51 protein-coding genes and 3 tRNA genes (2 of these 54 only partly in view) are annotated in these 57,671 nt (G+C 38.8%); 13 read left to right on the forward strand and 41 right to left on the reverse strand.

The annotated features are described in order from the left end of the window. Together KMW37_RS06670 and KMW37_RS06675 are read left to right on the forward strand one after the other, a co-directional pair. On the forward strand, positions 1 to 63 hold the 3' end of the coding sequence (locus tag KMW37_RS06670) for a PhzF family phenazine biosynthesis protein (protein WP_215223824.1). 729 nt of this gene lie to the left of the window's left edge; only the last 63 of its 792 coding nucleotides appear in the window; the start codon falls outside the window, past its left edge; its stop codon occupies positions 61 to 63. A 303-nt stretch (positions 64 to 366) separates the two neighbouring features. Continuing rightward, positions 367 to 807, forward strand: a complete 441-nt coding sequence (locus tag KMW37_RS06675; RefSeq protein ID WP_215223825.1) for an outer membrane insertion C- signal — start codon at positions 367 to 369, stop codon at positions 805 to 807. 34 nt (positions 808 to 841) lie between these two features. Here KMW37_RS06675 and KMW37_RS06680 read toward each other — a convergent pair whose 3' ends face one another. The 12 genes from KMW37_RS06680 to KMW37_RS06735 all read right to left on the reverse strand — a co-directional run bounded on the left by KMW37_RS06680 (position 842) and on the right by KMW37_RS06735 (position 15,733). Then, positions 842 to 1,255 carry a VOC family protein gene (locus KMW37_RS06680; protein ID WP_215223826.1) on the reverse strand — a complete coding sequence of 138 codons (414 nt, stop codon included), beginning with the start codon at positions 1,253 to 1,255 and terminating at the stop codon, positions 842 to 844. A 185-nt stretch (positions 1,256 to 1,440) separates the two neighbouring features. Beyond that, complete coding sequence (locus tag KMW37_RS06685) at positions 1,441 to 2,076, reverse strand: peroxiredoxin (RefSeq protein ID WP_215223827.1); 636 nt, start codon at positions 2,074 to 2,076, stop codon at positions 1,441 to 1,443. 553 nt (positions 2,077 to 2,629) lie between these two features. Beyond that, positions 2,630 to 3,841, reverse strand: coding sequence for a glycoside hydrolase family protein (locus KMW37_RS06690; RefSeq protein WP_215223828.1), 1,212 nt, complete (start codon positions 3,839 to 3,841; stop codon positions 2,630 to 2,632). Positions 3,842 to 3,932: 91 nt separating this feature from the next. After that, positions 3,933 to 4,556, reverse strand: a complete 624-nt coding sequence (locus KMW37_RS06695) for a YdeI/OmpD-associated family protein (RefSeq protein WP_215223829.1) — start codon at positions 4,554 to 4,556, stop codon at positions 3,933 to 3,935. Between the two features lie 11 nt (positions 4,557 to 4,567). Next, positions 4,568 to 5,149, reverse strand: a complete 582-nt coding sequence (locus tag KMW37_RS06700; RefSeq protein ID WP_215223830.1) for a YdeI/OmpD-associated family protein — start codon at positions 5,147 to 5,149, stop codon at positions 4,568 to 4,570. A gap of 667 nt (positions 5,150 to 5,816) precedes the next feature. Continuing rightward, positions 5,817 to 6,614 carry a metallophosphoesterase gene (locus KMW37_RS06705; RefSeq protein ID WP_215223831.1) on the reverse strand — a complete coding sequence of 266 codons (798 nt, stop codon included), beginning with the start codon at positions 6,612 to 6,614 and terminating at the stop codon, positions 5,817 to 5,819. A gap of 162 nt (positions 6,615 to 6,776) precedes the next feature. Next, positions 6,777 to 7,985, reverse strand: a complete 1,209-nt coding sequence (locus tag KMW37_RS06710; protein ID WP_215223896.1) for an MFS transporter — start codon at positions 7,983 to 7,985, stop codon at positions 6,777 to 6,779. A gap of 79 nt (positions 7,986 to 8,064) precedes the next feature. Next, the gene (locus tag KMW37_RS06715) at positions 8,065 to 8,535 is read right to left on the reverse strand and encodes a hypothetical protein (RefSeq protein ID WP_215223832.1); all 471 of its coding nucleotides are present in this window, start codon (positions 8,533 to 8,535) and stop codon (positions 8,065 to 8,067) included. A gap of 137 nt (positions 8,536 to 8,672) precedes the next feature. Further along, on the reverse strand, positions 8,673 to 10,322 hold the full coding sequence (locus tag KMW37_RS06720; protein WP_215223833.1) for a hypothetical protein: 1,650 nt from the start codon (positions 10,320 to 10,322) through the stop codon (positions 8,673 to 8,675). A 216-nt stretch (positions 10,323 to 10,538) separates the two neighbouring features. Then, positions 10,539 to 11,651, reverse strand: coding sequence for a lysine-epsilon-oxidase maturase LodB (gene lodB / locus KMW37_RS06725; RefSeq protein ID WP_215223834.1), 1,113 nt, complete (start codon positions 11,649 to 11,651; stop codon positions 10,539 to 10,541). Continuing rightward, the gene (gene lodA, locus KMW37_RS06730) at positions 11,651 to 13,783 is read right to left on the reverse strand and encodes a CTQ-dependent lysine 6-oxidase LodA (RefSeq protein WP_215223835.1); all 2,133 of its coding nucleotides are present in this window, start codon (positions 13,781 to 13,783) and stop codon (positions 11,651 to 11,653) included. The genes lodB and lodA overlap by 1 nt, the downstream gene beginning before the upstream one ends. Before the next feature lie 765 nt (positions 13,784 to 14,548). Further along, complete coding sequence (locus tag KMW37_RS06735; RefSeq protein WP_215223836.1) at positions 14,549 to 15,733, reverse strand: aspartate aminotransferase family protein; 1,185 nt, start codon at positions 15,731 to 15,733, stop codon at positions 14,549 to 14,551. Positions 15,734 to 15,977: 244 nt separating this feature from the next. Between KMW37_RS06735 and KMW37_RS06740 the strand changes: the two genes are divergently transcribed. Beyond that, positions 15,978 to 17,111 (forward strand): NAD(P)/FAD-dependent oxidoreductase, encoded by a 1,134-nt coding sequence (locus KMW37_RS06740; protein WP_215223837.1) that lies wholly within the window; start codon positions 15,978 to 15,980, stop codon positions 17,109 to 17,111. Between the two features lie 145 nt (positions 17,112 to 17,256). On the opposite strand, the gene KMW37_RS06745 is transcribed toward KMW37_RS06740, so the two are convergent. Beyond that, positions 17,257 to 17,865: a hypothetical protein gene (locus KMW37_RS06745; protein WP_215223838.1), complete on the reverse strand. Its 609-nt coding sequence runs from the start codon at positions 17,863 to 17,865 to the stop codon at positions 17,257 to 17,259. A 698-nt stretch (positions 17,866 to 18,563) separates the two neighbouring features. Here KMW37_RS06745 and KMW37_RS06750 point away from each other — a divergent pair. Together KMW37_RS06750 and KMW37_RS06755 are read left to right on the forward strand one after the other, a co-directional pair. Next, a complete protein-coding gene (locus KMW37_RS06750) occupies positions 18,564 to 19,325 on the forward strand; it encodes a 3-keto-disaccharide hydrolase (protein ID WP_215223839.1) in 762 nt (253 codons plus the stop codon). 195 nt (positions 19,326 to 19,520) lie between these two features. Further along, positions 19,521 to 20,849: a Gfo/Idh/MocA family protein gene (locus KMW37_RS06755; protein ID WP_215223840.1), complete on the forward strand. Its 1,329-nt coding sequence runs from the start codon at positions 19,521 to 19,523 to the stop codon at positions 20,847 to 20,849. 218 nt (positions 20,850 to 21,067) lie between these two features. Here KMW37_RS06755 and KMW37_RS06760 read toward each other — a convergent pair whose 3' ends face one another. From KMW37_RS06760 to KMW37_RS06830, 15 genes are all read right to left on the reverse strand, one after another. Continuing rightward, entirely contained in the window at positions 21,068 to 21,721 is a 654-nt protein-coding gene (locus KMW37_RS06760; protein ID WP_246581365.1) for a cyclase family protein, read from the reverse strand. Positions 21,722 to 21,845: 124 nt separating this feature from the next. Beyond that, complete coding sequence (locus KMW37_RS06765) at positions 21,846 to 22,856, reverse strand: DUF3500 domain-containing protein (protein WP_215223841.1); 1,011 nt, start codon at positions 22,854 to 22,856, stop codon at positions 21,846 to 21,848. Between the two features lie 302 nt (positions 22,857 to 23,158). Next, the gene (locus tag KMW37_RS06770) at positions 23,159 to 25,621 is read right to left on the reverse strand and encodes a TonB-dependent receptor domain-containing protein (RefSeq protein ID WP_215223842.1); all 2,463 of its coding nucleotides are present in this window, start codon (positions 25,619 to 25,621) and stop codon (positions 23,159 to 23,161) included. Positions 25,622 to 25,694: 73 nt separating this feature from the next. Next, positions 25,695 to 26,501 carry an AraC family transcriptional regulator gene (locus KMW37_RS06775; protein ID WP_215223843.1) on the reverse strand — a complete coding sequence of 269 codons (807 nt, stop codon included), beginning with the start codon at positions 26,499 to 26,501 and terminating at the stop codon, positions 25,695 to 25,697. 369 nt (positions 26,502 to 26,870) lie between these two features. Then, the gene (locus tag KMW37_RS06780; protein WP_215223844.1) at positions 26,871 to 27,794 is read right to left on the reverse strand and encodes a DUF6807 family protein; all 924 of its coding nucleotides are present in this window, start codon (positions 27,792 to 27,794) and stop codon (positions 26,871 to 26,873) included. A gap of 314 nt (positions 27,795 to 28,108) precedes the next feature. After that, a complete protein-coding gene (locus tag KMW37_RS06785; RefSeq protein WP_215223845.1) occupies positions 28,109 to 29,077 on the reverse strand; it encodes a transketolase family protein in 969 nt (322 codons plus the stop codon). A 66-nt stretch (positions 29,078 to 29,143) separates the two neighbouring features. Further along, positions 29,144 to 29,995, reverse strand: a complete 852-nt coding sequence (locus tag KMW37_RS06790) for a transketolase (RefSeq protein WP_215223846.1) — start codon at positions 29,993 to 29,995, stop codon at positions 29,144 to 29,146. 10 nt (positions 29,996 to 30,005) lie between these two features. Next, entirely contained in the window at positions 30,006 to 30,455 is a 450-nt protein-coding gene (gene bcp, locus KMW37_RS06795; RefSeq protein ID WP_215223847.1) for a thioredoxin-dependent thiol peroxidase, read from the reverse strand. A 65-nt stretch (positions 30,456 to 30,520) separates the two neighbouring features. Beyond that, positions 30,521 to 32,386: a M23 family metallopeptidase gene (locus tag KMW37_RS06800; RefSeq protein WP_215223848.1), complete on the reverse strand. Its 1,866-nt coding sequence runs from the start codon at positions 32,384 to 32,386 to the stop codon at positions 30,521 to 30,523. After that, positions 32,373 to 32,984 carry a fumarylacetoacetate hydrolase family protein gene (locus KMW37_RS06805; RefSeq protein WP_215223849.1) on the reverse strand — a complete coding sequence of 204 codons (612 nt, stop codon included), beginning with the start codon at positions 32,982 to 32,984 and terminating at the stop codon, positions 32,373 to 32,375. Before KMW37_RS06805 ends, KMW37_RS06800 begins: the two co-directional genes overlap by 14 nt. A 240-nt stretch (positions 32,985 to 33,224) precedes the next feature. Continuing rightward, positions 33,225 to 33,707, reverse strand: coding sequence for a hypothetical protein (locus tag KMW37_RS06810; RefSeq protein ID WP_215223850.1), 483 nt, complete (start codon positions 33,705 to 33,707; stop codon positions 33,225 to 33,227). 314 nt (positions 33,708 to 34,021) lie between these two features. After that, the gene (gene arsB / locus KMW37_RS06815; protein ID WP_317195556.1) at positions 34,022 to 35,074 is read right to left on the reverse strand and encodes an ACR3 family arsenite efflux transporter; all 1,053 of its coding nucleotides are present in this window, start codon (positions 35,072 to 35,074) and stop codon (positions 34,022 to 34,024) included. Positions 35,075 to 35,124: 50 nt separating this feature from the next. After that, positions 35,125 to 35,748 carry a low molecular weight phosphatase family protein gene (locus KMW37_RS06820; RefSeq protein ID WP_215223851.1) on the reverse strand — a complete coding sequence of 208 codons (624 nt, stop codon included), beginning with the start codon at positions 35,746 to 35,748 and terminating at the stop codon, positions 35,125 to 35,127. Positions 35,749 to 35,754: 6 nt separating this feature from the next. Beyond that, the gene (locus KMW37_RS06825; RefSeq protein WP_215223852.1) at positions 35,755 to 36,297 is read right to left on the reverse strand and encodes a DUF6428 family protein; all 543 of its coding nucleotides are present in this window, start codon (positions 36,295 to 36,297) and stop codon (positions 35,755 to 35,757) included. A gap of 39 nt (positions 36,298 to 36,336) precedes the next feature. Beyond that, complete coding sequence (locus KMW37_RS06830; RefSeq protein WP_215223853.1) at positions 36,337 to 36,672, reverse strand: ArsR/SmtB family transcription factor; 336 nt, start codon at positions 36,670 to 36,672, stop codon at positions 36,337 to 36,339. A gap of 270 nt (positions 36,673 to 36,942) precedes the next feature. On the opposite strand from KMW37_RS06830, the gene KMW37_RS06835 reads away from it, so the two are divergent. Together KMW37_RS06835 and KMW37_RS06840 are read left to right on the forward strand one after the other, a co-directional pair. Continuing rightward, positions 36,943 to 37,611 carry an MCP four helix bundle domain-containing protein gene (locus tag KMW37_RS06835; protein WP_215223854.1) on the forward strand — a complete coding sequence of 223 codons (669 nt, stop codon included), beginning with the start codon at positions 36,943 to 36,945 and terminating at the stop codon, positions 37,609 to 37,611. Positions 37,612 to 37,675: 64 nt separating this feature from the next. Further along, positions 37,676 to 39,424, forward strand: coding sequence for an ABC transporter ATP-binding protein (locus tag KMW37_RS06840; protein WP_215223855.1), 1,749 nt, complete (start codon positions 37,676 to 37,678; stop codon positions 39,422 to 39,424). 421 nt (positions 39,425 to 39,845) lie between these two features. Here KMW37_RS06840 and KMW37_RS06845 read toward each other — a convergent pair whose 3' ends face one another. The 8 genes from KMW37_RS06845 to KMW37_RS06880 form a co-directional block, all read right to left on the reverse strand. Then, positions 39,846 to 41,516: a M56 family metallopeptidase gene (locus KMW37_RS06845; protein ID WP_215223856.1), complete on the reverse strand. Its 1,671-nt coding sequence runs from the start codon at positions 41,514 to 41,516 to the stop codon at positions 39,846 to 39,848. Further along, positions 41,513 to 41,884, reverse strand: a complete 372-nt coding sequence (locus tag KMW37_RS06850) for a BlaI/MecI/CopY family transcriptional regulator (RefSeq protein ID WP_215223857.1) — start codon at positions 41,882 to 41,884, stop codon at positions 41,513 to 41,515. Before KMW37_RS06850 ends, KMW37_RS06845 begins: the two co-directional genes overlap by 4 nt. Before the next feature lie 105 nt (positions 41,885 to 41,989). Continuing rightward, positions 41,990 to 43,213 (reverse strand): exo-alpha-sialidase, encoded by a 1,224-nt coding sequence (locus KMW37_RS06855; RefSeq protein ID WP_215223858.1) that lies wholly within the window; start codon positions 43,211 to 43,213, stop codon positions 41,990 to 41,992. Positions 43,214 to 43,503: 290 nt separating this feature from the next. Further along, positions 43,504 to 43,839 (reverse strand): L-rhamnose mutarotase, encoded by a 336-nt coding sequence (locus KMW37_RS06860; protein WP_215223859.1) that lies wholly within the window; start codon positions 43,837 to 43,839, stop codon positions 43,504 to 43,506. Positions 43,840 to 43,849: 10 nt separating this feature from the next. Continuing rightward, positions 43,850 to 44,677: an amidohydrolase family protein gene (locus KMW37_RS06865; RefSeq protein ID WP_215223860.1), complete on the reverse strand. Its 828-nt coding sequence runs from the start codon at positions 44,675 to 44,677 to the stop codon at positions 43,850 to 43,852. Between the two features lie 79 nt (positions 44,678 to 44,756). Further along, entirely contained in the window at positions 44,757 to 45,614 is an 858-nt protein-coding gene (locus KMW37_RS06870) for a fumarylacetoacetate hydrolase family protein (RefSeq protein WP_215223861.1), read from the reverse strand. A 209-nt stretch (positions 45,615 to 45,823) separates the two neighbouring features. Continuing rightward, a complete protein-coding gene (locus KMW37_RS06875; protein WP_215223862.1) occupies positions 45,824 to 46,579 on the reverse strand; it encodes an SDR family NAD(P)-dependent oxidoreductase in 756 nt (251 codons plus the stop codon). A gap of 73 nt (positions 46,580 to 46,652) precedes the next feature. Beyond that, positions 46,653 to 47,966 (reverse strand): L-fuconate dehydratase, encoded by a 1,314-nt coding sequence (locus KMW37_RS06880; protein WP_215223863.1) that lies wholly within the window; start codon positions 47,964 to 47,966, stop codon positions 46,653 to 46,655. A gap of 200 nt (positions 47,967 to 48,166) precedes the next feature. On the opposite strand from KMW37_RS06880, the gene KMW37_RS06885 reads away from it, so the two are divergent. From KMW37_RS06885 to KMW37_RS06895, 3 genes are read left to right on the forward strand one after another with little or no spacing between them, the layout of a single operon-like run. After that, positions 48,167 to 49,039, forward strand: a complete 873-nt coding sequence (locus KMW37_RS06885) for an AraC family transcriptional regulator (RefSeq protein WP_215223864.1) — start codon at positions 48,167 to 48,169, stop codon at positions 49,037 to 49,039. A gap of 2 nt (positions 49,040 to 49,041) precedes the next feature. Continuing rightward, on the forward strand, positions 49,042 to 49,458 hold the full coding sequence (arfB, locus tag KMW37_RS06890; protein WP_246581366.1) for an alternative ribosome rescue aminoacyl-tRNA hydrolase ArfB: 417 nt from the start codon (positions 49,042 to 49,044) through the stop codon (positions 49,456 to 49,458). A gap of 6 nt (positions 49,459 to 49,464) precedes the next feature. Continuing rightward, entirely contained in the window at positions 49,465 to 50,061 is a 597-nt protein-coding gene (locus KMW37_RS06895) for a class I SAM-dependent methyltransferase (RefSeq protein WP_215223865.1), read from the forward strand. 49 nt (positions 50,062 to 50,110) lie between these two features. Here KMW37_RS06895 and KMW37_RS06900 read toward each other — a convergent pair whose 3' ends face one another. The 3 genes from KMW37_RS06900 to gap all read right to left on the reverse strand — a co-directional run bounded on the left by KMW37_RS06900 (position 50,111) and on the right by gap (position 52,595). Then, a complete protein-coding gene (locus tag KMW37_RS06900) occupies positions 50,111 to 50,980 on the reverse strand; it encodes a cation diffusion facilitator family transporter (protein WP_215223866.1) in 870 nt (289 codons plus the stop codon). 68 nt (positions 50,981 to 51,048) lie between these two features. Further along, complete coding sequence (locus tag KMW37_RS06905; RefSeq protein WP_215223867.1) at positions 51,049 to 51,579, reverse strand: YdeI/OmpD-associated family protein; 531 nt, start codon at positions 51,577 to 51,579, stop codon at positions 51,049 to 51,051. A 14-nt stretch (positions 51,580 to 51,593) separates the two neighbouring features. Further along, on the reverse strand, positions 51,594 to 52,595 hold the full coding sequence (gene gap / locus KMW37_RS06910; RefSeq protein ID WP_215223868.1) for a type I glyceraldehyde-3-phosphate dehydrogenase: 1,002 nt from the start codon (positions 52,593 to 52,595) through the stop codon (positions 51,594 to 51,596). 203 nt (positions 52,596 to 52,798) lie between these two features. Here gap and KMW37_RS06915 point away from each other — a divergent pair. The 3 genes from KMW37_RS06915 (at position 52,799) to KMW37_RS06925 (ending at position 53,197) form a co-directional block, all read left to right on the forward strand. Next, a tRNA-Glu gene (locus tag KMW37_RS06915) sits at positions 52,799 to 52,873 on the forward strand. A gap of 24 nt (positions 52,874 to 52,897) precedes the next feature. Then, a tRNA-Glu gene (locus KMW37_RS06920) sits at positions 52,898 to 52,969 on the forward strand. 156 nt (positions 52,970 to 53,125) lie between these two features. Next, positions 53,126 to 53,197, forward strand: a tRNA-Glu gene (locus tag KMW37_RS06925). Between the two features lie 121 nt (positions 53,198 to 53,318). On the opposite strand, the gene KMW37_RS06930 is transcribed toward KMW37_RS06925, so the two are convergent. Together KMW37_RS06930 and KMW37_RS06935 are read right to left on the reverse strand one after the other, a co-directional pair. Then, the gene (locus KMW37_RS06930) at positions 53,319 to 54,773 is read right to left on the reverse strand and encodes a hypothetical protein (RefSeq protein ID WP_215223869.1); all 1,455 of its coding nucleotides are present in this window, start codon (positions 54,771 to 54,773) and stop codon (positions 53,319 to 53,321) included. A gap of 11 nt (positions 54,774 to 54,784) precedes the next feature. Next, positions 54,785 to 57,671, reverse strand: partial view of a TonB-dependent receptor gene (locus KMW37_RS06935; RefSeq protein ID WP_246581367.1) — the 3' portion only. The gene runs 5 nt beyond the window's last position; the window shows 2,887 of its 2,892 coding nt (coding positions 6-2,892); the start codon falls outside the window, past its right edge — the gene reads right to left on this strand; its stop codon occupies positions 54,785 to 54,787.

The raw sequence follows: 57,671 nt of genomic DNA on the forward strand, positions 1-57,671 counted from the left end.
GGGGATAGGGTCAAAATTCTCGGAAAGGCAGTTAAAATTTTTGAAGGGTTTTTGGAAGTGTAACATCAGGGAATGACTAAGTGATCATCTCTAGAAAATCAATTTCTACAATTTCGAAGGGCAAAAAATGGAGGAATGACATTTTTTGCCCTTTTGTTTTTTGGTAGGGGCAATGTTCCGACAGTTGTAAAATTAGATTATTCAGTTAACAAATGGGCCGTTAAGTTTTTTTGATTCAGTATTATAAAAAATACCTTTTTTACATTATTGAATCATTTAATGCTAAAATTTGCTATCTTACATTCATACTTTAACATTGAATAATATAATTTTTAAACTTGTGTTTTTATCAAATCCTGGAAAACTATGAAAAAGTTATTACTATTATTTGCCTTTTTAACTATGTCATATGGATTGTATGCCCAAGAGTTGGGTATCCGTTTTGGAGATGGTTATAATAATGTTGCGATTGATGGAGTTTTTACCTTGGGTCAATTTAGTAGGGTTCATGCCGATGTCAACTTTGGGCATGGTGTGGGAATAGAAGCCCTGTGGGATTTCTTGTACAGGCCTGTAGCAGATGTGGATGGACTAAATTGGTATGTAGGTGCAGGTCCAGCGATGTGGATTGACGATCCATTTTATTTGGGCGCTGCAGGTGAAATAGGGATTGAATACCATTTTGATTTTCCATTGGCCATAGGTGTTGATTGGCGACCTATTTTTTGGATTATTGAAAATACAGATTTTAGAGCTGATTCTTTTGGACTAAATATCCGATATGTTTTTGGTAATGTGGATAGATAGCCTTTGAAATAGATTTGAATAAACAAAATGGGTGCTATTTGGTGCGGACAGCGAGAATCTTATCGTATTCCTTATCAAATGGCTCCCATAATTCAATTTTATTCCCTTCAGGATCTAAAATATGGATGAATTTACCGTATTCATAGCTTTCTATTTTATCGCAAATTGTCACTCCATCATTTTTTAATTCTTTGACCAAAGCTTCAAGGTTATCTACCCGATAGTTGATCATGAATTCTTTTTCTGATGGTTTAAAATAGCTGGTTTTCTCATCCATAGGGCTCCATTGAGTAAAGCCTTTTTTTTCAGTTTGGTCAGCTTGGCGCCACTCAAAAGTTGTTCCATATTGATCGGTATTTAAGCCCAAATTTTTTGAGTACCAATCTTTCATTTTGTCAGGATCTTGACATTTAAAGAAAATTCCTCCTATTCCTGTTACTTTTTTCATTTTGTTCTGGGTTCATGTGCGTTATCTAATCGTATTCCACTTAGAGACTGTAGTCTATTTCTAAGTAGCTTGAACTATTCTGCAGAAAGGCTAAGCTGTAATATTCCAAAATAGTCCTATCATAAAAATAGCCGTTGATATGCTAAAAATCAACGGCTATTCTTGTTAAATAACAGAAATAAAACTTAAATATTTGGCTGGGGAGTAGTTCTCAAATAAGGTTTGATTTCCTTGTGTCCCTTAGGGAATTTAGCAGGGATCTCCTCATTTGTGATGGCTGGTGCAATAACCACATCTTCTCCATGATTCCAATTAGCTGGAGTGGCTACGGAATAATTAGCTGTAAGCTGAAGTGAGTCAATTACCCTCAAGAGCTCATTAAAGTTTCTGCCTGTACTTGCAGGGTAAGTAATGATAAGTTTGATCTTTTTGTCTGGGCCAATGATAAAAACTGAACGTACAGTTTGGCTTTCATTGGCATTTGGATGGATCATATCATAAAGTTCGGAAACCTTATGGTCTTCATCAGCAATGATTGGATAATTGATGGTGGTGTTTTGGGTTTCATTGATATCCTTTACCCATCCTTTATGGCTTTCCAGTCCATCCACACTAAGGGCAATCATTTTGACATTTCTCTTGTCAAATTCCCCCTTTAGCTTAGCTGCAGTGCCTAATTCTGTAGTACAAACAGGGGTGTAATCGGCTGGGTGGGAAAATAATATGCCCCATGCATCCCCAAGATAATCATGAAAATTTATTTGGCCCTCAGTACTATCGGCGGTGAAATTTGGAGCAGTATCTCCTAATCTTAAAGACATAATGTTTTGGTTTTTTGGTTTAAAATTTAATTCTCTATAGGTTTTGTAGGAAAACGATAATACTACTTTAAAAGTTTAGTTTTTGATAAATAAATTCCCTTAAAATGAATATTTATTTTTAGAAAATTCTCTTTCTCTAAATTACGACTTTTTGCTGAGGAATTTGATCTTTGAAAATCAAAACAGTATTAAGCAATATGGCTATGATTTAATTTAGAGGACCGGAATGAGAGAGGCTTACTTTTTCAACTCCTGTATGGCCCAGATAATTAGAAAAAAGCCAGTTCCCGTTAATCCTGGAGCTGGGATTTTGGCCATAAAACTTATGCTTATCATGATTATGGCTATTGTAGCCAACAACAAGGAAATAAAATTGAGTTTATTATTTCGAGACATACCTGATCTTATTATATATTGACTAAGTAATAATTGGCTTGTTTTCCAAAAAAAGTCCCCTTTAAATGGGGCTAATTTTATAATTAGCCCCATATATAACCTCATATAAATAACGTCAAAGAATAAGGATAGTTCTCATATTTGATGCCGTTGTTCTTTATTCGTATACCTCCAATGGAATATGTACATTAAAAGAGCTTCCATCGGTTCTAGTGTTTACATTGGTAATGGCTCCAGCACTATAAAGAACCTTTGGATTTCCATTTTCATCAATCAATAGTTGTGGCCGCTCAAGTCTGTCCATATGTAGGGTGTCTCCATTATTCAAAATTACTTCTTTCTTCATAAAGAAAGAATTCTTTGGTTTGGTCCACTTAACTCCATCCAGGGACTCCAGAAGTGCTAAGCCGGGCTTTCCAGAAGTGATTTTTCCAGTAAAGTCTTTCAATACTACATAGAATTTTTCATGCTCTTTATGATACCAAACGTAAGGATCTTCTCCACTTGCAAGCGTGCCATCTTCATTATAAATATCAAACACAAAGCTGTCGATAGCCTTAAAAGGACCTGTGGGAGAATCTCCTATGGCTACACCATGAACCCCTCTCCAGCCAGGGTTATAAAAATTGCCTTTGAAAAATAAGAGGTATTTTCCATCTGAAGGTCTTTGTACAACCGATGGATTCACTACAATTATATTGTCAGGTTTAGGTGATGTGCCCTCAGGTGAAGGGTTAACAATATTGTCGGGTTTTACTCTTGTTCTTGGCGTTAAAATTGGCTCTTTAGGTCTTTTGAAATCACCCCTTAAAAGGTCTTCAAAGCTATCAAACTCAATCACTCCAATACATTGGTTTTGTTGAACCCTATTTCTCCAATCTACATTTTCGCCTTTGGAGCCTTTAGGTTGAATACCAGGATCCTTTGAACCTATATAATATAAATAATACTTTCCATTGAACTTTTGAATATGTGGATTGTGGACCATCTGCGCATCCCAAGCAGTGGAATCGCCATCCAAGGACCTGCCAGTAAGAACAATTCCTTTGAACTTGAAGTTACGGTCAGGGTAATCAGAAACAGCATAAGCGATTTTTGAGTGTAAGACCCAAGACTGGGAAAAGGGAGGGATGCTGTCCCCACTTTCCCAAGTGGCATAAAGCATATGGTATTTTTCATCATCGCCCTTAACCACACTTCCGCCCCAAACAAAGCGGTTGGGATCATTTAATACTGAGGGACCTTTTAATATATTGCCTTCGATTTTTGCATCAATAGGGGAAGGGCTTACTTGAAGCTCATGAGTGGCTTTTTTATTGCAGGAAAGGAATGTGCAAGCTAGGCCTAAGGCCAGAATAAATTTTTTCATTTTTATGAAACAGGGCTTAGAATTTAGATTTTGGTGTGATTTACAAACAGCTAAAATAGAAAAAATATGAGACTTGTTATGTCCTGTGTTTTTATCGGTCATTGAATCCCTTTCCTTCAAAGATTTTGGACATGCATTTTTCAATTCTGGCCAATCTGGTTTTTGATTGCTTGGCTTGGGAGAAATGCAATAAGTAACCTTTTTGTCTTCCAGGGGTGAGGGCCCGAAAGGCAGCTTTGAAATCAGTATTGGTTTCCAGCATCTCTTGTAGCTCTTCTGGTACATGATATTCAGCGGTTGTTTTCTTGGGTACTTCCAATCCTTCATTTTCCACCTCTATGGCCTCAAATATATAAGCTTTTAACCTCGGCTCATTGTCCAATATTTTATTTATGTCTGTAAATTTTATCAGCCTTCCAGCTTGTGAGTTTTCTCCCGGTTTTTCCAGTAATTGGGCTCGGTCTTGCAATAATGCTCCCTTAAAAAAATTTAGGGCTGCATAATCCTTGAAGGCGCTGATAATCAATATATTTTTTTTTCTATATGTATAACATGGAACCGACCACTTCAATTCTTCTGTTAATTCACAATCTAAAACTATTCTTCTAAGCTGTAACAATTCCTTGGTCCACTTATGGACCTTACAATCCGGAGTTCCTCCCAAAGCACATCTTCCGCAACCCTCACTTAAATAATTGTCAATTTTATTATTCACGATTTACTATTTTAACGATCATTATATCCTTTGCCCTCTAAAATTTTGGGCATATATTTCTCAATCCTTGCAATTCTGGTTTTAGCCTGTTTAGCTTGGGAGAAATATAGTAGGTAGCCCCTTTGTCTTCCCGGCGTCAAGGCCTGAAAAGCAGCTCTGAAATCAGGGCTTTCTTCTAGTTTCTTTTGTAATTCCTCGGGAACTTCGTATTCGTCAGTCTTTTTCAATTCAACATTTATTCCAGCTTTTTCCACTTCAATAGCTTCATAAATATAAGCTTTGATGGAGGGGGCCAGTTTGATGATTTCTTCGCTTGAGGTAAAACGAAGTTGTCTGGCAGCTTGAACATTATCTGTTTGCCGAATGAGGAGGTTTTCTTCATTCTTTAATAGTGCACCTTTATGGAACAGGAGTGCACAGTATTCTTTGAATCCGTGGATAAGTAGGATGTTTTTATTTTTATAGGTATAGCAGGGTTTGCCCCATTTGAGCTCCTCAGTTAATCCACAGTCCAAGACTATCCTTCTTAACTGATTGAATTCATCTTTCCATCTTGTATCATTATCAAAAAAGAAATTAACTTTAGGGTTCATGGTAGTGATAAGTTTATCGTTTACTTCATTAACAATAAATGTAAAGAAATTATAATTAATGGGCAGATCTTTTATTTTTTGAGCAGGACAAGCCTCTTAGAAAATGAATGGAAGCCTCCAATAAGTATGGCTATCCGAGCACTATTTCCTATCTGCTCTACAGATACCTCTAAAATGGAGAATACATTTAAAACCTTATTTTGCTTTTGATTTTTTTCAGTTTCTGGAAATTCTGGTCTTGTCTACTCATGGAAAAAGCAGTAAAAAATAATTCAAACAGTGATAAAACAACAGCTTTATTTAATGGCCCTACTTTTAATATGATCCGTTTTCACGCAAGTAGCTTTATTTCTCACAGATTCCACAGATCTACCTGGCGGAAGACAGGTTTAATTAATTATTTCTGTGAAATATGAGTCATTTTGGAGAGTAATACTTAGTGGTGGAATAGCGGATATACAGGTTTTTTAATATAGTTATGCTTGCGGGTAAACAGGGACACCTTCTATAGTAGCTTCAACTACGGTAATGGAATTTATTTCCAATGGAAAAATTTCAAGTGGGTTTTGTCCAATATTACAAAATTAGCCAGTTTACCATTGGGTAATGGTGGTGCCTTTTGTTTTCTCTTTAGAATATTACTTTGCTTCCTTAAAACTTGGAACCTTTATTGTTTTAAAGGAATAAATTGATGTTTTAAGGTGTCAGTTGAAACTTTCCATAATCTAAATCCCATGGGACGTTCGTCAAAATTCTTGCTAGTGGTTTCTCCACTGACCATTTGAATATTCTCATAATTATTAATGATCAATTTGTGGGTATGTCCTGAAAGGTATGCTTTAACATTATTCTTTTTAAAGGCTGCCAATATTTCATTACGCTTTCCTAATGGTAAATTATAGTAATGATCTTCCTCTTCTGGGGATTCAGTAAATATGGGATAATGACCTATTACTATTTTAGGAAGATTTTCCTCCTTATTTTTTTTGAGGCTTTCATTGAACCATTGCTCATGTTTCTCAGATTCCTGCTCCACATAGACTTTCCACAATTGAGTATTGGTTACCAAAAAGGAAAAACCCTTGTGGCTAAAATCAAAATAATCTTCGCCAATAAATTTCCTATAGTAAGTCAGACTGGTGTCCGAAGGATTATTGCCAACATCATGATTTCCGGGAGCTACATAACAAGGGATTTCAAATCCCTTCATGATGCCAAGAAAATCAGCATAAGTACTGTCTGTTGCATCGTTGACTAAGTCTCCGCAAATTACCGCAAAATCAACATTGAGATGATTGATTTGTTCAACAGCCTGTTTGAAGGTTGCTATATCATGCTCATATCCACCCATGCCCAATTGGGTATCACATAGTTGGACAAATGAGAATTCTTGCTTTTGTTTAGTGCAGGACAGATTGATTAATAAAATGACTAAAAGAAATATCTTACTTAAAAATGAATTCATATTATGATCGAAAGTATTTGGATCCTAAAGATAAATAAAGCATTCTAATCCATTTAATACTTGTAAAAACTATTGGCCATTTAGGGAAATTCCAATGTCTCCTTAACTTAATAAAACCAGTGTGATTAAAGTTCTTTTAAATGGAATTGATTTTTGCTTGTGTCATTTACTGACATCTTGCACTCTTTGCAGAATTACCAATGCAGAAAGTCCGGTTAATAATCCTATGAAAAGAATGGAAGTATCAATACCTAGACTGTCCGCTATCACACCTGTAACCAAAGCTCCACCTGCGTAACCAAGATCCCGCCAAAACCGAAAAGTCCCTAAGCTTTCAGCCCTTTGACTGGGGTGAGTATAATCTGAAATGGCATTGATAAAGGTTGGATAGACCAAAGCTGTGCCCAAACCTAAAACCAGACCAATGCTGGCAAAATGTAGGAAACTGTCTGCCCATATCAAGGTAATGATGGCTACAGCCTGTAAAAGCATGCCGTAAAATAGCAACATTTTCTTGGAATATATATCTGATAGCCTGCCTGTAAACAATTGGCTTAAGCCCCAAACAGTAGGATAAACAGCGGTAAGAATGCCAATATCCGTAGGATTGAAAGTTTTATTCAGCAATATCAGCGGCAATAATCCCCATATCATACCGTCGTTTAGGTTGTTCACCAAGCCAGCTTGTGTGATGCCACTTAAGGATTTGTGGGTAAAAGAGGTGTTGAGAAATACTTTTTTGAGAAACGGAATATTGCTTTTGGTGCCCTCATTGGAAACATGGTGCCTGGTATCTTTGATGAAAAACAAAGATAAAAGAAGACCCAAGATGGAAAATGCAATTCCCAAATAAAAGGGATAGGGTCTTACACCATAGCTATTGGCAATCAGTCCAGTTAAAAAGGCAACCAAACCTACTGCAGCATAACCTGAAAATTCATTAATTCCCACCGCAAGCCCTCTTTTTTTGCTACCAACCAAATCAATTTTCATTACTACTGCCATACTCCAAGCTAGACCTTGATTGATGCCAAGAAGGAGATTGGCAAAGATGATCCAGTTCCAATTTTGCGCATAGATTAATATAAAGGGAACAGGGAGGGCAAATAACCAGCCGATGACCAATAAGTTTTTTCGGCCTATAAGGTTGGCCCATCTTCCTGTAAAATAATTACAGATGGCCTTGGTAAGCCCAAAGGCAATGATAAAGGAAAAGAGGGCGGTATTGGTAGAAATGCTGAATTCCTGCTCGGCAAGTTGGGGTAGGATGGATCGCTCAAGTCCAATCATGCCTCCTACAAAGGCATTGATGATCACCAATAATGTAAATTGCTTCCAATTCTCCTTTAAACCTAATTGTATATGGTCCATTCCTTTTTCCTTTACCCTGAGTGCTTGACTAGTGTCAAGCACTCACAATACTTTTAGATATTGCTTTCTTGTGAAATACTTAAATTAAGGGCTTTTGAATTAAATATTTCTCTATTACATAAATGATTTCCAATGGATCTAGCGCTGTATTTCTTATTGATCCATGAGTTTTTAATGGAGATGATTTTAAAAATACCAGATCGGTAAATTTGCAAAATGCTAATAATTTATCAATCGATTTTTGGTTGATGTCTCTTGATGTGAGAAAATGAAATTGTTTGTCCATTTTATATTTTATTGCCCCTCTTAATAGGGATTCAAAAGGAAAGATACGGTTCACTTTAATAATATCATCCATTCCTGAATTCACCTTAAAATTGGTAAAGGAATAATTTCTCGCATTTCTAATTAAAAGCCCTTTTGAAGATGGTGAAGTTTGATGTTTATGAAAGTTAAATTTATAGGTTCTGACCTGATGTTTAACCTCAAAATAAACATCATAGCCATAACTGGAAACATTTCCTGAATATGGGATATTATTTTTATTCAATACTGAGATTAATTGATCACAGTAATTTTTGTTGGCTTTATAATAGGGCGATTCACTTGGGCTTAATCTTAGCATTAAAATCAATTTGATTCAAAGTAATATTCAATCGTAAAGGTTTTTACACCCTGAAATGGAAATTATTTCGAAATTACATTCACCTTATTAAACATAAAGGGATTATCACTCAGCCTTAATTCCTTGCCACTGGAAGTGCTTACATTTTTAAGCATGACTTTTTTGGTGATGATATAGGGATATTTCTCCTGATAGCTTTCATCGGTCATTTTGGGATTGATATTGGAGAAAATGGCAGGTCCTTGGTATTCATCTGTATGATTTGTGTCCTCAATTCGGAGATCTTCTATGATGATTTTTTCTGGCATATAACAGGTGTAACCGAAATCATGTTGCCCTGAATAAGAGCCATTGATCAGGTTGGCACTACTCGGTTTGCCATCAGAAGGAACAAAAGTACAATCCCTGATAATGAATTCCCCTTGCCAGGTACTGCCATAGTCAGAGCGCAGGTTGATCAGGCTCCTTCCACGTACAGTAGTGTTTTCGACCAAAAGGGTACCACTACCAATGGCATTGATTCCCATGTGTCCCAGGGTGGAGTTGCGGATGGTGGCATTGGCCACTCCCATATGCGCATCAAAGCGGGAGAAGGTACAGTTGTCATAAAGTAGGTTTTTACTGTAGTTAGAGCCCATAATTCCCCAAAAGGTGCGGTCATTGATATCATTGGTCTGTCGGCAATTCTCAAAGCTAATATTAAGGGCCCGGTTGACGCTGATGTCATAGGTGCCCATGGAAACGGGCTTGCCTGCATTGCCTATGGTTTGGTAGGTTTTGTGGCCAGTCAGGAGGGTGTTTTTAACTTTTACATTGGCGCAATCCCGGATATTGATGAAACCGCCATAAGGAGCACCATGGTCTCCTTCGCCCTGAATGTGGTGTTCCAGTCCCTCCACAAGAACATTGGACCTTCGGATTGCAATATTACGACTGTAATAGGTGTACTTCGATTCTGCTTGATTGGCAATGGTGGTAAAGCGACCTCCAGTGATAGTTAGGGGCTTTTGGTCCATAGGCAACACCCTGATATCCGTGATATGCTCAAAGTCCCAGATGATGGGAGCATCCATATCTACATTTCCCTTTTCATCAACTACAAAAATATCCGTCTGCGCATGTCCATTGTTTTGGTTTAGCCCATAGCGGATATAATGCTTGACATTGGAATTAGTAACTGTAATCAGAGATGGCTGGGTAAGGCTAAGATCTATCTTCTCCTGATTTCTTTTTAGTGAAGTGATTCCTTCAAGTTGGTAGGCTTGAAGACTGGAACTGACCATGAAAATGGAGGCATTCCGGTTTTGCACTTCGGTATCGTCAATGATAAAGGTCGCCGTACCGAAATCGGTATCTGTCTGAATGATGGCTGTACGCTCCTTTCCTCCAATATAGTAGGTAGCCTCATTATCCGTTTTTACCTTCAGGCCATGCAGGTTGGCAAAAGCATGGGCAGCTGCAATAGCATCCATATCATCGGTTTTTCCATTGCCCTTGGCTCCAAAATTCCCATAGCTTAACCATCCTTGGGCTTTGAATTTCTGGAAATCCTTTAGGGAAACATTTACCTGTAATTCTCCCTTTTCATTAGTGCTCACTTTTGTCTTTTTCTTCAATGAGCTAATCAAAACTTGGTCTTTTAGAGCTTGATCTTGCCCTTGGACAAGCATAACATTGCTCATTAGACAGAACAAAATAAGGATATATTTCATTATGGGTTTATTTAATTGGAACAATTACAGAAAGATTCAATTAAATCCTAGGAAAATTGGTTTATACTGAAAATGGATCACAAACTGGTGATTTTTATTCTTTTGCCAAAAAATTAAATGAATTATATGATAAATGGTGGTAATTGGTGCCCTTTCGAATTGATCATTCCTATTATTGCGATTAAGCTTAATCAAGCCACTAATATGTTTTGCTAATTAGACTTCTCTTCGACGTTTCCAAAAAAGGGAGGCAGCCCATCTTTTTTCTTGTTGGTAAAATTGTTTCCGCAATTGAAGGTACTGACTGAAATTACGGAGAATATCTTCTTGAAAGATTTCATTTGTAGGAATCTCATTGGCTAATTCCTTCCTAATATGTGTAGCAGCATGACAGGCCGAGCTTATCGCAAAGCCAATTCCCATAGAGGAAATAGGATCAAAAGATACCGCTGCGTCTCCTATAGCTATAAAACGTTTTATTTGAGTGCTATTGCTGATCTGAGTTTGTGCATTGCGAACCCAGGGGTTTTCAGTTAGGGCCGTAGCTCCTTGTATAAGCTGTTTTATATGATGGGTTTTTTGCAAGATTTCTTTCCATGATTCAAGGCTATGGATTTCATGTTTAGAGATTATATCAGCATCGGTAAAGAAGGTCAATACCATCTTATTATCTGGAAGGCAAGCAGCATACCACCAGCCATTTTCTGCGGCTTCCATTGTCTGTTCAAATTGTAAGCTTTCCTTATCACGTTTAAAGAATAAACCAACACCCATCAATGAATCATATTTTTGGGAAGGAGCACCCACTTGCCGGCAGACATTTCCAGTTCTTCCAGAGGCATCCACCAAATATTTGGCGGAAATAGTGAATTTACCCTGTTCAGGATGGCTCACCAATACTTGCCAAGTCAAATCTTCCTGTTGCCAGAATTTGATGCATTTTGACCTTGGGAATATTGAGGCACCTCTTTCTGCGGCGACCTCAATAAGCTTCAAATCAAATTTTTCTCTATCCAGTTGGTAGGTGGATTCCTCTGTAGTGAAAATGGAATGAGTACTGTTGGCTTTGTTACTGCCCCAATAAGCTTTGGTGGCATAGACGGGAATAAAACTATCGGGATCAAAATCAGCTTTTTCTATTTTTAAGTAGTCTAGCAAGTTAAATATACTGGAAGAAACATGTTCACCTACTCTGGTACGGCTAAAGTCAGATTGCTCGACTATGGTGACCTTCAATTTTGAATAATTCAATAGACTTAAAGCGGTGGAGGCTCCGCTAGGGCCTCCACCAACAATAAGTAAATCTGTATAATGATGAGCTGTAGACATTATCTTCTGATTCTCGTTCCTGATCTGGGCACTCCGAGCCCTTCTCCACTAACAGTAATCTTCTTAAATGCCCTTTCTTCAAGGAAGGAAACCAGTTTTTTGGCTTTTTCACCTTTTTGTTCTATTCGCTTGACATCATCTTCAATGAAGAAAACAGGGATGGTAGTTTCATTATCGCCCCCATTGCCACTGATCTGACCAATGCCTACTTCTTTGAATGAAAAGAGTTCGTGGGTCCTTTCAGTTTCGCTGAAATAAGGAAAGCCCTTATCCTGTGAATTGGTATTCCTTATGAAGGCCATGGCTGACCAATGTTCTACCATTTGTACAAAACTATTGATACCTCTGGCATAATTCATTTGTTGGCCGGCAGGCAAGTGAGATTGCATTTGGCCTTCCAGGGTGATTTCCCCCGTCAGTACATCCCATGGACTTTGTGGTGGCCACCAATAGGAATAATAGGTAGGAGGCAATGGCTCATTGACTGGACTGCTGGTCAGTTTCTGACGGTCCGAATAGCTTGTTCCAGATGCAGTCCAAGTGTCGCTGGTGCTTACTTCCTGAACAGTTGTTCTTGAATCTTTATTAAATGAAAGGTTAGTGAAATTAACTGGCTGGACTGTACATTGGAAGAAGTCGGCTTGCCATGGACAAGCCATTCTTTTGGTCAAATCCCCAGGTTGGCATCCCCCGCCTTCGCACTCATCTCTTGATGGTGTAAGGCCTGTTTGATTATACCCTCCGGGGCCTTTTTGGTCAGCAATCACAAATGGCGCTGAATAAATGTTTTTGTTTTGCACGCTCCAGGTAACTTCAATACCAGGGCACATAGGCAAACCTACACAGTTTCCTACACTGGCCTGATCCAATTCGCTGACAGGGAAAGGTTCATAGTTGGGGTTATTCTCGAAGGAACCCTTCGCCCATTGATTGAGCATAAAGTATTGGGTGTCATTAAGGGCCAAGAATTTAACAATCGTTTCATTGCTCACTGAATTACTACCGGAGTTCAAGGGCATCATAGGAAAAAAGTCAGTTCCGTTTTCCTTGAACAATTGGGATTGTGGTTGGTTAGGGGATGGGTTTGACTTATCATTGGGCCTTCTGAAATAGGAAAAATAGTTTTCTCTATTGGCCTTGTTGGCCTCACTTGGATCTGAGAAATCAAAGATATTGGAAGTAAAAGCCATCATGGACTGTACGTTGGCAACCCATTGATACCCTCCCAATCGTTGGATAATTGGTAAGATGTCTCTTTGATAATTGACCACATAAGTAGGGTCAAATGCCCCATTATGGTACATGCTAGGAACTAGATCAAAACTTCTTACTGCGACATCAAACATGGAGTCGCTTAAAGTGGAAATGTTTACAATTTCCGGAGCAAAATCCGGGGAGCCGACAATCACCCAAGCTTGTAAGGAAAGTGGTGCTGATCCGTCATTGAAGGTAACGGTGCAATAGACTGGCCCATCAGATATATCATCATGCCAGGTGTCAGATCCACCATAGCTGGTCAATGGTTCATTACCACCGGCATTTCCAAAGCCACCCAAAACGACCAGTCTGCCTTGGTTATCTGTTTTCAAATCCCCTAAAGTAGTAATGGGCATTCCGGAGCTGACATTTTCTGGTGGATACTGGGCCGGATAACCAGATGGCACAGCGCTTTTATCAAAGCCAATATTTTGATTGGGGCCACTGACAGTCCGTGGTCCTGGATCAATGATCAATGTTTGTCTATCAGCTTCTGTGGTTTTTCCAGCATTTCTTAGGGCTACTCCTCTGTTTTTATAACTATTGGCTTCTCCATAAAGCAGATTTCCTTCCAATTCACTGTATTGGTACCAAGCGGCTTTTTTGTTGGCTAAATGCACCGTCCATTCCATGGAGGAGACATTGGGGGAGTTAGCGGTGAGTTCTGTGCCATCAGAGCGCAATATCCTAAAAAGCTGACCTTGGCGCCTTACTTGGCTGAACTCATCCTTGAAATTTTTAATTGGGCCTAGTTTGTTTCCCTGGCCATCCGCTTCGTAGGGGAGTCCCCCGATGGTATCAGGAGAAAGGCAAAACTGCCCTTTGCTATTTCCTAGTCTTGCGATACCCACTGAAGGGCTTATTTTAAAATCCATGTTGATATAGTTTAAAAGTTAAAAATGTTCTTTAATAAAATACAGCAGTTTACTGGTTGCTGAAACACAATGCTAGCATCCAACAAATGAAACCTATTAAGTTTCTTCTTGCTGTTAGCTTAATTTAGATATACAAAGCCCATGGATTCAGATCAATAGAGGGGATGGTAATATGCTCTTTTCGTCTTATGTCAAACCTATTGGTGAATCCTTCTAATTACTCAAAAATTTTTAAAAAAAGGAGGTGCTATTTTCCTGCCTAAAATGCTGTATTGATTTTTATAAATTGTGATTATTAGAATCACTTTTGAAATACTCTAATCTGATTATCCGCTATGATGTCAGTAACCATAAATCCTTTGCTCAAGTTGTCCGAAGACTGAAGTAATTGATACTTTCATCAAAAGGATCGTTTCGGTTCCCTTTTAACATTTATTGGTGCAATTGCGGATATACATATACTCCAGTTTTTATTTTCGTTGGTGAAACAAATTTTTTATTGTTTTAATGATTATAAATATAACTTTTTATTGCTTTCAATATTTGATCTGCCGTGAAATATCTTGTAAACCTATTTATTTCAATGCAAATAAAAAATACCCCGATTGGTGTAAAATTCTTAAAAAGGAAAGGGACTTAAACAATTTAAATAGGTAATTGGGATATTTGGAAAAGAAACAGATTAAAGCGCTTGGCTAAATTGTTTAATATTTTTATAAGGAAGAATAAAGAATGATCCATAGTTTTGCTATGGATCATTCTTTATCAGCCATTGTCCTCTATGGACTGAAGGATTACCTCACAGGCCTGGCGGATTTCTTCATCTGTGATGGTAAGGGGAGGAGCCAGCCTCATGCTGTCATCACAGAAAAGAAACCAATCGGTGATTATTCCTAATTCTATAGCGCGGTCAATTATGGGCTTTAGGGTATCAAAATCCTCAAATTCCACAGCCATCATCAAACCTTTGTTCCTAATAGCCTTTATTTTTTTGTGCTTTAAAAGCTTTTTGAAAAGATTAGCCTTGTGTTCAACCTGGTTGATTAGATTTTCATTTTGTAAGACCTCTATAGTGGCCAGAGAGGCCGCACAGCTAACTGGATGACCACCAAAAGTGGTGATATGTCCCAAAAGTGGATTGTTTTTGAATACAGCCATAATGGTTTGAGAAGAGATAAATGCCCCAATTGGCATTCCTCCGCCCATACCTTTGGCACAAACGACTATGTCTGGCTGGATATCATAATGCTCAAAAGCCCAGAATTTCCCTGTTCTTCCGAAACCTGCCTGAATTTCATCCAAAATCAAGAGCGTTCCGGTTTCATTGCAACGATGTCTTAAGGCTTGAAAATAGGCTTTGGATCCTACGCGAATACCGGCTTCTCCCTGAACAGTTTCAACTATAATGGCAGCAGTGTCCTCTGTGATTTTTTTCAGATCTTCTATTTGTCCAAAATGTACATGGCTCATACCTGGCAATAACGGTCGGTAAGCCCTTTTGAAAATTTCATTTCCCCCCACAGATAATGCCCCATGAGAAGAACCATGGTAAGCATTTACACAGCTGATAATCTCTCTTCTGCCAGTGTATCTTTTGGCCAGTTTCAATGCTCCTTCAACGGCTTCACTACCGCTATTGACCAAGTAAACATTGTTAAGATTCTCAGGTAAGGTATCAGAGAGGGCCTTGGCCAATAATGTTTGTGGAGATTGCACATATTCCCCGTAAACCATCAGATGCAGGTATTTATCCAATTGTTCTTGGATAGCAGCCAATACTCTGGGATGACGGTGACCAACATTACTTACCCCAATACCGGAAATCAAATCAATATACTTTTCTCCTTTGGGACCATATAAATAGATTCCTTCTGCTTTTTCTACTTCAATTAATAATGGAAAGTCAGTAGTTTGGGCAAGGTGGGAGAGAAAGAGTTGTCTGTTGTTCATGATAAGGTTTCCTGATCGGAATTTTTATTTTGATCATTCAAAATTACAAGGTTTTGTTGGAATCTATAATATGCGCCAGACTAATCCTCGATTGAACCTTCTCAGAAAAATGCTTAAAAATATTTACAGGTAATCATTACTGCCCTGATTCGGCAAGTCATAAAATCTGGTATTCATAGGGCTTTATCTACTATTTTTCATTTATTTTACGGTCTTATAGAACCAACTCACTGATTACTTTATAATGGAATTATTTGATGTAGCCGTTATCGGTAGCGGACCTGCTGGAGCATCTGCGGCCTATAACCTTGCCAAAAAAGGGATATCCACAGTTTTGATAGAAAAGGAGACATTACCAAGGTACAAAACCTGTGGTGGTGGTTTTGTTTTCAGAGGTAGAAGAAGATTGCCTTTTGATATTTCTGAGGTGGTTGAAAGGGAGTATAACCAGATCAGCTTGTACTTTGAAAATGAGGATATCAAGCTAAGTGCTTACAGGGAAGAGCCTGTAGTGAGCATGGTGATGAGGGATAAATTTGATCATTTTATTATAAAAAAATGCCAGGATCTTGGCGTGGTGGTCAAAGAAGGCCATAAACTAAGCGGGATTGTTTTTGGAGAGCATTTGGTTTTGAATACAGATCAGGGTGATATAAACGCCAAGATGGTGATTGCAGGTGATGGAGCATTGAGCCCGACCGCGAAAATGGCCGGATGGAAAGAGACCCGTAATTTGATACCTGCATTGGAGTATGAGGTGGAGGTGAAGCCTGAAGATTTTGAGAGGTTGTCTACTGAAATCAGGTTTGATGTTGATACGATTCCTCAGGGTTATGCATGGAGCTTTCCTAAGGAAAACCATCTCTCATTAGGAGTGGCATCTACCAAAAAGACCCGTATTAATCTCAAGGATTATTATAAAAAGTATTTGGAAAAACTCGAAATCACGGAAGTGATCAAAGAAGAGGCCCATGGTTTCCAAATTCCTATTTCACCGCGTACCGATGGTTTTTATAGAAACAAAGTGTTTTTGATCGGAGATGCGGCTGGGTTTGCTGATCCGATTACCGCAGAAGGGATATCTAATGCCCTGTTGAGTGGTGAATTGGTGGTTGAAGCAATTGTTGAGGCGGAACTTGACCCATTAAAGGCGGGGGAAATTTATGAGGCTAAGTTGGGCGAATCCATGTTGCCAGAAATCCAGACAGGCTTGACTGTTTCCAAATGGTTTTATAGCCAGAGGATGATCAGAAACTTTCTGATGAAGAAATTTGGAGATAGGTTTATCAATTCCATGACCGATGTCTTTTTGGGCAATAGAAGCTATCCCAAAGATCTTTTGCAGAGTTTAAAAGATAAGGTGAAGCAATTGGTTTAATAAAATTGAACATTTTCAAAAAGAAAAACCATCTGTTCCAGTGAGGAGCAGATGGTTTTTGGTTTTATCGACATTTTATATGTGTCACTTTGTAATATTTTGCATTACGAAAGATGATAGAGACTTCTTTCTTGATTTTAATCCATCAATACCTGAAGGCAACTCCAAAAGAGGTATTGATCCTGTTAATATTGGATATGTTTAAGCCGGTTTGATAATCAATGCCGGTGAGTAAAGACCATTTTTTTGCAATATGAAACCTTAAGGCAGCTCCGAAATCTCCACCTAGATAATAGGATTCTGAAGCGGAACTACTTGCTTCTTCAGAATAGTACATTCGTCCAACACGGGCTTTAATATCCAAATCCAGTTGGTCATTAATATGCAACATGTACATGGGGCCAAGCAGTATGGCCCCAAAAGAGCCAGTTATTTCTGTGTCACCTTGATTTTTGATATAAGCGCCTCCTTGCCATTTACCGGTAAATCCAAGTCCGAACTTGAATACATATCCAGCCTCGATCAAATTAAGGTTTAGTCCTATATTTCCAGCGGGAATTGAATTGTTGTCATCACTTTTTCCGATAATTTGTCCAGATGGTCCATGTATAGTTAAATAATGACTTTGGTTATTTCCCAAATTAACACTCGGTCCTAAGCTAATAGATATAAAACCACGTTTTTCCTTTTCTTGGGCTATAAGCGTTGTAACCGTACAAAAGATGAGAAGAAGCGTAATAAGATTGGTTTTCATGTTTTCTGAAAAAAGTTAAGGAAGATTTTAAGTGTTTCAGGTAGCAAAGAAAATATTTTAGGATTAAATAAACACAAACTTTTTTATTTAAAGTGTGAGCGATTGTTTCATTAGGATGACCTAAATTATTTATCTGACTATACGGAATTTTGCACGTTGAACAAATGAAACAATATACTAAACTGAAATCCTTCCAATGGCCATTGGAGCATTCGGTTTTGGGACAGTTGATGGAAGCGTTAAGAAAATGAGTTAGCTCGCGAAGTGGACAAGTGAGATCCACTCATTTTTAGCCTACAGCAAATGGCACAAAATCATATTGAGACAAACTGATCGTAGTCGAAAATGAAATCACTCAATTTGAAGAAGGCTCCGTGGCCTAGATTTTCTGTTCTTTTCATCAATGGAAAAGAACAGAAAACACCAAATCTTATAAGATTTGGTTACGTGCGACATTACGTATAAATATAATTATTTAAATGAATTGGAATTGTAGAGTCTGAATTTGATAAAAATACGATCTTCTTAAGATTCCTTTAAACATGATATCACTTAATGATGGCTCTCTCTTTAAATCATATAAAACGTCAAATCAACCATTTATAAGATTTTGATGTGCATATAGGCAATTTTACCTTTTTATATTATTGTAATTCGTATAAATTGCAAATTAGTCATGAAGATAAATCAGAAATAAAATGAATTTTAAAAAAGTATTATTACCTGTTATAGCAGGTGGATTTTTGGCTGTTCCAGCAATGGCCCAGGAAATGAAAAAAATCAGTTTGCCACCTGAGGCAACTGAAGTTTGGGAGCCGGAACCTAGAATTGTGACTCCAGGTGCTGAAAATCATTTGGCTCCATCTGATGCGATTGTGTTATTTGATGGCAGTAACCTAGATGCTTGGAAGAGTTTGAAAACAGGCGGAGAAGCTCTGTGGACTGTACATGATGGTATTTTTACGGTGAAGCCAGGTACTGGTGAAATTGTTACCAAGGAATCATTTGGAGACGTGCAGGTGCATATAGAGTGGAAGGCTCCTGATGTGGTGAAAGGTGATGGGCAAGGAAGAGGAAATAGTGGCCTTTTCTTTATGGACAGATATGAAGTCCAGATTCTTGATTCTTATGATAACAGAACTTATTCAAATGGTCAAGCGGCTTCTTTGTATAAGGAAGGTATTCCTTTGGTAAATGCTACACGTTCTCCAAAAGAATGGAATACTTATGATGTCTTCTTTACCGCTCCAAGATTCAATAAAGACGGGATGTTGATTTCCCCAGCTTATGTTACAGTGATCCATAATGGTATTTTGGTACAAAACCATTATGAGGTAAAAGGAACAACTGCTTATATAGGTGTTCATAAATATGAGCCGCATGAAGCTGAATTACCAATTAAACTTCAGGATCATGGAAATCCAGTTAATTTCAGAAATATCTGGGTTAGAAAACTGTAATGCAGCCTTATGATATATATAAAGCCCTTTAGTTTGAATTTCAGACAAGGGCTTTATTTTTAATATTAAGGGGTATATTATTTAAGTTCTTATCAGTGGAAGGCCTTTTATTTCTTCCCAATCATTCGATTGAAAAGGTGATAATTATTTGTTTCTGCTGGTATTTTATTATCCATTATTTTTAAGAAAAACATTATGTCGTCAAGAAGAAGATTTATACAAAATACGCTTTTGGCATCTGCTGGAATGGCTATGCCCAAAATTTTGAGTGCTAAGGAATTTGGGCAGTTTACCCGTACTGTTGGAGCCAATGATCAAATTAACGTTGGTTTGATTGGTGCCAAAGGAATGGGCTGGTCTAATATGAATTCCTTTTTGAAAATGCCACAGGTCAATTGTGTGGCCATTGCGGATGTAGACCAGAGGGTATTGGACCAAAGGGCAGAAGATGTGGTCAAGCTTAGAGGAAAAAAGCCACAACTATATAAGGATTACCGCAAGCTCTTGGAAAATAAGGATGTGGATGTGGTGATCAATGGAACACCGGATCATTGGCATTGTCTAGTGCTAACGGATAGCCTTGCAGCAGGAAAGCATGCCTATACTGAAAAGCCATTGGCCAACTCTATTGAGGAGTGCAATATCATGGTTAAGGCCCAAGAAAGATATGGGAAGTTGGTTCAGGTAGGACAGTGGCAGCGAAGCGGCAATCAGTATGATGATGCTATCAAGTTTGTGCAGTCAGGACAATTAGGAAATATCCGTTTGGTAAAAGCCTGGGCCTATCAGGGATGGATGAAGCCAGTCCCAGTAAAGCCAGATACAGCTGCTCCAGCAGGGGTAGATTATGATATGTGGTTAGGTCCTGCTCCAAAGCGTCCCTTCAATGAAAACCGTTTCCATTTTAATTTCAGGTGGTTCTGGGATTATGCTGGTGGTTTGATGACTGATTGGGGAGTACATGAAATTGATATTGCCCTGTTTGCCATGGGAGTGAGTGCGCCTAAATCCATCATGGCTTCAGGAGGTAAATTTGCCTATCCTGATGACGCTTCAGAAACTCCTGACACCCTTCAGACAGTATATGAATTTGATGGATTCAATATGCTTTGGGAGCATGCTACTGGAATTGATGGTGGAAACTATGGCTATACTGAAGGTATTGCTTTCATTGGTAATAATGCCACGTTGGTGGTTAACCGTGGAGGATGGGAAATTATTTCTGAAAAGAAAGGTGGCAAGCCTGTGATCGAGGGAATGGCCAGGGTAAAACCAGAAGGCAATGCACTGGACAAGCACACCCAGAATTTCATAGATTCCATTAAAGCCAATGATGAATCTATGCTTCACTGCGGTATCAAAACAGGTAGTGTAGCAGCTATTAATGCTCATATGGGTAACATTGCATACAAGACGGGGCAGAAGGTTTATTGGGATGCAGAGAAAGGCTTGTTTACAGATCCAGAGGCCAATAAGCTGGTGTCCGCCCATTATCATAATGGATGGGAGTTACCAAAGGTCTAAGGAGAATTTGCTTATATAAGTGAAGCTAGGTGTAACTAAATCTAGGCGTAGCATATGCTACGCCTAGATTTTTATTCTCACTTTATTATTTATTTCTTTTTTTACTACTCATCCAATATCGCCACCACCCTCGAAGGGCCTGCTGAAGCGCCAACAATTTTTAAGGGAAAGGCAGCGACCTTAAAGCCTGAATAGGGAAGGGCGTCAAGATTGACCAGTTACTCCATATGGCAATATTCTTTTTCTTGGCCAACCAAATGGGCCTCCCAAAATAGATCTGGATTATTGCTTTCTTTGGCCTTTTGGATCATATAGGGTAGAGGAAGATCCCAGCCCCAAGAATCTATGCCCATTACTTTGATACCTTGGTCAATTAACCATTCAGTGGCCTCTTTACTCATTCCGGTACCTTTCTTATGAAAGTCCTTAGTGCCATTAAGTTTGTCCCTACCAGTTTTGATCAAGACAATCATACCTTTTTCCAAGTGGAGGTTTTGATCTTTCAGAAACCCTTGGATATCCTTAATTGTAATGGGGTCAAAATCTTCCTTATGCTTCATATCAACCACCAAGCCCTCTCCATAGCACCATTCTAAAGGGATTTCGTCAATGGTTTTGGCCCTTTTTCCATTTAGGGTGGGAGAATAATGCCAAGGAGCATCAATATGGGTAGTGGCATGAACGCCCATCTTATCAATGGTATCATCTGCCCAGCCAATAAAGCCTTTTGGGAAAAGCCTGAAAGGCAAACCAAGGAGCCTGATCAACCATTTGGCTTTATGATGAGGTTTATGTTTGATCTTAACCCGCATAAACCAAGGGTCCTGTTTATTGAATTGTATAGGTTTTGATAGGTCTATTATTTTACTCATGGTGATTCGAAATATTGAAAAGTATAGTTAAGGAACCAAACCTAGAAGTTTAAATTGATAATTACAAAAATGGAGAAATTTAGTAAAAGAAAGGCCAGATCAATTTAATCTGGCCCTTTCGTAATTAATGATGGTGATTGGAATTATGATAATGTTCTTTGATGAGGTCCCTGCCAAAGTCTCCATCAAAGTCCCTCCAAACTGAGTGGATATGGTTGGCCTTGTTTTGGGTATTGTCAAACTCTATCAAAAAGGTTTTGCCTTGAACTCTATAATAATGTCCTATTCCCGGTTCAGTAGCTCCTGCCCACCCAAAGGTAATTTCATCTAATTCTTCCTTTTTCAGATTCTCCATCCTTTGTTTTGCCAATTTCTCTGGCATATTGGATAGGTAAGCCTCGATTAAATCCAATAGTTTTGATCGTTGACTAATTTGTAGGTCTTTATATTTAATCCCTACAGGTTCCAATGGATCAACTTCCTTATCATTTTTAGTGATAATATCAGGAAAAGCCTCTTGATTCAATAGCACCTTTTGTTTTTGCTCTACAGTCAAGGAATTGACCAATTCAAAGCCAAGGTCTTCTTCTTGGGCTAAGGCCCTTTCACCTTTTCTTGGGCCACTGAGGATCTTAGCCGGATTGGCTCCCATAAATCGCGGGGCAATAGATACCTCTTTATCATCAATGGTGAAGTTGAGGGAAAGGTGATGTCCTTCAAAGGACCAGGACCAAATTTTATCCTTTGCCGGGTCACCATAAAACGCAGCATAGTATTTTTCTGGATCCCGCATGGTGGTATTGCCAGAAAGTTCCGCCAATACATTTTCCAGATCTATTATTTTGAGAGTCTTGTCATAGCCTGATTCTGATAGTGAATTTTTTAGCAAATTAAATAGGGCGTCTTTTTGATTTTGGTCAAGCTCTGCCAAAGATATACCTGCTCTTTCAAACATGGTAGCCGGGAAATAGTGCCAATTGGATTTTGAGTCATGGTCAAAAGCATGTATGGTTTTTTCCTTTTGCTCAGCATTTAAGGAGCTAAGAAACCGTTGGGCAAGATCCTTATTGCTCGGGTGAAATAAAGATAGGAGAGAACCCAAGCAGATAAAGAAAAGTAGTGAAATTTTAGTCATATTGTATTATTGGGTTAAATGAGAAATTTCAAAAGAAAAATTTATTTTCAAGAATTTCTCAATAGTGGTTTATTGTTTTAGTTCTTTTTGCAGTGTAATAAGTACATTAGTTAATATAGCTAAACTTCGAAAATGGTTCAAAGGATTTTATATGTAAGGAAAAGATAGTATTGATATTTGAATAAAAAGTAGAGAGGAAATGAGGGCTCGGAAGATCGAAGTTTGAAGCGGGAAACCCAATTTATTAAAAAAACTAAAAGCCGAGATTATAGGTCTCGACTTGTTTGTATTGTATTGAATTATTAAAATTCCTTTTCTCCAAATTCGCTTTTGATAAACCTAGATTTATTTTTGTTTCTGTTGAGCGTATAACTTATGTTGATCATAATCATATCGACTTCATATACGTAGTTGGTGGTGGTATAAAATTCTCCTGGTACCCAAGTGCTAATCCTTTGCTCATTGGTTTTCAATAAACCCATGTCCATATTTAACCATTGTAAAGTAGTACTTAGCCTGTCATCCAGAAAGGATTTCTTCACAGTCAAATTTGGAGAAAGAAATCCCGAATCCTCACCCTGTGCAGTATTTCTTTTGGAAAGATAATTGACCGACCATTGGAGGCTCATTGTAGAAGAAATATCAAAACTGGTATTGGCATTGATGGAATATATCCAGCTTGAACTGTCTATAGGTTTATTATCAAATTCACCTTTGATATTATAGCTATAAAGGTTAGCTCCTGCAAATACCTGCCACCAAGGAGTTGGGTTTAATTCCAGACCAGTTTCTAGTCCAATAGAGCGCCCTCTTCCTACATTGGAATAAATCCTGTTGAGGATGGTGTCATTATAAACAGTATTTACCCTGTTGACCAAGTTTTGGACGTTACGGTAATAGGCGGTGGCAAAGAAGGAATTACTGCTAAAATCCTTTACCACACCTATTTCACCTAAGTCAATAAATTCAGGTAAAAGGGTAGGGTCACCCTGTTCGAGGGTTTCAGAATGCTCTCTTTCCGGGAATGGGTTCATCTTAAAGGTGGTGGTTCTTTCCACTCTTTTGCTATAGGCAGCTTTTAACCTAAGCTCATCATTGACAGCGTACTGCAGGCTAGCAGATGGATAAGGCTTGATAAAATCATAATAATAGGTTGTGTCCACTGTACCTGCTTTGTCTTTTAGGTCTAGTTCCCTGTCCATAAACTCAAGTCTCAAACCAGCAGCATAGCTCCATTTCCCCTTTTCTCCAGTCAATTGACCATAGGCAGAATGGATTTGCCTGCTAAGGTCCACATTGCTGGAAAATTCTGGTACCAATTCAAACTCACCAGTTTCATTGTTTTTACGCTCATAAACAAAGTCACCTGTATGGTTCAAATTCCTAAACTGGTAACCTGCCTCAAATGTACCTATGCTCCATGGAGCAGCTTGATAGTCCAACTGTAACCGCGTACCATGTAAGGGATTATCATTGGTGTTATACTCGTCTTGGTAAACAAAGTCAGTGTCAGGATAACCAAGGTTTCTATTTGTAGTTGGTCCACCAAGCATGGTATATTCATACAGGAAAGAACTGCTTAATTTTGAATCATTTTTGAAGGTATGGCTATAATCAAAGCTTCCTAATACAAAATCACTTCTCCTGATTCGGAGATTTTCATTATAGTATTGCATGCTATAAATTTCCTCTCCATCTACCACTTGGTGGTTGTCATAATAAATGATATCAGCTGTTCGGTCTTTGCTTCTTTTTCCTCCATAGAATCCAAGACTGAAATTATTGGCTTTATTAGGAGTGTATCCCACGGTGAACCGACCAGAATAGGCTTTTTCTACAAAGCTTCTTTCTCCATCTGAGGGGAAGTAGGTGGTGGTATCTTCACGAATGGTATAAACATTCCCTTCTCTTCTTCCAGAAATATCATTTCTCAGATAACTGGCACCCAATGAAAGGTCCCATTTATTTCTACGGTGATTAATGGTAAAGTCTGCCCCATAGCGCTTAGGGTTTTCCTTATTATCATAAATTTCAATGCTAGGAGCACCGATTTTGGTGTTTATCTGAACAAAGGTGCCATCAGTAGCTCCTTTACTGGTAATGATATTGATCAAGCCAGCCTTGCCTTCTGGATCATACTTAGCAGATGGAGCAGTGACCAATTCAATGTTTTTAATACTGTTTGCTGGCAATTGACTAAGAATCATATTAGGATCTGATTGCACGGGTTTACCATTAATCATCACCACAAAGCCTGTGGCTCCCCTGACAGAAATATCACCGTTTGCATTGATGCTGACTGAGGGTAGATTCCTTAAAACATCCACAGCTGTTCCTCCTTGGCTAGCTTGGAAATTAGCTGCTTCAAATACCTGTCGGTCAATTTTATGCATGGTGGTGAATTTTTTTCCAGATACTTCGATTTCCTCCATTAATTGCTGGTTTGCAGAAAGAAGAATGGTATTCAAGTCTATTAATTTGGATTTTTCTAGGCTAATGTTGCTAATAATCTTTGTTTCATAGCCCATGAATTGGGCACTGAGATAATAGTTGCCTTTTTTCTGCGGACCAATGCTGAAACTTCCATCATCACCGGTTACAGTTCCAGCTACCAAAGAGCTGTCTGAAGCATCATAAAGTGCCACAGAGGCATACTCTAGGGGACTATGGTCCTCACCATCTACCAAGATTCCACGTATGCCGCTTTGGGCAAAAGTGAATTGAGAGATTAACACTAAAAAGAATGATAATAGGAACTTGTTCATGATTGCATTTTATTTCATGCAAATTTACATTCTACAGAATTTTGATGACGGTAATTATTTCCCAAAAATGGTATTATTGGGCATTTGCCTTACTTCTGTAATCCAACGGTGTAAGGGTAGTGGAAGATTTGAAAAACTTCACAAAGTTTGAAGAATCTGTAAAGTTTAAAAGATGGGCTATCTCCGATACATTATTGTTAGTATGTGCCAAGAGGTTTTTCGCTTCCATCAATATTCTTTCTTTGATCAATTCTTTAGCTGTGGCATTGACGGCTGCTTGACAGGTTTTATTCAATTTCTTTACAGAAATTTCCATTAGCTTGGCATAGTCTTCAGTATTTTTTAACTCCATGAAATGTTCATTGAGCAAGTTTTTAAAATGATAAAAGTCAGAGGCCTCCTTTGGATCTGTTTTTTTACTTTGGGTGGAGTATCCAAAGCCTTTTAAAACAATCAGGTTCAGGAAAGCCGAAAGAATATCCAAACTCTCAGCAGCTTTGAACTCTCGATAGAATTCTTCGAGCATCTTAAAGAATTCCCCATTGTCTTCAATGCTGAATTGTTTGGGAAAGTTAAAGAGGTAGTTTTGAGCCTTTGGGTAAAGTGAAAGTATTTCCTCTTTAAAAAGAATCACGAAGCCATCAGGGATTTTGGAAAAATCCCAACAGTGAACCTGTCCGGGACCTAGGTAAAATCCAGTGGGAGGAAGTACCTCAAAAGTGTCGTCACCAATGGTATGTTGACCAGCACCTTGAAATAAAAATATTAGTTCATGATATCCTGCATGCTTATGTGGCTTGGTTGGCTTAATAACAGGTTTCATTCTGGAAACCTTGATTAATTGCTCCTCAGGTAACTTTTTATTTGAAGTAAATTCCATTACTGACTAATCTATAATTTTATTCCTGACTTTAAGGAGGTCTAAATTACGATCAATTACTCAATTTGATAGATTTCTTTTATGAGTGGTAAACGAGGAAGTAATATTTTTTAATATCTATGACCAAAAGCTGTTCCTGATTTTAATCAGGAACGCTGATAACGGGGGATTTAAAATCCCCTAATATTAATTATTCCACATTGCAAATGTGGAATAGCATTGTAACTTATTCTTAAAAGCTAATCAAAAGCTGTTCCTGATTTGCAATCAAGAACTCAAATAATATGGGATTTTAAACCCCGTCATATTAGCTCTTCAACATTTTAAATGTGGAAGAGCATAGGTTAGTTTTATCCATGAAAGAATAGTTTAGCGTTGATCTATAAACTTCTGATAATATTGCTCGATTTCTTTGAGGCTAAGGTGATTGTGGACCAACAATTGGTTTCTAAAAATAAGTGGTTCACCAAGAGGTAAGCTAATAGGCGAGCGGCCAGGAAAGGCCATGTTTTGCATGCTGTTGGCTTTTCTTAGTATCCATCCTTTATATTGTGGCAATTTTTCGGGTTCACCCATGATTATAATTCCAGAGTTTGATTTTCCATTGAAGGAACCCGAGAGGTTCATCCAAGGGCCTGCCTGAACTGGGAGGTTTTGGGGAGTGATTTCCTTCCCATCGGAAGAGAATTTGATATCTTTTGGTAATTTGATACGGGGTGAGAAACCACCATAGCCCTTTTCATCTTCTGAACCGCCCAATTCTAAGTGGTCTACAAGTGAAGTGAGCGTAATTTCGAATTGAAGCATATATGCTTCATTTTCATAATTTTTGTAGGTAATCTTAATATTTTCCTTTAAAACAGGCTTTTGGTCAAGACTATCGGAAATCCATATTACCTCAGCTTCAAGCTCTGCAATATTATCATTTATATTGGTGTTAGTATTTTTAACCTCCCAACTGATACCTTCGCAAAACCAAGGATCGGCGATTCGTTGTCCATTTACATAGAGTTGATGCCAAGTCCAGAAAATGCCTCTATGATGAAAATGATCTTCAGGAAAATCCTCCGTCAGTACCTCTCCATCCAATCCATATAAAGGATGGATATAATTGGCTCTAGGGTATTTGCCATTTAGGCTTTTGGTAGCTGTTTGATAGAAAAAACGGGCTTTACCATTTTCTGAAAGTAAGATACCATCAGAAGTCTTTTGGAAGGAGAGGTTTTGTCCAAAAAGGGTAGTGGTACTGAAAAAGGCTAAAATTAATAAAAGTTTGAAAAGGCACTTATCCATGGTTTGATTGTTAATTCAAGCCTTAAATTAATGTATATCTTTGATTCTACGAGATGGTGGATAGATAATTTTCTTGAACAGGCAGTACAGTACCCTATGGTGATATTAAATCTATAAAAGTCGTTTTTGATAAATTAGACTATAATAAAAAAGGCTGTCTCAAAAGTTTCGGTCATTGTGAATCCGATAAATATCGGCAGAAGCAATTTCCTCATACGCGCAATGAAAGCATGTTGAGATCACTTCGTTTTACTCGTGATGACGGATTCTTTAGTTTGAGACAGCCTCTTGAATATTCTTAAGCTGAATACAACTTATTTTCTAGCGATAGCTTTTTTAGCTGCTTTCACAATATTGTCAGCATTCAATCCATATTTTTCCAATAGATCAGTTGGCGTTCCTGATTCACCGAATGAATCATCCACACCAATGAATTCCTGGGGAGATGGGTTGTTTCTGGCCAAAGTTTGGGCAACACTGTCACCTAGACCACCATTATATTGGTGCTCTTCAGCAGTAACACAAGCACCAGTTTTAGCTACAGATTCCAAGATGGCTTCAGTATCCAAGGGTTTGATGGTGTGGATATTGATCACCTCAGCGCTGATACCTTCTTCTCTTAGTTTAGCTTCGGCTACTACAGCTTCCCATACCAAATGACCTGTGGCAAAGATGGTTACATCTGTACCTTCGATCATTTTCCAAGCCTTGCCGATTTCAAATTTTTGGTCAGCAGGAGTAAAGATAGGCCATTTTGGACGGCCAAACCTCAAATAAACAGGACCTTCATATTCAGCGATGGCCATAGTAGCTGCTTTTGTCTGATTGTAATCACAAGGGTTGATTACAGTCATATTTGGCAACATTCTCATCATGCCCAAATCTTCAAGAATCTGGTGGGTAGCTCCATCTTCTCCCAAAGTCAACCCGGCGTGGGAAGCACAGATTTTAACATTTTTCTCAGAATAGGCAATCGACTGACGAATTTGGTCATAAACACGTCCAGTAGAGAAGTTGGCAAAGGTTCCGGTAAAAGGAATTTTACCATTGATGCTCATACCAGCCGCTAAGCCCATCATATTGGCTTCAGCAATACCTACCTGAAAGAACCTTTCTGGGAATTCTTTCTGGAAGGCACCCATTTTAAGTGATCCGATAAGATCAGCGCAAAGTCCCACTACATTTGGGTTTTTACGTCCTGCTTCTAGCAAGCCATCTCCAAATCCAGAACGGGTGTCTTGCTTTTCTGTATAGGTAAATTTAGTTTCTAAAGTCTTTTCCATTTTTTGATCTGTTAAGCCCAAGCAATCTGAACTGATCAGGGATTGGGCGGTTAACTGTTTTGTTGATTAATAGTCACCAAGGGTTTCTTCCAACTGACCCAAGGCATTCTCCAATTGTTCATCACTTGGAGCGATTCCGTGCCACTTGTGTGTACCGACCATAAAATCAACGCCGTATCCCATTTCAGTATGAAGCAGGTTCAGTACCGGCTTTCCTTTACCCAATAGTGTTTTGGCATATGCCAAACCAGCTACTACTGATTCCATGTCATTACCTTTTAGGGTATCAATAACTTCCCATCCGAAAGCTTCCCATTTTGATTTCAAATCCTGTAGGCTCATTACAGCTTCTGTAGGACCATCTATTTGCTGGCCGTTGAAGTCAATGGTAGCAATCAGATTGTCCACTTTATGGTGAGGAGCATACATGGCAGCTTCCCAGATTTGGCCTTCCTGCTGCTCACCATCTCCCATCAAGGCGTATACTATGCCCTCATCTCCGTCTATTTTTTTTGCTTGGGCAGCACCAATGGCTACAGAAAGTCCTTGACCCAAAGATCCAGAGGCAATTCTGATACCTGGAAGTCCTTCCTCAGTGGCTGGGTGACCTTGTAATCTGCTATCGATCTTTCTAAAAGTCTTTAGCTCTTCTGTATTGAAATATCCGCTTCTGGCCAAAACACTGTACCATACAGGTGAAATGTGACCATTTGAAAGGAAGAAAAGGTCTTCCCCTTTACCTTCCATGCTGAAGTTGGATTTATGATTCATTTGGTTGAAGTACAGTGCCACGAAAAATTCTGTACATCCCAAAGAAGCACCTGGGTGCCCTGATTGTACTTCGTGAACCATACGTAAAATGTCCCGTCTCACTTGTGAGGCAGTCTTTTTTAGTTGTTCGGTGGATAGCTTTTCCATTTTAAAGGAATTAATTAAGTATTTGATTTGAATGTTCTTTTGTTTTTACTTTCTCAATGATCTCGGCAATTTTACCTTCCTCATCAATGACAAAGGTGGTTCTTACAGTGCCCATATAGGTTCTACCATAATTGTTTTTTTCTCTCCAAGTGTTGTAGAGATTGTGTACCTTTTTGTCTTCATCCGCTATCAAAGAGAAAGGAAGCTCATGTTTTTCAATGAACTTTTGATGGGATTTTTCTGAGTCTGTACTGATTCCGAAGACCACATAGCCTGCGTTGATCAGTGCATCATAGTTATCTCTTAGGTTACAAGCTTGGGTAGTACAGCCAGGAGTGTTGTCCTTGGGATAAAAATATAAAACCACTTTTTTGCCTTTGTAGTCAGATAGTTTCACTGTGCTGCCATCTTCAATTTTGGCTTCAAAATCTGGGGCTTGCATTCCTACTTCCAGTGCCATGTTGTTTCGTCTTTTAGGTTAAGTGTTTTTTTGACAATTAAAGTTCTCAATTATTTTTTTAAATTCTAGAGTTTTCTTGAAAAAACTTTAGAATTTCCTGCATTATCTGTGACTTTTAACTCAAATTGGCCTTTAAAAGGCTCTTTTGAGGTTCGCTGGGTCCAAATAACCCTGCTTTTATGTTCATATCGCATGATAACCCATTTTCCATCTATTCGTGCTTCGAAGTCTTTAATTCCGGATCTATTATCATCAATAACGAATCTTAAACTTGAAGAATTGACCCTTACAGGCCTTATACTTGGAGGGGTATTGTCTTCAGCGAGTACAAAAGTACCAAATTTTTTGGTTTTAAAGGTGAAATGGTCACCTTCCCATTCTCCTCCCAAGAATTGCTTCCAGCCATTTTCATAAAGTTGGTAGGCATGTATATGCTCACGCTCTCCCGAATAGTCAGAAACATCCATACTTACCTCTATCTCATTTCTTAGGTAGTCATCCTGATTGTTGTTTATTTTGATAGAAGGTCTTCCATCATAGCTGCCTCTTTCAGTACTTAGGAAGAGACTTTCCAGTAATGATTCCTTATCAAATCTGATATGGGTATATCCATCACTGAAAGAATGTTCCTTGTTAAATGGTATTTTTGCTTGTATTCCTGGGTAAATCATTTCTGTACACACATCGATAGAATCAGGTACCCCATATTCCATATCCCAAATATATGTTCTATATCTAGGGTCCTCATAGGAAAGCATCACATCTAGCATCAATCCATCTACATAAAACTTAGCTAACTTATGCTGTTCTGTTTTATCTGTTCTAAGGATCATCCAATTATGATGAAATTCGACCTTTTTGCTGGAGCGGCTGTTATACCTAATATCATAATTAGGTGCATCCCCCTTAAATTTTATGTCGAGGTCAGTTTTGTTGCCAAAAACGTCTTCCAATTTTACCTGGACATTTTTTACACTGTCTGGGCTGACCTCAATGGCTCCACTATGTAGCTGATTGGGGCTGTAATAGTCAAATTGATTATAGGCTGTTGTATAAAGCTTGGTATAGCTGTTTTGATGGGTATGGGATAGTAGGAAACGGCCAAGGTTAAAATCTACCTTGTCTACATTGACATCAAAGGTCTTCTGTCCATCCTCATAAATTTCGAAGTGCGGAAAGCCATTTCTATTATATGCACCATCCAGTTTGTCATAGCCTCTTACTTCTATCCCTACCTTGCCAGTAATATGGATAGGTTGGTCTACCACATATTTGTTGCCTCGGAAATTGGCCCTAATTACGGTCCTCTCAAACTTTCCGTTGATCCTACTGTCAAGTTCTAAGGGCGTAAGGGCTATTGAAGTAAGGGTAGGAGGAGTGTTGTCCTCAATTTCCTGAAAACCATATTTCAAAGGGTCCACGGCTCTGTCCAAAGAATCTCTGATTTCAAAATGTAAATGTGGGCCACCTGAACTTCCCGTATTTCCCGAATAGGCAATTACATCCCCTTTTTTTACAGGTAGCGCATTGGATTCAGGGAAGATTTCCAGTTCGTTCTGCTCAGCATCAATCATCTTTCCCCACATAAAATCGGCTATATGGTCATTGAAGTCTTTTAAATGTCCATATAAGGAGAACATGCCATTGGTATGCTTGAGAATAAGAAGGTTACCATAGCCAAAGGAAGATATCTTCATTCTGTAAACTTCTCCATCAGCCACGGCATAAACAGGAAGTCCCTGTCTACCTTCCGTTTTTATATCAATTCCGGTATGGAAATGGTTTGGGCGTATTTCACTCATGTTCCCGGAAAGGTAGTTACGCTCTCCCGGCTTGATGGGGAATTGAAAATAATCTATTTTCAATTGGGCAATAGCAGGCACTGAACAGCCCCATAAAAGGAATATCAGCAGGAACTTATTTAATCTCAAAATCCAATAATTTTTTATCTTCTATATATGCTTCCAGGTGATCGCCAACATTTACTTTTCCTACTCCGGCTGGAGTTCCAGTAAATATCAAGTCTCCCTTTTTTAACGTAAAAAATTGTGAAATGTATTCCAGAATGACTCCAAAGTCAAAAAGCATCATGGAAGTGTTTCCCTTTTGTTTTTGCTCACCATTAATGTTTAAATGGAAATTGATATCATTAAAATCTTTGATGTCTTTTACCGGTAAAAATTGTCCAACAGGAGCTGAACCGTTGAATCCTTTGGCAATTTCCCAAGGCAAACCTTTTTCCTTACACTTTTTCTGAAGGTCCCTCGCTGTAAAATCAATGCCAATTCCTATTTCTTCAAAATATCTATGGGCAAATTCTCTTTTGATAAATTTACCTTCTTTGTTGATTTTTAGAACCAATTCCACTTCATGGTGTATATCATTGGAGAAATCAGGCATATAAAAAGGCATATTGTTTTTCAATAATGCCGTATCTGGTTTGAGAAAAACCACTGGGTTTTTGGGTCTTTCATTTTGAAGCTCTTCTATATGTTCTGTATAATTTCGGCCTATGGCAATGATTTTCATGAAAGGTATAGATTTTAAGGTGCTTATGATTTCACAAAGAAACTATATATGCCTGTATTAATAAAATGTTTCTAAGGCATAATTCCTGAAGATTTGCACTAAAGCTTGTTTTTGGCGGGTCAGCATCCTGAAATTTGAAAAAGAATTGGTCCAGTTAGAAAAATAAAATTTGTCTGATAAAATCAGATAGAAGGAAAATGGCCTAACGTAATTGAAATATTAAACTTCTAGGATTTTCAATTACTCGAAAACCGGCCTGAATGGATATACAATTCTTTTAAGAATGGTATGGATTCTGTTGGTAGGCTTTTTACTTGAATGAACTTTTCTGACAGGAGATTTTTGAGGATTTGTTTTCTTGATGGTAAATAATTTCAAATTAAAGGTCCTCTCATGTACTTCCACTTCATAAATATCCAAAGCTGCTTTTTGGAAATTTTGATTTCCAAAGACTACTCTTATTTCTTTAGTTTCTTCATGCGAGTTTTGTCTAAGGAATTCTTTTAAGGCTTGAAACAAATCCTTAGTTGTTAATGAGCAGATAGGATCACCTTCTTCAAAAACATGGATCTGGATGTATTTTTTACCTGTTAGAGCCTCTTTAAAAATTTCAACTTTGCCTAAGTTTAAACAACTTTTTGCAATTAATCCCGGCAGATATTCAATCTTGATCGGCATTTGAGGTACAATCTCCAATAACTGAATAATGTCTTTTGTTTGCATAAATTTGCCGTTCATTTAATATTGTAAGAATACGAAAAAAAAAGTTTAAATGCTTAAAAACCCATAAAAATCTTTTGGGTTTCTCTGAAATATTCAATTTAATAATTAGATAATATTATTTTTAGCGCGTAAATTGGTGAAAATCACCATGGTTAGGAGGAGAGCAAACTAAAGAGAATGTCCAAAATCTCATCAAATAAGTTGATAGCTACTGTAAAGCCAGAACTATGGGTTATGTGATGAGGTGAAATATTCTCTTTGGTATTCTTACTTAAGAAGAGCTTTGAATGCTATGTGGCTACGTGTAATTTGGATCAGGACGTATAATATTTGGATTTTAACAAGAACGAGAGCTTTACTAAAAGAATCAAAGCAGGTACTTCGATCAAAGGTCCTATTACCCCCACAAAGGCCTGACCGCTATGAATTCCAAATACAGCGATGGCCACTGCAATGGCTAGCTCAAAGTTATTCCCAGCAGCAGTAAATGCGACGGCGGCATTTTGGCTGTAATCTGCTCCCAGGAGCTTGCAGGTAATAAATCCAATAACAAACATGATCAGAAAGTATATCAATAAAGGGATAGCAATTTGAACAACATCCAGTGGAATTTCTACGATCATTTCTCCCTTTAGGCTGAACATGATAATAATTGTCAATAGAAGTGCTACCAAGGTTATGGGAGAAATATTAGGGATAAAGGTCTCATTGTACCATTTTTCACTTTTCAAGCTACTCAGAAGGGGCCTGCTGATCATTCCAGCAAAGAAGGGGATACCAAGATAAATCAATACACTTTCTGCGATCATGCTCATAGAAATGTCAACAATAGCACCATCTATACCGAAATAAGGAGGTAAAATGGTAATGAAAAACCAAGCATAAAAACTATAAGCAAAAACCTGAAAGATGCTGTTTAAGGCTACCAGGCCTGCCCCATATTCTTTGCTTCCCTCTGCCAGATCATTCCATACCAAGACCATTGCGATGCACCTGGCCAAACCTATCAGGATTAAGCCTGTCATGTATTCCGGTTGATCCCTGAGAAAGACCAAAGCTAGAACGAACATCAAAACTGGTCCAATAATCCAGTTGAGCAAAAGGGAGATGCTCAGGATTTTGATATTTTTGAATACTTTGGGCAAAAGACTGTAATTGGCCTTGGCAAGTGGAGGATACATCATTAAGATCAATCCAATGGCAATAGGAATATTGGTGGTGCCCTGGCTATAACTATTGATCTTATCCGCAAATTGGGGAAATATGTATCCCAATAGAATGCCAAGTCCCATGGCAAGGAAAATCCATAAGGTAAGGTACTGGTTGAGGAAGCTTAGTTTTTTCATATAAAGGTACTGTATAGCCATGCTTAGCCTGTTTAGTTGAGCATTAATGGCGAAAAGAAACTAAATAGGGGTTATTTGATATTGGAAAAGACATAAAGCATTTCCATGGCGATTTGATCTGATCTCTCTGAATATTTGTCTTCCTCTAAATCAGTATCATCAAATGCTTTTGGATCTTCATATCTTAAGGGAATTCTTTCTGAAGCGCCAGGAATATGTGGGCAATTTTGATCTGCATGGGAGCAAGTCATGATCGCGGCAAAATCATTTTGAGGATTGTTAATATCATCGTAAAGCTTTGAAAATGCCTTAAAGGAAGGGATATCCTCTCCAGGAAAGATTTCATAGAGCGGGTTTTCACTTCCCAATTTTGAAATCCTGAACCCTGCATTTTCTAGGGCTTTTACGGCTCTCCAATTGAAAGCAGTGATTTCTGTTCCTCCAGAATAACTTTGTACTGGGATATTGTAGTAATAAGCCGCCAATTGAGACCAGATTTGTCCCAATTGGCTTCTTCTTGAGTTATGTGTGCAGATAAAGTTCAGTTGCACGGTTTTTCCAGCTTCGTTTGCCTGCTTTACGTATTGGATTAATTGATTCAGCTCTTTTTCACGTTCCTCTTTTGGCTTAAAGGATTTTAATTGTTCAATCTTGGAGAGTAGTTCCGGGAAGATCTTTTTCTGTTTTTTATTCATATTGATTTAACAGCAATTTGATTCTGGCTCACATTTTAAGGTGTTCGTTGATTTAAGTGATTTCAAAGGTACTTTGATTTTTGTTTTTGGGCTTGGGCAACATGCAGCGGCTTTTTCTTCAGGGCTATTGGCACGGTCCTTAGCTTTACATGTAGTGCTGGTTTCGAATAATTGAATATGAAGATTTCCATCAGAAACGGAAATATTCCCCAAGTTCATCAAAGCCGTATGAAAGTCCTCATTTCCATATTCAAATTTAATATCTGTTTCTTGAAAAGTAGGTCTAACCTTTTCAACCAAGTCAAATATTTTAAGCGCTTTCTTACTGTTTAATCTATGAGTAGGATCGGGAAGCTCACTTTCCCAAATTTGCACATGGGTTTCTTGCCATTGATTTCTAATACCTCCGCAATCAACGGTATCAAAATTGACATTTTTTATCTCTGTAATGTGAAAGTCAGCTCTTACAAATTGACCTTCTGCATATTCGATTAGTAAGGGTATATCTTGGTTTTCCCTTAGGTGCTGGATAAATTCTTTGGTTTTCATGATAAATTGCAATATTACGATAGTTGATGATAAATTTTTTTAACAACAGTTTTGTTTGTCTTCCATGTTGTATTGGTCAAATAACTCGTTAAATAGCTCCTTAATGCTTAGCCATTTGGATGGGTTGATACAATAGCTCATAGAAACCCCTTCAATGGTGCCTTGAATAATGTTCAGGTTTTTCAGTTCTCTTAAGTGTTGGCTTATTGTAGCTTGGGCAAGGCCTAGTTCCTGGACCAATTCACCGTTGATACAGGCATTGGTTCTTAGTAAATGCTGTATAATAGCTATTCTTGCTGGATGGGCGAAAGCCTTGGCGATCAATGCAAGTTCATTCTGCTCTTTAGTGAATAAATCTGTTTTTGTAATTCCCATTGTTTAATTGTTGTATCGCAATATAGCGATAATAAGTTTTGTTGCCAAAAAAGTCATGCGTAAAGTGCGAAGAAAGGCCTGGTTGAAAAATACTCTTTATTAAAAACCGTTGAATTATAGTCAGTTTGACCAAAAGGTGATATTATTGTTGGGTAATTGTAAATTCATTCATATTTGATTAATTTATAATTATAAAATTAGGTGGTCACGTATATTCTCGCGCAGAGTTTAAATTTGACGAATACCCAAAGTAGAGAAGGAGATTAAATTATGAAATGGGCTTATAATATTAATAATAGGGTAAAAATTTCATTATTGTTGATGGTGGTTTTTACTTCTGTGTTCATTAAGAACCTTCTTGAAGAGGAGAACGTGTCTGATTTGGCAGGTTCATTTACAACTATTTATAAAGATAGGTTATTACCTGAGAGCTATATTTTTCATCTATCTGAGATTCTATATAAAAAGCGAATTTTTATTGATCAGTGCAATAACCAGCAAGAGTTTTTGACTGGATCGGCTGATAATGTGAATTATAATCACCAGATCGATTCCATCATATTGGATTTTAAGGGTACTTTATTGACAGAAGATGAGGCCATTTATTTAAGGGCCCTTCAGGATGATATTAATTTGATTTATGGTTTGGAAAATGAGCTGACTGAGGAGCAGGTGTCTGCTGATGATTTTGCTGCAGTAAAGGTCAATTCAGATCAATTAATTTCCCAGGCAGCGGATAAGCTCAATAAGTTATCAGAAATCCAATTGTCGGTAGGAAAGGAGCTTAATGATCATTCCCAAAAAATTGTGGCAGGAAATTCTATATTGACAAGGTTTGAAACGGCCCTGCTTATAATTCTTGCTTTGGTGATCAATGCACTGATTTTTGGATTGGTTTCCAGTAGAAGTAAAATAAAACAAAGAGCACATTTGAACTAATATTTAAATAAAAGCATTAATAGAGGCAGTTTTTGGAGAAAATTGCCTCTTTTTATTTAATACTATGACAAAGTCCAATAAAGAAAGAAAGGTGACCATAGGTCATGTTTTTAAAACCATCATTTGGCCCAGAAGAAACCAATTGTTTCTGGGATTGTTTCTGATCATTATAAGTAGATTGTCGGGTTTGGTTTTGCCGGGAGCCAGTAAATACCTTATGGATGATGTCATACCCAATTCCAATATGGAATTGCTTAAATGGCTGGTGATAGCTGTGGGGGTGGCCGTTTCGGTACAAGCTGTAACCTCATTTATATTGACCCAAATACTTAGTGTTGAAGCACAGCATTTGATTGCTAGGTTAAGGGTGAAGGTACAGCAGCATATTATCCGATTGCCAATTCGCTTCTTTGATAATGCCAAGACAGGAGAATTGGTGTCGCGGATCATGACGGATGTGGAAGGAGTGAGGAATTTGGTAGGGACTGGCCTAGCCCAAATGGTCGGAGGAATTCTTACCTCGATTATTTGTCTGGGATTGTTAATCTATATCAGCCCCATGATGACACTATATGTTTTGGTTCCTGTAGTTATTTTTGGCCTTATCTCCTTAAAAGCTTTTGGACGGATAAGGCCTATTTTCAGGGAAAGGGGGAAAATCAATGCACAGGTAACTGGAAGGTTGACCGAAACTTTGGGAGGTATCCGTGTCATCAAAGGTTTCAATGCCGAGGAACAGGAAATTAAAACATTTGAGGATGGAGTTCTAAGGCTTTATAAGAATATCAAATCAAGTTTGACAGCGACTAGTATGGTCACAAGTTCTGCTACCTTTCTACTTGGTTTGGCCTCTGCAGGTATTATGGGTATAGGAGGCTATATGATCATGAATGAAAGCATGACATTTGGGGACTTTTTGGCTTTCACCCTTTATTTGGGATTTATGATTGCCCCTATTGTACAAATGAGCAATATAGGAAGCCAACTGACAGAAGCTTTTGCGGGCTTGGATAGGACGGAGGAAATTATGAATATTCCATTGGAAGAGGATGCCACTAATCGAAATATTCAGCTTCCTAGGATACATGGCGATGTTGTATTTGACCAAGTAAGCTTTGCTTATGAAGAAGGGAAAAATGTGATAAAAGAAGTAAGTTTTGAGGCAGAAGCAGGTACAATGACGGCTTTGGTAGGAACTTCAGGTTCTGGGAAAACCACTATTGCTGGTTTGGTGGCCTCTTTTTTAAATCCTGCCAGTGGAACCGTATTAATAGATGGGCAAGATTTACAGCAGGTCAGCTTATCAAGCTATAGGGGGCAGTTGGGAGTGGTCCTGCAGGATGATTTCCTTTTTGAAGGAACCATCAAGGAGAATATTTTATTCCCAAGGCCAGACGCTAGTGAATCTGAATTGATGCAGGCAGTATATGCGGCCCATGTGCATGAGTTTACAGATCGCTTTGAGGAAGGTTTGGATACTTTGATAGGAGAGCGGGGAGTGAAATTGTCCGGGGGGCAAAAGCAAAGAATTGCCATTGCCCGGGCCATCTTGGCGGATCCAAGGATTTTGATTTTGGATGAAGCTACATCCAATCTGGATACGGAAAGTGAGACTTTGATTCAAGCCAGTTTGAAGGAGCTGATGAAGGGTCGAACCACCTTTGTCATTGCTCACCGCTTAAGCACCATCCGACAGGCTAACCAGATTTTGGTGGTGGAAAAAGGCCAAATTGTAGAGAGAGGAAGGCATGATGAATTGATGGAAAAGCAGGGTAGGTATTTTGATCTGTATACTTATCAGGCGAGAATTTAGAATAAAGTACGAAGTATAATGTAGGAGGTACGAAGTAGGAAGTGGGAAGAGGGAAGTATGAAGTTGGAAATATGGAGTGAAAAGATGAAAAATTGGAAGGTAGGCTTCTGATGATTTATTCAGAATGATTTTGTCAGGTCGAATTTGACTTTGTCGCAAGACAGGTGGAGTCGAGCCCCTTGTATTAAATTGAAAAAGCTGTTCCTGATTTGTAATCAGGAACAGCAATAAAATGGATTTACAATCCTATTTAACCCGAACTATGTGATAGGAGTCGTAATGAGGTTTTAAAGTGCAAGAAAATCGGACTGTTTGGAGACTGAGGCATAGCATCGCTATGGTGAAGTCGAAAACAGTAGCAAATCGACTGATTTTAAAGCAATTTCAAATCGCAATAGATTTGCTATTGCATAGTTCGGGTTTAACATTTATCATTTTTTTGGGGCTTGAAATAAGGTATATAATTAAAACTTATTCCATTTTGCTTGTTTTCTCCTTTGATGGCTTCTAATGGAGTTTTGATATTATACATTTCCTTTTTCCACTCTGGGATTTGATCGTAGACTTGCTGTAAGTCATTAACAGTTCCGCCAAGTTGGCCTTCATATTTCTTAGGGCGGTTTTGGTGTTCAAAATAAATATCTATGGCTTTCTCATAAGCAGAAACATGGTCATACCCAGTTCTATTCATGAAAAAAGTCTTGTAAAATCCATTGTTGGTTTGAAGATGAACCTCAGTTTCATAATCATCTTTCTCTTTACCATTAGAGGTGTATTTTCTATGATAGTACCAAAATGCAATGTCTTCTTGGTTATAGGATTTTAGCTCTTTGTTTGGTATTACTTTTTTATCCAAATAAATTGTATAAAAAGTATTTTTTTGCCATTCTTTCATTTGATAGCTTGAAGGGCGTTTTTTGTTCAAATTCATCGGGGGAGCAGGAATTCCAGAAAGTTTGGGAGCCTTTGCCCTGTTTTCTTCTGACATATACGCCCAAAGTTGTCTCATTCTATCCAATTTAATTTCTTCCATACTTACCGAATGCTGTTCTAATTTGGCTTCATCCATTATTCTTTCAAAACTTTGATGAAGCATTACAAATTCCTTCAAATAAGCATCATCTTGCTGAAGTGATACATATGAAGTGTTTGATTCAACTATGAGTTCGTTAGTATTTTCATGAGGTCTCATGGCAAGCATTGATACGATTCCTAGAGCAAAGGGAACGGTCAGCACTTTGACTGCGGTCTTTTGCCAATTTTTAGTTTTGTTCATCATGGTTATTCGGTTTTTGGTCAATGAATATTTGGAATAGCTTACCAAATGGTTTTGCTGTTGTTGCAAGACATGGGAGAGCAGCAAATATTGATAGCTTTTTTTGTCTTCACATTCTTGAACTACTGCCTCATCAGCTATAAATTCATGGTTCAGTTGGATGGCTTTCTTAAATAGGTGAAATACAGGGTTGAACCAAAAAATACTTTTAAGCACTTCGATAAAAAGGATATCTAGGCTATGCCATTGGCGGGCATGGATTTCTTCATGAAGTAGTAATTGGGAATTGACCTGTCTATTTATGAATTGCGATTTTTCTAGAAAAATATATTGCATAAAGGTGAAAGGAAGGTCTTTTCCTTTACTCAATACAGCTTTGTAGTGCCCCTGATCAATAATGGGGCCCCTCTTTATTTTTAAAAATAATGTGCGAAGGTTGATCGTCAAACGAATTACTAAGACAAGTAAAACTAATATATAAACTGCCAGGATAATGGTCCATAATGGCAGTGCTTGTTTAGATCTCACTATATTATCAGTTTCCTTCTCTAGTATAATTGGTGCTGAATTGGTTGCTATCAGGTTTGTAGACATCAATTCTTCTTGACTAAGGCTTGGAAAAGTAGGAGTAGCATTTACAAGTTTTGTATGGGGGGTAAGAGGAGATTGTATAAATGGAACACACAATGAAAAGAGGAGACTTCCTAAAAGGAAATACCGGTTGAATTGGTAAGCCTTTTCTTTTGAAAGTAGAAAATGGTAAACCAAGTACAAAATTAACAGGCTAATTGCTGATTTGATCAAGTAGGCTATCATTGCTTTTTATTTTCGATTTGACGGTCAATCAACTGTTTGAGTTCTTCCAGTTCCTCTTGGCTCAGGTCTGTCTCTGAAGTGAAGAAAGAGGCAAATTGAGAAGGACTATTGTCAAAGAAATTCTTAATAATTCCTTTTACCTGTTTACTGAAATAAGCGCTTTTTTTTATGAGGGGATAGTATTCCCTAGAGTTACCAAAAGTTTTAAAAGACACAAATTTCTTTTCTGTCATTCTTTTTAAAAGTGTTGCCACAGTGGTTGGGGCTGGTTTGGGATCTGGATAGGCTTCAAGAAGGTCCTTCATAAAGGCCTTTTCCAATTTCCAAAGGTAATTCATCAATTGTTCTTCACTAGGAGCAAGCTTCATTTCTACATTGTTAGATGTTGTTCTATAAATGTAGAATAAAAATATAATTAAAAAAATAGTTAAGAAGAAAAAGTTTTTAATTAATTGAAAAAGAGTTTGTTGTGCTTATAAGATCTCGAGCAACTTGGTTTTGATAATTGGGGTTTTATTGCTTATTTCTGTCCATGCAAACAGTAATCCCTCTTTTGAAAGTGTCATCTGAGGGAAACCACTGGCCCTTTCCTCTGAAGTTTTTGCAATACTGATAGCTTCTTTGCTATTGCCATTTTGATAGACTTTCTTTGCCTTGATTTCTCCTTCTTCCATCCAGGAGACATAAGCACTGCTTTCATCAGCTATTACAATATCCACTCTTCCAATGCTTGGAGCTTCATTGATTTTGATTGGGTTTCCGAAACTTTCGCCGCCATCTTTTGAAAAAATAACCTTGACTTCTGCCATGCCTCTAGCTGCAGTAAACCAAGCAACCGCCAAGGTATTTCCCTTTGAAGCAGCCCTGGGGCCATTTACAGGGCATCCTTTGATTTGCCAATTGTCTTGGAAGATTACCTTTGGCTGGGTCCATTGTCCATTTATTAACCTACTGATGGCAATGTCCCTAACTTCTGTAATTCCCCTGTCCCTAAATACAACTATTGGTCCATTTTCAGTCAGGGCGGTGGCAGTTTGACAGCAATCACAGGTCCGGTTGTCAATTTCCCATTCTTGTATTTTCTCACCCTCAGGTGAAATAATGGCTGCCCTTAGGGTCATTGCGGCCATGCTCCCTGACTCATGGCTATGGTGGTCCATTTGACCAGCTGAATTTCTTCCGTCCAACCAAGAGACCAAATAATTCCCTTTATAGGGGAGCATGGAAACAAAACCATGCTCAGCCTGCAAGCCATCATCGTGCAGCTTTTTTGGAGCTGTCCAGCTTTTTCCATCCATTGTACTCAGATAGTGTATATCATAGGCGTAGGAGCTTTCCCCATTTTTTTGAAGAAAAAATGAAAGCATGGAGTTTCCATCTTTGCTTGTAATTTGAGGATAATCAGCCCAATTGATAAACCAATTACCGCCCGAGGCTATAGTTTGGGGACTTTTCCATTTCCCTTCCTCAAAGGATGCATACTTTAATGCTGCATTATTCCCTTCTTTTTCCACCCAAGACATATAAGTTTGTCCAGTAGCTGAAGTCATTAAATAAGGTTCACCGTATTTTTTGGTGCTGTCAGCTTCAAAGGGAATATCCAAAAAAGTGGATTGATGAGTTGATTGATCTGGAGATGAGCAAGAAATAAAGGTAATAAGAAACAAAATGAGGCTAGTGCTATTTGTGTTGTTCATCTGTAATTGGCTTTAATTTTCCCTTTTGAATTTTAATAAAATTAGCTCTCCTAATAATTGAAATGTCCCGCAGCTAAGCTGACGGGACAATAAGTCAGCCTAAGCGGACTTGTCTAACCACCAGGCAGAGTCGAGGTCCAATGTTTAGCCTTCGGCTTAAGTTTATCCTGAGCTAAGTCGAAGGGCTTAGGCTGACATCACTTTATTGATAGTTTAAAACAATATCTCATCTCACTACTCCAAAAACAATAATTTTTACTCAAGACTCACGACTCCCTACTCAAGACTATTTACTTCATATCGAAAATCTTATCCATTACTTGCCATTTTTCTCCCTCGGGAACTCCTGGTAGCCCCTGTTGGAATGTCCACATAAGGTCTTCCCATTCTTTTACCTTGGCATTGCCTGCATCCATTTCTGCCTTTTTGTCGAAGGAAAATTCAGGTATAGTTTCCATGATCATAAAAAGCCTGTTTTCCCAGCGGTAAATTTCCATACTTTCAATACCCGAATCTTTGATGCTTTTGATAATTTCAGGCCATACCTCTCTATGGTAGGCTTCGTATTCTTCTATTATTTTTGGATCATTTTTTAGGTCCAAAGCAAGGGTGTATCTATTAGTCATAATTCTTGTTTTATTTAATTCCATAAAAGTTTGCCGCAGTAAATCCAAGGACATCAGCTTGCTCTTTTTCGCTCAATTCTTCAATATAATCTTTGACGATACCTGTGTTTTTAGGATAATCAGCAGCGAGTAAAGCCACTGGCCAGTCAGATCCGAACATCAGTCTTTTGCTGCCAAAAGCTTCAAATACCACATCCATATAAGGTGCCAATTCAGCTTTGGTCCATTTGTTCCAATCAGCTTCTGTTACCATCCCAGATACCTTGCAGCTAACATTGTCAAAACCTGAAATGATCTTCATGTTTTTGGCCCATTCGTCTATTTTACCATCTTTGATATAAGGCTTGGCTAGGTGGTCTATTACAAAAGGCTGGTTCGGAAAGCTTTTTACCAGATTTATGGCTTCTTCCAGATGGTGAGGGAAGATCAGGATATCATAGGTATATCCAAATTTTTCCAAGTGGGCCATGCCTTTTCTAAAAGCAGCATCTGCCATCAATTCTGGCGGCTGGCCTTGAAGGATCATTCTAAAACCAGCCATATTAACTGTGTCACTATAATTTTCTAGATCTTCTAGGATATTTTCTGAACAAAGGTCAACCCAACCCACTACTTTTTTTATCCAAGGATTTTCTTTGGCCAATTCCAATAAAAATTCATTTTCATCCAATGATTCATCTGCCTGCACGGCAACTGTACCATCAAATCCCTCATGATCCAATAAAGGCTTTAGGTCTGAAGGAAGAAAATCCTTACGGATCACGGACATGTTCTCCTCAATCCAAGCATGCTTTTCTGGATTGTATTTCCAAAAATGTTGATGGGCATCAATTTTCATTAATCAGTTGTTTTGGGTAAGACAAATAAAACCTGCCAATCCCAGGACTGGCAGGTTCAAATATAATTAAAGGAACAAATTATCCCTTATAGTTTACAGCGGTTTGGCTAGAAGTTCCCAGTCCATCAATACCAAGTTCCACTACATCACCTTCTTTCAAGTAGGTAGGAGGGTTCAATCCCAAGCCAACACCAGCAGGAGTACCTGTGGAGATGATATCTCCTGGCAATAGGGTCATATAATTACTTAAGTGGCTGATCAAAGTTGGAATGTCAAATACCAAGTCAGAAGTATTGCTGTTCTGAAGCATTTTGCCATTCACTTTTAACCATAGGTTAAGGTTGTGAGGATCTTCGATCTCATCTTTGGTTACCAAATATGGTCCTAAAGGAGAGAAGTTATCATTACTTTTTCCTTTTACCCATTGGCCACCATGGCTCAATTGGAAGTCACGCTCAGAAACATCATTAAGCAAGCAATAACCGGCAACATAATCCATGGCATCTTCCTTGGCTACATAGCTGGCTTTTTTACCGATCATCACGGCCAATTCTACTTCCCAATCCGTCTTTTCAGAGTCTCTAGGGATGATGATATTATCATTTGGTCCACATAGGGAAGAAGTGGCCTTCATAAAGATCACTGGCTGCTTTGGTACTTCCATGCCACTTTCCTTGGCATGCAAAGAGTAGTTTAGACCGATGCAGATGATCTTAGAAGGACGCTTGATAGGAGGGCCCAGACGGGTTTCATTGCTCACAACTGGACAATCAGCCTCGTTGTTTTCCAACCAAGCTGCCAATTTGTTCAAGCCGTCATTTTCCAAGAATTCTTCTGTCCAGTCCTGTCCGAAAGCACTACAGTCGATACGTGTTCCGTCAGCTTTCTCAATACCTGGCTTTTCTTGGCCAGCATTTCCAAATCTTAATAATTTCATTTTAATTATTCTTTTGAGGTAAGTAATAGAGGGCTTACCTGTTATAGATTATTATTGAAAATAGAGGCTTTCTCAAAAGTCTGAAATACGTCATCACGAGCGAAGCGAAGTGATCTCGATGTATTCGGATTGTACGAAAGTGGAGATTGCTTCTTTTCGCTACCGCTACAATCGCAATGACGTGGAATTTTGAGATAGCCTCTCTTATATTACATTTTTAGATTAACAAATCCACCGTCAATAGGGTAGTTGCCTCCTGTTAGGAAGGATGATTCGTCCTTGCAAAGGTAAAATGCCATAGCAGCAATCTCCTCTGGAGTACCCATTCTTCCTATCGGCTGGGTAGCAGCCAATTTGTCAAACATCTCCTTTTCCTGTCCAGGGTAGTTTTTGGCCAAAAAGCCATCAACAAAAGGAGTATGGACACGACCTGGAGCAATGCTGTTTACGCGGATATTATAGGAAACGTAATCCCTGGCCATGGAAAGCGTCATGGAAAATACAGCTCCCTTAGTCATGGAATAAGCGAATCGATCAGGAATTCCGATGGTAGAAGCCACTGAAGCCATATTGACGATGGAACCACCGTTTTCCTTCATTTTAGGCAGGCTGGCTATGCTGCAGTTATATATTCCTTTTACATTCACCTGGTACAATCTGTCAAAATCAGCTTCACTGGTATTTTCCAAATTTCCTACATGGGAAACTCCTGCATTATTGACCAATACATCTATATTTCCAGGAATGGAATCAATGGTATTTTTCATCTCCTCGGTCTTTGAAACATCTCCCTGTAAAAAGGTGACTTTATGACCTTTTTCTGTCAGCTCCTTAGCTACTTTTTCTCCTGAATTTTGATCAAAATCTATGAAATATACATTTCCTCCTTCTTCAGCAAAGCGGGTGGTCATGGCCAAGCCAATTCCACTTGCTCCACCGGTAATCAAAATGGTTTTATTTTCCATGGTCTGTTTATCTTCCAAAATCAATTTGCAAAGCTAATTTTAAATTGTTTTCTTTCTTCTTTGGACTGTCGCTTTAGGCCTTTGCTGGTGCTTCGTTCCAAACCGGTCCAGTGGCAAAGTCATATTCAGCCAATGAATCAGCCTTTATTTCAATACTATAGCCTGGAAGGCTAGGAGCTTGATAACGACCATCCTTAATGTTCACTGGATCAATAAAGTGTTCGTGCAAGTGATCCACATATTCGATCACACGGCCTTCCATGGTTCCACTGATAGCAATATAGTCTATCATGGATAGGTGCTGAACATATTCACAAAGACCCACACCGCCAGCATGAGGACAAACTGGAATATCGAATTTCTTTGCGATCAACATGATAGCAAGGTTTTCATTTACTCCACCAACTCTACAGCTATCAATCTGACAAATCTGTAAAGCACCAGCTTTCATCAACTGCTTGAAGATAACCCTGTTTTGGCAATGCTCACCAGTGGCAACCAAGATAGGTTTAACTCCGTCGCTGATGGCTTTATGGCCTAGGATATCATCAGGACTGGTAGGCTCTTCGATCCAAAGTGGGTTAAATTTAGCCAATTGTTTCATGTTTTCAATGGCTTCACTAACTTCCCATCTTTGGTTGGCATCCATCATGAGGTACATGTCGTCGCCTATCTCCTCGCGAATGATGGCTGCTCGGCGCATATCATCATCCAAATTGGCACCTACTTTCATTTTGATATGCTTCCAGCCTTCTTGTTTGGCTTCGCGGCAAAGTCTCCTGATTTTATCATCCGTATAGCCCAACCAACCAGCAGAGGTGGTGTATCCAGGATAACCGTTTTCTTCTAGGAATTTAATGCGTTCGGCTTTGCCTTCGGTGGTTTCTTTGAAGATCTCCAAAGCTTCTTCAGGGGTCACTACATCAGTGATATAAGTAAAGTCAATACATTTTACCAATTCTTCTGGAGACATTTCTCCGATGAGCTTCCAAAGTGGTTTTTTCTCAGCTTTGGCATAAAGGTCCCAAACAGCATTAACCAAGGCTCCTGTGGCCAAGTGCACCACACCTTTTTCCGGTCCCAGCCACCTGATTTGGCTGTCACTATTCACCATTTTCCAAAATGCTCCCATGTCTGCTGTAAATTCAGCCAGGTCCTTTCCGATTACATGGTGTGCAATGGCTTCCAAAGCTGCACAACAAATTTCATTACCTCTACCTATGGTAAAAGTCAATCCATGACCTTCCAATTCAGGATGGTTGGTCTTTAGAATGATATATGCAGCAGAATAATCAGGATCAGGGTTCATCGCATCTGATCCATGTTTTTCTTTACTGGTTGGAAATCTAATATCCTTTACCAGATAGTCGGTAATTTTAATGTTCATTTTCAATTAATATATTGTTCTATTTTGCTTCTTAGAAAAGATCATGCAAGTTGACATGTTTTGTACTTAATGGCTACATTAATCTTAGTTATATATAATACTATTTTTGCTTACTTTTTGGGTAGTTTTGATTTTGTTCGATAATATTTGTAATATTGGTCGCAATAAATCACAAAATGATCTAAGATTTAACAAGTTATATGAAAGCCAAATTACTTGAAAGAAAAAGCCCCTTTGACCGCTCGTTTTTGGTGGCCAAACATTCCTATCCCTATTTTCTGGATATTTGGCATTATCATAGTGAACTTGAATTGGTATATATTCTTAAGAGTAAGGGGACAAGGTTTATCGGGGATAATATTGAGCAATTTGATCAGGGAGATTTGATCCTGATTGGGGAAAATTTGCCCCATTTATGGCAGAATGATCCCGAGTATTTTGACGAGAAAGTAGAGGCGAGTGCAGAGGCATATTCTGTTCATTTTAATAAGAATTTTGCAGGAGAGGATTTTTTACGCCTTCCTGAAATGAAGCAGATAAGGAAACTCCTTGAAAAGGCCAATCAAGGGATAAAATTCCTGGGAGAGACTAAGAAGAATGCGTTACTTTGGATGCAAAAGCTACATGATGCTGAGGGGGTGGATCAATTGGTGATTTTGATGGAGTTTTTGGCTACTCTGTCTAAGGAAGATGAAATAGAGCTGTTAAGCACCGATGGTTTTAGTTTTCCATTACATATTACAGGTGATGATAGAGTGGACAAGGTGTATTCATTTACCTTTAACAATTTCAAAAGGAATATTACTCTGGAAGAAGTGGCTGAATTGGTGCATCTGAATCCTACTGCTTTTTGTAGGTATTTTAAAAAATCCACCAAGAAAACCTACTCTAAATTTCTTAATGAAATCAGGGTGGGATATGCCTGTAAATTATTGATCGAAGAAAGGTTAAATATTTCCGAAGTGGGTTATGAATGTGGTTTTAATAACCTTTCGAATTTCAATAGACAGTTCAAGAATGTAATGGATATTTCCCCTTCTGAATATATGAAGAAACATAAAAAACATCGATAGTTTTGAGAAGTGCTGCGGAAATAAGTGTCATTGACTTTTCGTCTGAGGCAAGCATAAAAGCTGTTAAAAGTGGCGGTCCAGGAGGGCAAAATGTCAATAAAGTGAATACAAAAGTTGTATTGGTCTTTGATATTGAGTCAAGTCAATTATTTGATGAAGAAGAGAAAGATAAGTTAAGAAAAGGCCTATCAGAAAGTCTTAATGCAGATGGAACCTTACAAATTACTGTCCAAGAAAGTCGGTCCCAGCTACAGAATAAAACCATAGCCCTGAAGAAGTTGCAAAAAGTATTGAGTGGCGTTTTTGTGAGGAAAAAAGTAAGAAAGGCAACCAAACCAGGCAAGGCAGCAGTTAAGAGGAGGTTGGAAAGTAAAAAGAAGCAGGCGGAAAAGAAACAGTGGAGAAAGAAGCTTTATTAGTCCAATATGAAGGATAAATTACTATTGCCCAATGAATTTATGGACAGGGATTTTGATCTTTTGTTCCCGCCGAAAATTCGACAGCTTTCCTCTAGGCATTGGACTCCCTTACCAATTGTCAAGCAGACCCTTGAATTTTTATGCCAGGATGAAAATACCAAGATTTTGGACATTGGTTCAGGTTCCGGAAAATTCTGTTTGATAGGGGCAATGCAATCAAAGTGCACTTTTTATGGAGTGGAGAAACGTGCACCTTTGGTGAAGATCTCTAGAAAAATAGCCAATGAATTGGGTTTGGACAGGCGGGTAATTTTTTTACATTCTTCAGTAGAGGAATTGGATTTGAAACAATTCGATGCATTTTATTTTTTTAATTCCTTCCATGAAAACTTGGATACCATTGATGCGATAGATAAGGATGCTGTAGTTAATGAGGAAATTTATCAAAGCTATACGCTGTACCTGAAAAGCCAACTTGATGCTATGCCCATGGGAACCCGAGTAGCAACCTATTGTTCAGATTCAGAGGCGATTCCTAATAGTTACCTTCAGAGGGCTTCCTTGGCGAAAGGCAAATTAGTCTTTTGGGAAAAGCGATATTGATCCAGAGGGGAGTAGTTTTTAACTTGAGTTAAAGTGTTTTGAACCTTGTTTAATCCATGGCGCAAATCTCTTCAGGCAGCTCCACTTCAATAGTATGATGTGAAAAAGGATAGGCCTTTAGGAGAGTCCTCAATTCCTTTTTCAGTAACAGTACTTCGTCAAATCCTGCTACTTCTTTGAGTTTTATATGTGCCGTGAAAACATGCTTTTCACCATCAAGTGACCAGATATGCACATGGTGAATGGAAGCCACATGGGGAAGGGCCTTGATTTTTGCGGTGATTTCTTGCTCATCAATTTCTTTAGGACTGGCCTGTAAAAAGATCATCAAGGTTTCCTTCAATCTTTTGATTACATTCCAAAGGATATAAAGGGTTATCAATATGGATAGCGCGGGATCGAGATAGGGAGTCTCCCAGAACATCATGATAATCGAGGCTACCAATACTGCAGCCCAGCCCAAAACATCCTCAATTAGGTGCCATGAGATGACCTTTTCATTTAGGGTTTTACCATGACTAAGCTTAAATGCTGCATAGCCATTTACAAGGACTCCAATGATTGCAAAAATCATCATGCCCTTGGCATCCGAGAACTCTGGCTCAAAAAGCCGCATAAAACTCTCACGAATGATAAATATAGAACCAACTATGAGTACAAGGCTGTTAATCAATGCTCCCAACAAGGAGAATCTCTTATAGCCAAAGGTAAATGTATTGGTGGCGTCCTTTTTTGATTTATTATCCAAATACCAGGAAAGCCCAAGTGAGAGGCTGTCTCCAAGATCGTGGAGGGCGTCAGAAATTATGGCGATACTATTGACATAGATGCCTCCAAAAAACTCCAAAATGGTGAATGCCAGATTGAGAAAAAAAGCTGTTTTTATGTTGTTTTGACCATGGTGATGATGGTGCGACATAGCAGTTTGAATTAATGATTTTCAAAATTAAAAATACTACTAAATTCATTCCACTCAGTTGCAATTAGCTATTTTAGAGGTTTGTCTAAGTTGTTATAGTATTTGATTTTTTCATTTAGCAATTTGAAGTCTAATTTTCCCCGGACTTCTTTCAGATGGTCAACAATAGCCAAGGATTTATTTAATCTGCTGTGGCTGTTTTTGACTTTGAGGACTATGTATATCAAGCTCCTTTGTTTTCCCATAGTCAAGGACTTGAAATACCCGTTTCCTTCTTCATCTTGATCCAAGAGTACTTGAAGCTCCTCAGGCATTTCATGTCCATATTCCGAGTGGTCTTTCTCAAGTTTTAAACCAACTGTATCTCCTTCGTTAAGGCTCAGGTCCTCCCTTATTTTTTGATTGATTAGTATAAACCAGTATTCCTTGGTCTTCATTAAAGCTGCCTGAAAGGAAGTGCTTCCAAGGTGGCAAATCACCCTTCTATTGTCCTTATCAATAAATTGATCAGCTATTTCAGCAGGGACGGGGATATGGTATTGCCAGAGTTTGGAATGGAAATTCTCCAAAACAGCTTCAAAGGAAATGGTCTTCATCATCAGTAGGTCAACGATTATTCAAATTGGCTTAGTTTTAATACTAGATCAACTACTCTATTGGCGTATCCCGATTCATTGTCGTACCAACCTATCAATTTTACGAAGTTGCCTTTTACCTCTGTTAAATCAGAGTCAAATATACAGGAGTGTGGGTTTCCAATAATATCAGATGATACCAATGGATCTTCAATATATTCCAAATAGCCCTTCATTGCACCTTCTGAGGCTTCTTTAAAGACATTATTGATTGCTTCTCTGTTGGTATCTTTTTTCAGGATTACATTCATTTCTGTCAATGAACCATCAGGTACAGGTACCCTATAGGCCATGGCATGGATTTTTCCTTTGATTTCTGGCATCACCAGCTCAACAGCTTTGGCTGCATTGGTAGTCGTAGGGATAATGGAGCAGGCAGCAGCCCTAGCCCTTCTAAGATCCCGGTGGGGAGCATCTTGAAGGTTCTGGTCAGCTGTATAGGAATGTACAGTAGATACAAATCCTCTATCAATGCCAAATTCTTCCTCCAAGACTTTTATCATTGGGGCCAGACAGTTGGTGGTGCAGGAAGCATTGGAAATAATTCTTTCCTTTCCAGTAATGGTATGATCATTCACACCTAGGACAACAGTAGGAACTTCACCTAGGGCAGGAGCAGAGATGATTACCCTTTTTGCCCCAGCTTGTAGGTGTTCTTCTGCTTTCTCCTTAGAAACAAATCGACCTGTACATTCAATTACCAAGTCTATGTTCAAGTCTTTCCATGGTAACTTGGCGGGATCTTTTTCACCATATATATGTATGGTTTTGCCATTGACCATGATATTGGAATCTTGGGTGATGACTTCCCCTTGAAAGCGCCCATGTACAGAATCGTATTTCAAGAGGTGGGAAAGGTTTTTAATGTCCATCAGATCGTTGATGGCTATCACATCCACTTGAGGGTTTTTCTCTAGAAGTTTAAAAGTGTATCGGCCAATTCGGCCAAAGCCATTGATGGCTACCTTGATTTTTGCCATGCTTATTTTACCAATTTGGGTTATAATTTCTGCATGTGAAATTACTAAAGAACGGGCAAATTGACTACAGTTAAATTTTTCTCCTTCGTTTCCAGTTGGTTGTAAGAAAATACCAAATAATTTTTGGTTGGGTTTTGCATTGTTAATTTAACCCTCTATATTTGCATCACCTTAAAGAAAAGGCAAGGAAATAAAAACAAAATGGTCCGTTCGTCTAGGGGTTAGGACGCATCCCTTTCACGGATGAAACACGGGTTCGATTCCCGTACGGACTACCATTTTAGCCTTGTCTTTTCGATTATGGTCCGTTCGTCTAGGGGTTAGGACGCATCCCTTTCACGGATGAAACACGGGTTCGATTCCCGTACGGACTACGACAAAGTGATGTTTTCATCATTTCTGATTGCTCTTTTGAGCATGATGAATTTTTGTTTTATGGTTGTTAGTGGTTAAAGTGAATGGAAAATCCTGCTTTATTTAAGCAGGATTTTTTTATTAAAAAGGACAGCTTGTGCTTGTCTATGGATTATGGTCCGTTCGTCTAGGGGTTAGGACGCATCCCTTTCACGGATGAAACACGGGTTCGATTCCCGTACGGACTACGACAAAGCGATGTTTTCATCAGTCCCGATTGCTCAAATGAGCATGACGGATATTTGTTTTATGGTTGTTAGTGGTTAAAGTGAATTGAAAAAACCTGCTTTTTTAAGCAGGTTTTTTTTGTTATCTAGGTAAGTCATTTCCCATATAAGCATTTGGATTCACCTTGGGAATAACTGCATTCCATTTTTGGTTTATTGCTTCTGCACATAGGTTGCTGATAAATGCGTGTGTGCGGGCATTGGGATGAATTCCATCTACAGAAAAGCCCCCATTGGGAGGGATGATACTAGCCGTTAATATGGCCCCTCCTGAATTTATTTCACCGTTTTGTAATTGGTCAAAAAAAGATTGGATATTGATCAACACCAATCTCTCAGCGTTTGCGCTGACCGTATTGGTAATATAAGAATTAAAGGTGCTGATTTTTGAGTTGATTTCATCTTGCTCCTCTGGTGTCAGTACATATTCGTCTTCCACTGGAAATTCAACACCTCTTTGTGGACTGTTTTCCCTTGGGGTTAAAGCTTCTGAAAGCAATAAGACAGCTTTATCTTCCATTGTGCTTTGACGCATTGATGGCATTCCTAATGCGCTTAGGTCTGTAAGGTTTTCATCTTCCATCACAAAGGCATTTAATCCAGCTTCAAACCTAATGGTCCTGTAATTGCGCTCTTCCTCCGAAATGAGTCCAAGGCTTTGGGCCTGAATCAAGCCTCCGTTATAAGCAGCGTAACCTTGATTAACCTGATCAGCTTCTGCTTGGCTCAAAGGAAGAGGGTTATAAGGGACCAGATTGAAATAGGGCAAATCCACGATTTGAGGAATATTAAACACCATTCCATTGGCCGATTCATTGGCTGTGAGCAATGTATTGAGTGCTGCGGTAAAACGGATTTGGAAATCTTCATCTGAGGTGAGAATCGAAGGGTCAGCAGCTCCACCTATGGCATAGCCGAGAACATCATTGCCTCCGAGCCAAAAACTGAAAAATGATCCTCCATTGGTCAGTGCACTTGCTGCGTCTCCGATCAGTGTGGATTGACCGGGATTGCTGGCAAATCGAGCATAAAGCGGGTTATAGGCAGGATTGTTTCCACTAGGTGGTCCTCCGGTTAAAGGAGTAAGTGCTTGTCCTAGGGTAATACCTGGAACTGAGAAATTATTGAGTTCAGACTTATCACCAGTATAAGCAGCAGGTAAGTCTCCAGGACCGATAGGAGCAGGTAATACCTGTCCCAATAGTGGATTATTGGTCAGTATTAACCTCCCCAAAGGACCATTCGGCCCCATGGCAAAAAATCCATTTTCAGAATTTATATCTGGACTGTTAAAAGCACCGCCACCCACTTGCTCAAACTGCTGGGCCAAAATCACCATAAAGGAATTTTGTTGGCCCCGGTTATAAAGGGCTCCGTCCATATATCCCGCAGTGATGGAGTTGCCCACTGCTATGGTTTTAGAAAAGTCTGCCTCACCGGGATCAGGATTTTCCTGCGGCAAATCAGGAAAATCATATTGACAAGCTGAGAAAAACAAAGTCAATAGCAGTAAATATAAATGTCTTTGGGTTTTCATATAGCTTGGATTTAGTTCAATAACTCGTCAAATGTTATACTGATATAATAAATGGCTCCCACTTTAGGTCCGCCATAATTCAGGGTATACCTTTTGTTCAAGACATTGGATCCTCCAAGTTTGAGCACGGACTTGATAGCCTTTACTTTATAGTTGACCTGGGCATCCAAAAGACCTACTTCGGGAACTTCTCCACGTGCAAATGAAGATTCCCATCTAAAGGCAGTTTGGTAGCGGTAATTGATTCCAAACCCAAGACGATCTGTCAATTTTCTGTTTCCAAAACTCAAGTTGAATTTATGCTCAGGAGTATTAAAATCAGCTAAAAAGCCTTCTGGGATATCACTGATTAGTTTATTATAATTATAATTACCGCCAATGGTAAAACTTCTAGGAAGACTGTATTCAAGTCCTAAAGCGGCTCCATTTGCCCTAACTGTATTGCCGACCAAGTTGGTGTAGGTTTGGAAAGTGTTTTCCTGTCCTGGTGTGGTGATTGGGGTCAATAATGAAGGCGCATTAACAGCATTGATGGCCAATTGGTCTTCACTGATAGGCGTTGGATACACAGGTCCCGGGGCCTTTCTCACTGCTGTTTGAGTAATAAAGTCGTTATAGGAATTGAAATAGTAGGCAAAGTCTACCAGCAATCTATTGTCTAGAATTAGGCCTTTATAACCGATTTCAAAGGAATTCACTTGTTCGGGCCTTAGCGCTGGAAGGTCATTTACCGCTACCAGCAAACTAGTGGCTTCAGGATCAACAGGGCTTAATCCAGAGCTGACAGCGGCAGTATAATCGTTGACTGAAGCTAGACTAAATGCATTTTCAAATATTTTATATTTCTGTCTGTAATAGGGGAGTCCTCCCAGTAGTCTTGCAGAAACCACGTTAAGGTCGATATGTTGGCCCTGAGTTGTGGGCATTCTAAATCCAGTCTGATAAGACAGTCGAATATTAGAATTTCCCTGAGTGATTACGGCAGAAATTCTTGGATTAACCTGTCCTTTGAAATTTTCATTTTTATCATATCTCAGGGAGGCCATTAGCTTCAAATGGTTTTTCCATAATGACTTGGAAGCCTGAGCAAAAGCACCAAACTCTGAAATGGTAATATCGTTTCCTTCTCCGTCAGGGAAAATGGTTCCTCCTGAGCTAAGATCATAAAGCCTATAGCTTGCTCCTGCCTGAAGGTTGATAAAATCAATTTCATTTTTAAAATCATATTGGCCCTCCGTCATATACATGCGTGAGCGATCATTGAATAGTGAGCCTTGGGGAACAAAATCAGATTTTATCTCTTCTGCTGTACTATTGTACAATTCAGAACCTGGGGTATATCTTCCTACATCTGCTATATTTCTCGCAAACTGGTGAGCAGCTGCTTGCTGGTCAATACTTCCTGGGGCACCGGGAACTACTCCTTGTTGGGCTAGGGAGAGTAGGTAAGCTAAGGTATATTCGCCAAACCAAGTGGTATTATCCTTCCAAGTGTCATTGATTCGAACGCCGGTCAAATCAGCGATAAATGATCCTCCTGAGTTTTCCCGGGTGGTATAGGTCCTTAAGAAGAAATTATCTCCCTTCAGCTCTAGTTTATGTTGAGTGATATTAAACTCTGACAGGGAATATCTCTGTGCTCCAGTGTAAACAGAGGTTCCCGAGCCATAATTAACGGTATAGGAGAGTTCTACTTGGTCATTTATCCTATAGTGCAATGCTCCGTTGAATTTATAATTGGATGCGCCATAATCTACTAAATACCTTTCTTCATAGCCTGTTCTAGAAACAACCTGGTCAGGAATGCTAGGAATATAATCACCGATCCCCAAATTGTTTGCTGCTTGTTGAACAGAGGTCAGGTTTCTTAATAATCCTATATTATTGGCCACTTCGTCCCCGAAAACATGGATCCTGTTAGCGCCTGGATTGAACGGCAAATTACCTTGACTTACCGCATTAAGATCGGACATATCAGTACCGTACCAGTCTGTGGCCTCCATTAGTGAACCACTGAGTTTGAAAGCCCATTTATTATTAAAGGCCTTGGCGTATCGAATGGCTGCCTCATAGATAGGTTGAACACTTTGTGGTTCTCCTTCCGTGCCATTGAAATGGTTAAAAGCCTGTTTGTAATAAGCACTTAGGCCTTGGTAATCAAAGGGGCTTTTGCTATTGACCAGTAGAATTCCATTGAAAGCATTCGGACCATAGAGGGCCGAAGAAGCTCCGGGAATAAGCTCAACACTTTCCACGTCCAGTTCTGAAGGGCCATTAAGGTTACTGATGGGGAAATTCAAGGCTGGAGCCTGAGTATCCATTCCATCGATAAGCTGTACAAACCTGGTATTGCCAGTGGAGTTAAATCCTCTGGCATTGATGATTTGGAAATTGATGGATGAGGAACTCACATCCACCCCTTTTAGGTTACCTATGGCCTTATAATAATTATCGCTGGGAGAGCCTTTTATGCTCAATATGTCCATTTTTTCTATGGATACCGGAGAGCTTAATATACTTTCCTCTACCCGAGAAGCAGAGACGACCACTTCTTGGCCCAAAAGTGTCTGTTCTTCCAGGGAAATTTGTAGGTCTTCGGTATTGCTTTGGTCAATAGTTACTTCTTTACTGGTATAACCAACCATGGAAAAAATAAGGACTAGAGGAGGAGCTTGATGAACACTCAATGAAAAATTCCCATCTAAATCTGTAATGGTTCCTATCACCTTCCCTTTAACAAGAATATTCACTCCAATCAGCCTTTCATTACTGTACTCATCAATTACAGATCCTGAAATTACTGTTGTTGGTTCCTGTGCAAACAGCTGCGTTTGGTAACATACCAAAAGACAAACTGTAAATAGGGAATACAGCCAGTGGTAGTTTGGCATTCGTTTT

The organism is Echinicola shivajiensis (assembly GCF_018642165.1).
Taxonomy (GTDB): domain Bacteria; phylum Bacteroidota; class Bacteroidia; order Cytophagales; family Cyclobacteriaceae; genus Echinicola; species Echinicola shivajiensis.

Coding starts and splice junctions, on each gene's coding strand:
- KMW37_RS06675 (WP_215223825.1), top strand. CDS start 367: ATGAAAAAGTTATTACTATTATTTGCCTTTTTAACTATGTCATATGGA.
- KMW37_RS06680 (WP_215223826.1), bottom strand. CDS start 1,255: ATGAAAAAAGTAACAGGAATAGGAGGAATTTTCTTTAAATGTCAAGAT.
- KMW37_RS06685 (WP_215223827.1), bottom strand. CDS start 2,076: ATGTCTTTAAGATTAGGAGATACTGCTCCAAATTTCACCGCCGATAGT.
- KMW37_RS06690 (WP_215223828.1), bottom strand. CDS start 3,841: ATGAAAAAATTTATTCTGGCCTTAGGCCTAGCTTGCACATTCCTTTCC.
- KMW37_RS06700 (WP_215223830.1), bottom strand. CDS start 5,149: ATGAACCCTAAAGTTAATTTCTTTTTTGATAATGATACAAGATGGAAA.
- KMW37_RS06705 (WP_215223831.1), bottom strand. CDS start 6,614: ATGAATTCATTTTTAAGTAAGATATTTCTTTTAGTCATTTTATTAATC.
- KMW37_RS06710 (WP_215223896.1), bottom strand. CDS start 7,985: ATGGACCATATACAATTAGGTTTAAAGGAGAATTGGAAGCAATTTACA.
- KMW37_RS06720 (WP_215223833.1), bottom strand. CDS start 10,322: ATGAAATATATCCTTATTTTGTTCTGTCTAATGAGCAATGTTATGCTT.
- lodB (WP_215223834.1), bottom strand. CDS start 11,651: ATGTCTACAGCTCATCATTATACAGATTTACTTATTGTTGGTGGAGGC.
- lodA (WP_215223835.1), bottom strand. CDS start 13,783: ATGGATTTTAAAATAAGCCCTTCAGTGGGTATCGCAAGACTAGGAAAT.
- KMW37_RS06735 (WP_215223836.1), bottom strand. CDS start 15,733: ATGAACAACAGACAACTCTTTCTCTCCCACCTTGCCCAAACTACTGAC.
- KMW37_RS06740 (WP_215223837.1), top strand. CDS start 15,978: ATGGAATTATTTGATGTAGCCGTTATCGGTAGCGGACCTGCTGGAGCA.
- KMW37_RS06745 (WP_215223838.1), bottom strand. CDS start 17,865: ATGAAAACCAATCTTATTACGCTTCTTCTCATCTTTTGTACGGTTACA.
- KMW37_RS06750 (WP_215223839.1), top strand. CDS start 18,564: ATGAATTTTAAAAAAGTATTATTACCTGTTATAGCAGGTGGATTTTTG.
- KMW37_RS06755 (WP_215223840.1), top strand. CDS start 19,521: ATGTCGTCAAGAAGAAGATTTATACAAAATACGCTTTTGGCATCTGCT.
- KMW37_RS06760 (WP_246581365.1), bottom strand. CDS start 21,721: ATGAGTAAAATAATAGACCTATCAAAACCTATACAATTCAATAAACAG.
- KMW37_RS06765 (WP_215223841.1), bottom strand. CDS start 22,856: ATGACTAAAATTTCACTACTTTTCTTTATCTGCTTGGGTTCTCTCCTA.
- KMW37_RS06770 (WP_215223842.1), bottom strand. CDS start 25,621: ATGAACAAGTTCCTATTATCATTCTTTTTAGTGTTAATCTCTCAATTC.
- KMW37_RS06775 (WP_215223843.1), bottom strand. CDS start 26,501: ATGGAATTTACTTCAAATAAAAAGTTACCTGAGGAGCAATTAATCAAG.
- KMW37_RS06780 (WP_215223844.1), bottom strand. CDS start 27,794: ATGGATAAGTGCCTTTTCAAACTTTTATTAATTTTAGCCTTTTTCAGT.
- KMW37_RS06785 (WP_215223845.1), bottom strand. CDS start 29,077: ATGGAAAAGACTTTAGAAACTAAATTTACCTATACAGAAAAGCAAGAC.
- KMW37_RS06790 (WP_215223846.1), bottom strand. CDS start 29,995: ATGGAAAAGCTATCCACCGAACAACTAAAAAAGACTGCCTCACAAGTG.
- bcp (WP_215223847.1), bottom strand. CDS start 30,455: ATGGCACTGGAAGTAGGAATGCAAGCCCCAGATTTTGAAGCCAAAATT.
- KMW37_RS06805 (WP_215223849.1), bottom strand. CDS start 32,984: ATGAAAATCATTGCCATAGGCCGAAATTATACAGAACATATAGAAGAG.
- KMW37_RS06810 (WP_215223850.1), bottom strand. CDS start 33,707: ATGCAAACAAAAGACATTATTCAGTTATTGGAGATTGTACCTCAAATG.
- arsB (WP_317195556.1), bottom strand. CDS start 35,074: ATGGCTATACAGTACCTTTATATGAAAAAACTAAGCTTCCTCAACCAG.
- KMW37_RS06820 (WP_215223851.1), bottom strand. CDS start 35,748: ATGAATAAAAAACAGAAAAAGATCTTCCCGGAACTACTCTCCAAGATT.
- KMW37_RS06825 (WP_215223852.1), bottom strand. CDS start 36,297: ATGAAAACCAAAGAATTTATCCAGCACCTAAGGGAAAACCAAGATATA.
- KMW37_RS06830 (WP_215223853.1), bottom strand. CDS start 36,672: ATGGGAATTACAAAAACAGATTTATTCACTAAAGAGCAGAATGAACTT.
- KMW37_RS06835 (WP_215223854.1), top strand. CDS start 36,943: ATGAAATGGGCTTATAATATTAATAATAGGGTAAAAATTTCATTATTG.
- KMW37_RS06840 (WP_215223855.1), top strand. CDS start 37,676: ATGACAAAGTCCAATAAAGAAAGAAAGGTGACCATAGGTCATGTTTTT.
- KMW37_RS06845 (WP_215223856.1), bottom strand. CDS start 41,516: ATGATAGCCTACTTGATCAAATCAGCAATTAGCCTGTTAATTTTGTAC.
- KMW37_RS06850 (WP_215223857.1), bottom strand. CDS start 41,884: ATGAAGCTTGCTCCTAGTGAAGAACAATTGATGAATTACCTTTGGAAA.
- KMW37_RS06855 (WP_215223858.1), bottom strand. CDS start 43,213: ATGAACAACACAAATAGCACTAGCCTCATTTTGTTTCTTATTACCTTT.
- KMW37_RS06860 (WP_215223859.1), bottom strand. CDS start 43,839: ATGACTAATAGATACACCCTTGCTTTGGACCTAAAAAATGATCCAAAA.
- KMW37_RS06865 (WP_215223860.1), bottom strand. CDS start 44,677: ATGAAAATTGATGCCCATCAACATTTTTGGAAATACAATCCAGAAAAG.
- KMW37_RS06870 (WP_215223861.1), bottom strand. CDS start 45,614: ATGAAATTATTAAGATTTGGAAATGCTGGCCAAGAAAAGCCAGGTATT.
- KMW37_RS06875 (WP_215223862.1), bottom strand. CDS start 46,579: ATGGAAAATAAAACCATTTTGATTACCGGTGGAGCAAGTGGAATTGGC.
- KMW37_RS06880 (WP_215223863.1), bottom strand. CDS start 47,966: ATGAACATTAAAATTACCGACTATCTGGTAAAGGATATTAGATTTCCA.
- KMW37_RS06885 (WP_215223864.1), top strand. CDS start 48,167: ATGAAAGCCAAATTACTTGAAAGAAAAAGCCCCTTTGACCGCTCGTTT.
- KMW37_RS06895 (WP_215223865.1), top strand. CDS start 49,465: ATGAAGGATAAATTACTATTGCCCAATGAATTTATGGACAGGGATTTT.
- KMW37_RS06900 (WP_215223866.1), bottom strand. CDS start 50,980: ATGTCGCACCATCATCACCATGGTCAAAACAACATAAAAACAGCTTTT.
- KMW37_RS06905 (WP_215223867.1), bottom strand. CDS start 51,579: ATGATGAAGACCATTTCCTTTGAAGCTGTTTTGGAGAATTTCCATTCC.
- gap (WP_215223868.1), bottom strand. CDS start 52,595: ATGGCAAAAATCAAGGTAGCCATCAATGGCTTTGGCCGAATTGGCCGA.
- KMW37_RS06930 (WP_215223869.1), bottom strand. CDS start 54,773: ATGAAAACCCAAAGACATTTATATTTACTGCTATTGACTTTGTTTTTC.